The following is a 57,230-nucleotide window of genomic DNA, read 5'->3' on the forward strand; positions in this document are numbered from 1 at the left end:
CAAAAAAGGATGCCAGTGCTTCAAGGCCACCCGGCACACAACCACACACGGTCACAAACACAAACACCATGCACAAAACAAACAAAAGTACATCAACACACTATTGAGTTCTCAAACATCAAGACCAACAAGAACAACCATCCAACAAAACACAGTCGCTCAAGCAGCCCCAGTCACCATACACACCCCAACACCAACACGCAAACCGCGCCAACATCAAGGCATACAAGCAACCAGATAACTTATCGCCACAACACCCAACCAGAAGACCCGGCATCCCTGGCGACCCGACATAGATTACCCACACCCCACCAACAACACAAACACCCAGCTTAAAGCACAAAAAAGGTGCACTAACCATTGGTCAGTGCACCTTGTCTATCGCCTAGTTGTCGTAGCGAACTCCGGCGAAGGTTTTCTTTCCGCGGCGTAGGACTAGCCATTTGCCATGAAGCAGATCCTCCGCAGTGGGCTGCCACTCTTCTGAGGTCACGCGTTCGTTGTTCACGTAGGCGCCACCTTCCTTGATGGCGCGGCGAGCAGCGCCCTTGGACTCGCAGAGCCCAGAGGCTACGAGCAGGTCCACGATAGTGGGCTCCTCCCCTGCTGGGATTTCAGCGATCGTGGTTTCTTGGAGGGCCCCGGCGAGGGTTTGCTCATCCAAGTCCTTGAGTTCGGCTTTACCGAAGAGCGCTTGGGAGGCTAGCTCCACCGCAGTCGTGGCGGCTTCGCCATGCACCAAAGTGGTCAGCTCGCGGGCGAGACGGCGCTGTGCCTCACGGGCCCACGCACGTTCCTCAACTTCGGTTTCCAACTCCGCCAATTCGTCCTTGGTAAGGAAGGTGAACCAGCGCAGGTAGTTGATCACATCCTTATCGGATGCGTTCATGAAGTACTGGTACCAGGAGTAAGGCGAGGTCAGCTCCGGGTCGAGCCACAGTTTTCCGCCACCGGTAGACTTGCCGAATTTATTTCCTTCGGAGTCGGTCACCAAGGGCAGAGTCAGGCCATGAACCTTGGCACCGTTGATGCGGCGGTTGAGGTCCACGCCGGAAACAATATTTCCCCACTGATCAGAGCCACCGATTTGCAGGGTGCAACCGTATTGGCGATTCAGCTCAACATAGTCATTGGCCTGCAACAGCATGTAGGAGAACTCGGTGTAGGAGATACCGTCGGAGGCCAAGCGGCGTTTCACGGTATCGCGATCCAGCATGGTGTTCAGGGAGAAGTTCTTCCCGATATCGCGAAGGAATTGGATCACGTTGAGGTTCGCGGTCCAGTCAGCGTTGTTGACCAACCGGCCCTTGTCGCCATCAATGGTGACAAAGCGTTCAATCTGTTGGCGGATGCTCTGGAGGTTGGCTTCAATATCTTCCTCGGTGAGCATGGAACGCTCCCCCACGTCGCGGGGATCCCCGATCATGCCGGTGGCGCCGCCGGCGACGGCGATGACTTTATGTCCGGCCTCTTGGAAACGCTTGAGGGTGAAAAGTGCCACGAGGTGCCCGGCGTGTAGCGAAGCACCAGTGGGGTCAAAGCCGCAATAGAGGGTGATCGGTCCTTCTTCGCAGGCTTTGTTGAGCTCTTCGAGATCCGTGGATTGGTTGATCTGCCCGCGCCAGGACAGTTCCTCAATAATGTTCATGGTTTCCTTTTGTGCAGACTTATTTGGCGGGGTACTCGATGGCCTCATCGGCCAGCATCACCGGGATGCCATCGTCAATGCGATAGGCAATGTGCAGGCGATCGTTGACCAGCAGCTGTTCCTCTTCCAGATATCGCAGTGGGCCTTTGTCCTGCGGGCAGGCCAAGACATCAAGAAGGGTCGGATCAATGCTCATGTCGGACATTCTAATCTGCGCCTACTTAGCCGCGGACTGCGGTGCCTGCCCAGCTGCGATGCGCCTCATTAGCAGCAGCGACTCGCTCGGCTTGTTCCGCAACCCGAGGGCCAGCGGTGCCGCCACGGGTGGCGCGCGAAGCGACTGCGCCTTCCACGGTGAGGACCTTACGAACCTCCGGGGTCAATCGCGAATCCACGCTGCCGAGTTCCTCATCGCTGAGCTCATCAAGGCCCACGCCACGGGCCTCCGCAATGCGCACGCAGGCACCGGAAGCTTCATGGGCTTCGCGGAAGGGCACGCCCTGGCGGACCATCCATTCCGCGAGGTCCGTGGCCAAGGTGTAGCCAGCCGGGGCAAGCTCAAGGAGGCGATCTTCATGGAAGGTCAAGGTGGTGACCAAACCGGTCATCGCCGGCAGCAGCAAATTGAGCTGTAAGAAGGAGTCCACCAAGGGCTCTTTATCTTCTTGGAGATCGCGGTTATAAGCCAAGGGCATGGCCTTTAAGGTAGCCATCAGGCCAGCCAAGTTACCGATCAGACGACCACTCTTACCGCGGGCAAGCTCCGGAATATCCGGGTTCTTCTTCTGCGGCATGATCGAAGAACCTGTTGACCAAGCATCATCCAAGGTCACATAGTCGAACTCGGGGGTGGACCAAGCAATGATTTCTTCAGCTAGCCGCGACATATCCACCGCGATCTGGGCCAGCACATACGCAGTTTCCGCAGCGAAATCACGGGAGCTAGTGGCATCAATCGAGTTATCGGCTGCCTCATTAAACCCAAGTTCTTCGGCAATGGCCTCTGGATCCAAAGAAAGCGAGGAACCCGCCAACGCCCCGGAACCATAAGGGCTAATAGCTAGGCGTTTATCCAAATCCCGCAGCCGCTCAATATCGCGCAGAAGTGGGTGCGCGTGAGCAAGCAGTTGGTGCGCTAATAACACCGGTTGCGCGGCCTGGAAGTGCGTCTTACCAGGCATGATCGCTTTAGGGTGTGCCTTTGCTTGCCCCAGGAGGGCGTCGATCAGCTCAGTGAGGCTCAACGCAATATCGCGGGCAGCATCGCGCACCCACATGCGGAAGAGAGTCGCAACCTGGTCATTGCGAGAACGTCCGGCGCGCAGGCGGCCACCAACTTCCGGGCCAACGCGTTCGATGAGGCCACGTTCCATGGCGCCGTGCACATCCTCATCGGTGGGGTCTGGGAGGAAGCTGCCATCGGCAACATCTTTACCCAGTTGATCCAGGCCCGCCAACATGGTCTCAAAGTCCTCGTCGCTTAATAGCCCGGCGCGGTGTAGTACGCGGGCGTGCGCTTTGGAGGCCAGCACATCATAGGGCGCCAGCACCCAGTCGAAGTGGGTGGAAACACTGAGGGCGAACATGGCGTCCGAGGGGCCGCCAGCGAATCGTCCGCCCCAGAGGGCGCCTTGATTGGTTCCGTGCTGTTGCATGTTGTCGCGCAGGTCCTTTCTCTACTTTTTGGGTTTAGGCTTCGCGGTCGCGGCGGTTCGCGATCTTGGAAGAAAGCCCATGGAGTTCCACAAAGCCCTTGGCCATGGTCTGGTCGAAGGTATCGCCGGTGTCATAGGTGGCCAGGTTGAAGTCATAGAGCGAGTGGTTGGAGCGGCGCCCATTGACGGTGATATTGCCGGCGTGCAGCACCAGGCGGATATCGCCGGTGACATGCTCTTGGGTGGATTCAATGAAGGCATCCAGGGAGCGCTTAAGCGGTGCGAACCACAGGCCGTCGTATACCTCTTCGGACCAGCGGGCATCAACGAGGCGCTTATAGCGGGCCAGTTCGCGTTCCACGGTCACGTCTTCCAGAGCTTGGTGTGCGGTGATCAGCACCATGGCGCCGGGGGCTTCATAAACTTCGCGGGACTTAATGCCCACCAGGCGGTCTTCCACCATGTCCAGGCGGCCAACGCCTTGGGCGCCACCGCGGCGGTTGAGCTCTTCGATGGCTTCGAGCACGGTGACCTTGCGGCCATCGATGGCTACCGGCTTGCCGGCTTCGAAGCTGATGATCAGTTCATCCGGGGCGTTGCCCAGTGCGGGGTCTTCGGTGTAGGCGTAGAGGTCCTTGGTCGGCGGGTTCCACAGGTCTTCGAGGAATCCGGTTTCCACTGCGCGGCCCCACACGTTTTGGTCAATGGAGAAGGGCGACTTCTTGGACTGCTCGATGGGAAGGTTGATCTCTTCGGCGAAGGCGATGGCCTTATCGCGGGTCCAGGCATAGTCACGAGCCGGTGCGATGACCTTCAGGTCCGGGTGGGTATTAGCGAAGCCTACTTCGAAGCGGACCTGGTCATTGCCCTTACCGGTGCAGCCGTGGGAGACGTGGGTGCCGCCGTGTTCCTTGGCGGCCTTCACCAGGTGCTTGACGATCAGCGGGCGGGAAATCGCGGAGACCAGGGGGTATTGCTTCATGTACATGCCATTGGCCTTGATGGTGGGCAGGCAGTACTCTTCGGCGAATTCGTCCTTGGCATCAACCACGATGGATTCCACAGCGCCGCAATCCAATGCGCGCTGGCGCACGGATTCCATGTCCTCGCCACCTTGACCCAGGTCCAGGGACACGGCGATAACTTCACCGCCGGTCATCTTGGCCAGGTAGGGGATGGCCACGGAGGTATCCAGGCCACCGGAGTATGCGAGTACAACGCGATCGGTCATGAGTGTTCTTCTCCTTGAATTATTAGTTTTAGCGTTATGCGGCTGGATTTACTTTAGCGCGGGTCAGGGTTATTACCAGCAAGTAACTCGCCGAGCTGCTCGCCATCATAGGGTTCGCGAGCAAGCACGAAGATGGTGTCATCCCCGGCGATGCAACCCACCACTTCCGGCATGCCCACTCGGTCGATGAAGCTCGCCAGGTATTGGGCCGCACCGGCTGGGGTACGCAGCACCGTGATATTGCCGGAATAATCCACCGATACCACCAACTCATCGAGCATCCGGCGGAGTTTCTCGCGGGGCCCGCTGGGTTGTTCCCCAATGGGGGCATCCGGGGTACCCACCGCATAGTAGGCGCGCCCACCATCTTCGGGTCGGATTTTGCGGGCCCCGAGTTCATCCAAGTCACGCGATAGCGTGGCTTGGGTGATGTCGATGCCCTCATCAAGCAAGAGTTCCGAAAGCTGCACCTGCGAGGTCACGCGGTGTTTATCCAAGATCGAGAGGATCTTGCCCTGGCGTGCGGTACGCGTCGGTGGTGTTTGCGGGTTACTCATGCGCCAGGTTGGTGGTCGAGCAGCCACACCATCAGGGCTTTTTGGGCATGCAAGCGGTTTTCGGCTTCATCAAAGACCCTAGATTGCGGGCCATCAATGACCTCCGCGGTAACTTCATTTCCGCGATAGGCCGGCAGGCAATGCAAGAAGATCGCATTATCAGCGGCTTTAGCCATTACCTCGGCGCTTACCTGATAAGGCAAGAAGGGGGTGCGGCGATCCTTGCCATCACTTTCCTGCCCCATCGATACCCAGGTGTCCGTGATGATCACCTGTGCGCCTGTAACTTCATCCACATCATCAGTGACGCTCACAGTGGCCCCGGTTTCCGCGCCTCGGGCTCGCGCGCGCTCCACAAATTTTTCTTCCGGCTGGAATTCTTTAGGAGCAATAATGCTGATATCCATCCCTGCGGTGGCGAAGCCCAACATGTAGGAGTTGGCCATATTATTATTGCCATCTCCCAGGTAGCAGGCTTTGAGTCCCTTCAGTCCGCTGGGGCCTTCCTCCGGGCAGAGGTTTTCCACACAGGTCTGCAGGTCCGCCAGGATCTGGCAGGGGTGCGTGTCATCAGATAGCCCATTAACAATCGGAACGGTGGCGGTCTCCGCCATCTCTTCGAGGTTGCTATGGGCGTAGGTGCGCCACACAATCATGGAGACAAAGCGGCTGAGTACTGCGCCGGTGTCTTGGTAGCTTTCGCCCTTACCGGCTTGGGTGCGCCCCATCTCCGCGACGATGGCATTGCCACCTAGCTGGGCGATACCGGCGTCGAAGGAAAAGCGGGTGCGGGTGGAGGTTTTATCAAAAAGCACCGCCACAGATTGCGGGCCTTCGAAGGGGCGCTTCGAATAGGGCTCAGCTTTTAGCTTTGCGGCTAGCTGCAAGACTTCAGCCTGCTCGGCGGGGCTGAGGTCATCATCTGCGAAGAAGTGACGTGGGCTCATGCGGTGGTCCTTTCCAGGGCGGTGCGAATCCGGGCGATTGCCTCGTGGATCTCATCTTCACTAATAATCAGCGGTGGGGTCAGGCGCAGTACATTCGGCGCCGGTGCGTTCAGGATCACACCTTCTTTGAGCCCTTGGGCAACCACCTTGGCGGCAATATTTTCAGCTAGGACCAACCCCAGCATCAGGCCACGGCCGCGAACATCCACTACCCCAGGGATGTTCTTGGCTTCTTCGGCTAGCAGCTCACCTTTGGCGCGCACGCTGTCTTGGAAACCATCGGTGATGACATCAAGCACCGCATTAGCAGCAGCACAGACGACAGGGTTGCCACCAAAGGTGGTGCCATGAGAGCCAGGGCCAAATAGTTGGGCGGCCTTGCCGCGGGCCAGGCAGGCACCAATGGGCATGCCAGCACCTAGGCCTTTGGCCATGGTCACCACATCCGGGAGTACGCCTTCGTGTTGGTGGGCGTAGAACTCTCCAGTACGGGCCACCCCGGTTTGTACCTCATCAACAATCATCAATAGATCGAACTCATCGCAAAGTTCGCGGACCTGCTTCAGGAAGCCTTCCGGTGCCGGCACTACCCCGGTTTCGCCTTGGATGGGTTCTAAGATAATCGCGGCGGTATCCGCGGGGTTCATCTCAATGAGGGTGCGCAGGTAAGCGGCATCGCCGAAGGGATAGAACTCCACCCCGCTAGGTAGTGGTTCAAAGTCCTTGCGTTTGCTGGGTTGCCCGGTTAGCGCCAAGGACCCCATGGTGCGGCCATGGAAGCCATGGTGTGCTGCCAACACGCGTTTCTTTCCAGTAAGCCGCGCTAGTTTAAAGGCGGCTTCATTAGCTTCGGCACCGGAGTTGCAGAAGAAAACACGTACCGTGTCATCACCGGGGGCGAAGCGTTCACCCAGGCGGGTAGCAAGCGTGATCTCCGGTTGGGAGGCGAAGAGATTCGACACATGCCCGAGGCGTTGAGCTTGGGTGCTAATGGCTTCTACTACGGCAGGGTGCGCGTGCCCAAGGGAGTTCACCGCAATGCCGGCGAGCATATCGATGAGTTCTTGGCCATCTTCGGCGGTGACCTTGGCGCCCTTGCCGCTTACCAGGGCAAGCGGTGGGGTGCCGTAGTTATTCATCATCACGCCTGCCCAGGCGTCATGCACGGTGCTCATTAGTGTTCTTCGTCCTTCCGGAATACGGTCCCATCTGGATAATCATCCAAGGAATAATTTTGGGGTAACACCATGGTGCCAATCCCGCCCATGGTCAGTAGTTCTAGCAGCACCGCGTGCGCAATGCGGCCATCAATCACATGCGCGGCAGATACCCCACCTTCCACGGCTTTTAGGCAGGCTTCCATCTTCGGGATCATGCCGGAATCCAGGTTGGGCAATAGCGGGCCCAGTTGGTCGGTGGTGATCTTCGAAAGCAAGGAATCGCGGTTCGGCCAATCGGTGTACAGGCCTTCCACATTGGTAAGCACCAGCAGGCGATCCGCCCCAATAGCGCTAGCCAAGGCGCCGGCGGCGGTATCAGCGTTGACGTTATATACCTGGCCGTCGTTTCCTGGGGCGATGGTGGAGACCACCGGGATGCGACCAGCTTCGATAATGTCCATCACCGCGGTGGGGTTCACATCCACGATGTTGCCCACCAACCCGATATCAGTGAGTTCCCCGTTGACCTCGACATAGCGCTTTTCCGCGGTAAATAGTCCGGCGTCTTCACCAGAGGTTCCCACCGCATAGGGCCCATGGGAGTTAATCAACCCCACCAGTTCGCGGCCCACGCTGCCAAAAAGCACCATGCGCACAACTTCCATAACCTCCGGGGTGGTCACCCGGAAGCCGCCCTTAAATTCGCCATTTAAGCCCAGGCGGTTCAGCATGTCGGTGATTTGCGGGCCACCACCATGCACCACCACGGGTTTAGCACCCACGGTGCGCAGGAACACCATATCCGCGGCAAAGGCAGCTTTAAGTGCATTATCGGTCATGGCGTTGCCGCCATATTTCACCACCACGATCTTGTCGCGGTAGTACTGCAGCCAGGGCAAAGCCTCAGCAAGTACGTGGGCGCGCGCCTCATTGGTTAAAGATTTAATGATCTCGTTCATCATGTCTCTGCTCTTTTAGGTGCTATATGCGGAATTAATTTCCACATAGGCATGCGAAAGGTCGGTGGTACGCACCAGGGCGCGGCCTTCCCCACCCAGGCCCAGGTCCACGCGAACTTCAATATCGGCACCGCTTAAGTCCACCTCGCGGGCATCCGGGGTGCCTTGGGTTTCTTTGCACACCACATGCCCATTGAAGGTGACGGTGATATTGTCTGGGTCCATCTCCGCATCGGCGGTACCAATGGCGGCCAGCACGCGCCCCCAATTCGGGTCGGAGCCGAACATGGCGCATTTAAAAAGATTGTCCCGCCCCAAGGCACGCGCCGCATTCAGTGCTTCGGCGTCACTATTGGCACCTTCCACAATGATGCGGACTCGTTTCGTAACGCCTTCGGCATCTGCTTGGAGTTGGTCGGCAATATCAGCACAGATTTCTAGCACCGCGGCATCTAATTCCGCCTGGCTCGGCTGGATCCCGGAGGCGCCATTGGCAAGCAAGAAGACCGTGTCATTAGTGGAGGTAGAACCATCAATATCGAGGGTATTAAAGGTCTGATCCACCGCCTTTTTTAAAGCTTCCTGCGCGGCTGCGGCACTGATCTTCGCATCGGTGGTTAAACACACCAACATGGTGGCCAGTGCGGGCGCCATCATGCCCACACCCTTCCCCATCCCACCAATGCTCCAACCGTCACGGCGCACCTGCGCGGATTTCGGCACAGTATCGGTGGTCATAATCGCTTCCGCGGCGGCATCGCCTTGGTCGATCCCCAAGGCTGCCGGCAGTGCATCCACACCGGCGCGCATAATATCCATCGGCAGCCGCTCGCCAATAATGCCGGTGGAGCACACGCCCATATCTTCCGGCGCAATATCGAGCGCGGCGGCCATGCGCTCCGCAAGTTCGCTGGCTTCAGCTAACCCGGGTTTCCCATTGCAGGCATTAGCGTTGCCGGAATTAAAAAGCACCGCGCGAATAACACCATTGCTGATGTTTTTGCGCGAAAGTGTCACCGGGGCGGCAACAATGCGGTTGGAGGTAAAAACCGCGGCCGCGGTGTATTCCGGGCCATCATTAACGACTAAGGCCATATCCGGTTTCCCGGAGGCTTTAATTCCGGCGGTGATCCCCGCTGCGCGGAATCCTTGCGGTGTGGTAATGCCACTCATAAGATACTGTCCTTAACTTTATTTAGGGTGCGACGGCCGCAAGCGGAAGACCATCAGTTTCTGGCCAACCGAGCGTAATATTCATGCATTGCACCGCTGCCCCACCGGTTCCCTTGGTGAGATTATCAATCGCCGAGGTCACCAGCAGGCGCCCCGCGCCTTGATCAACTTCTACCTGAATATGGCAGGTATTTGCGCCCACCACATTTTGGGTTTGGGGTTGCTGACCAGCCTCAAGGAGCTGCAAGAAGGGTTCATTTTCGCAGAATTTCTCATAGATTCCGCGTACCTCTTCCTCAGTTATTGCTTTCTCGAGATCGGCGCTGGCGGTGGTCAGGATTCCGCGGGACAGGGGTGCAAGAACTGGGGTGAAACTCACCTTGATGTGTTCTTGCTGAGTGTGCAAGGCTTCAGCCAAGTTCTGCGCAATCTCTGGGGTGTGGCGGTGTTTACCGGCAGTGTTATAGGCCTTCAAAGAACCCATGGTTTCACTACCTAGCATCGGTACAGAGGCTTTCTTACCGGCACCAGAAACACCAGTAATAGAGGTGATCACCACCTCTGGTGCGATAATGCCGGCCGCCATCGCTGGGTAGAGCGCTAAGGTCGCGCCGGTGGGGAAGCATCCCGGTACGGCAACGCGGTTGCTCTTAGCGAGTTCTTCGCGGTGCCCGGGAAGTTCCGGGATGCCATAGGGCCAGTGGCCAGCATGTTCGGAGCCATAGTAGTGCTCCCATGCTGCAGCGCTTTTCAGGCGGTGGTCCGCCGCGCAATCAATCACAATGGCGCTATCGCCTAGTTCGGCGGCGATCTGCGCGGAGTGCCCATGCGGAAGCCCAAGGAAAACCACCTGGTGGCCGGCCAGGTGTTCCATGTCGGTGGGTTCGATAATGCGATCAGCTAATTGCGGTAGGTGCGGCATCAGCTCGGCGACCTTTTGGCCCGCCGAGCTCGCTGCCGTTAATGCCCCGATCTCTAATTCCCCGCTGTGATATTTGGGGTGGTTGAGTAAGAGTCGGAGGATTTCGCCGCCGGCATATCCTGTGGCGCCGGCCACCGCTACCTTAATTGTCATGCCGAAGAGCATAACAAATTATGCAGCCAGATGAAAATTATTCATCCGTGGTGTTTTAGCCGCGCATCTCCGCGCCCACTCGCTTCGCCGCCAACTCAGCAGCAGCCAAACGACCCTGCGAGCACTCCTCTTCAGTTAAGGTGCGGTCCTTAGCGCGGAAGGTTAAGGCGAAGGCCAAAGACTTCTTATCCTTACCCAGCTGCTCTTCGGAGCGGTAGACATCGAAAAGCTGCGCGGATTCCAGCAGCTCACCGGCACCTTCCACAACAATGGCGCGGACTTCTTCAGCCGGAGTTTCCTCACCAACCACCAAAGCAAGATCCTGGTTAACCACCGGGAAGGCGGAGAGCACCGGGGAAGGCAAGACCTCATCGAAGGGCAGGCCATCGAGATTCAACTCCATGGCACAGGTACGCGCCGGCAGTTCCATTGCTTCGAGGATTTCAGGATGCAACTCGCCTGCATAACCTACAACGTGCGGCCCCACCTTAATTTCTGCACAGCGTCCCGGATGCCAGGGCAGTTGAGACGATCTCGAGAAAGCAATCTCGACACCCGCTGCGCGCGCCACGATGCGTGCGGACTCAATGGCATCTGCATAGGTGTAGGCGCGGCCTTCCCCCCAGGGACCTTCAAGTTCCAAGGCACCGGCGGCCACAGTGGCCACATGAAGCGGCTGCTCGGGGAGGGAATTGATGACGCTGGCGATGGTGTCCTCATCCGGGCGTTGGGTAACGCTTGGCATCGGGGAGGTGTCTTCGCGCTTGAAAGCGACCTGCTGGAGGGCGAAAAGAGTGAGGTCGTGGCGGCCGCGGGCAACATTGCGGACAACGGCCTCCAACATGCTGGGCAGCAAGGTGGTGCCCAAAATGCCATGGTCGGATTCCAGCGGGTTTTGGACCTTAACGACATTGCGGCGCGGATCATCCACAGCCAAACCCCAGGTATCGAAAATACCATTCGCGATGAAGGGGGAGGGCAGGATTTCGGCGTAGCCGTTATAGGCCAGGGCGTGGCCCACCGCGCGGCGACGACGCTGACGCGGGGTCAAACCTGTGCCACCGACCGGGGTGGGAAGGATCGAGGGGATCGAGTCCAGGCCCTCGAGGCGAAGCACCTCCTCCACCAGATCCTCCGGCATGCTCAGATCGCCACGCCAGGTAGGTGGGGTGACCTCCAAGGTGTCCTCGCCGCTGACCTGGCAGCCAACCTCCTTGAGGCGATTGATCACGGTGCTAGTGGAATACTCCACCCCAGCAATCCGCGAAGGCATAGAAGCAGCCATGGTGATGGTGGGCAGCTGCGGGATCTCACCGACCAGGGTGCGACCAGGGGCCACTTCCCCACCGGCGATCTCCACCAGCAGGCGGGCAGCCAAATCCAAGGCGGCCTCGCAGAGTGCCGGGTCCACGCCGCGCTCGAAGCGACGCGAAGACTCCGAACTTAATTTGTGGCGACGCGAGGTGCGGGCAACCGTAATGGGATCCCAGCAGGCAGCCTCGAAATACACATCCGTGGTGTCATCGTTGATCTCCGAGGTGCAGCCACCCATCACCCCGGCAAGCGACTGAATGCCCTGATCATCGCAGATCACCACATCTTCTTCCGACAGCTTGCGGGTGACATGGTCCAGGGTTTCTAAAGTCTCGCCCTGCTGTGCCAGACGAACATGCAAGCCCCCCTTGATGAGGTTGGCATCAAAAGCGTGCATGGGTTGACCCAGCGCCATCATCACATAATTGGTGACATCGGTGGCGGCATTAACCGGGCGCTGACCACAAAGCATCAGCTCACGCTGCAGCCAGAAAGGCGATTCCACGGCGGGATCAATGCCGCTGACCTTGCGGATACCAAAACGAATGGCCTTGGTGTCCTCATCGATGGCGACTGGGAGGACCTCGCCATCGGTATGACCCAGCGGCTCGGCATTAATCGGGTCCTGGAACTTGAGGTTGAAGGCGCTGGCAAGTTCGCGGGTTAAACCGCGGGCAGAAAGCGCATAGCCGCGATCCGGGGTGACATTGACATCAAAGACGGTGTCCTGGACACCCACGATCTCGCGGGCATCCTCACCCGGGGTGCCTTTAGAAAGCACAATGATGCCGGAGTTTTGCTTATCGGTAAACCCCAACTCCGAGGCGGAGCAAATCATGCCGGCAGACATGCGGCCATAGGTTTCCCGCGCGGAAATCTCGAAATTACCGGGCAGCACAGTACCGGGAAGGGAGACCACCACCAGGTCACCTTCCTTGAAATTGCGGGCACCGCAGACAATGGATTGCAGCTCGCCGGTGCCATTGGCTTGGCCAACGTTCACGTGGCAGTGGCGGATGGGCTTTTTGAAGCCGGTGAGCTCCTCGATGGACTCCACGCGGCCGACCACCAGCGGGCCAGTGGTTTCGGGGATGGGCTCATAACCTTCGGTTTCGAAGCCAACGCGCACGAAGCCGCTATCGAGTTCCTCCGGGGTGACAGACCAGCCGGGGTTGGACTCGCCAAGGATGCGGGTGACCCAGTTTTGACTAATAAGCATGAATAATTCTCCTGATTAACGTGGGTCGACGAGTTAGGCCTGAATACCGAAGGGCAAGGTGAAGCGCACATCACCTTCGACCATGTCGCGCATATCGGATAGTCCATTGCGGAATTGCAGGGTGCGCTCTAGGCCCATGCCGAAAGCAAAACCGGTGTATTCCTCTGGGTCCACACCCACCGCGCGAAGCACATTGGGGTTGACCATGCCGCAACCACCCCACTCGATCCAGCCGGCACCGCCCTTCTTATTCGGGAACCACACATCCACCTCAGCAGAAGGCTCGGTGAAGGGGAAATAATTAGTGCGCATACGGGTGGTGGTATCCGGGCCGAAAAGCACATGGGCGAGGTGATCCAAGGTGCCCTTAAGATGCGCCATGGTCAGGCCCTTATCCACCGCGAGGCCTTCAATTTGGTGGAAAGCCGGGGTGTGGGTGGCATCAAGCTCATCGGTGCGGAAGACGCGGCCCGGGCAAGCAATATAAAGCGGCACATCGCGCTCCAGCATGGAACGCACCTGCACCGGGGAGGTGTGCGTGCGCAGCACTTGCTTGGAGTTCTCCGCGCCCACGTGGAAGGTGTCCTGGAGGGTGCGCGCTGGGTGGTCGGGCAGGAAGTTAAGGGCATCGAAGTTGAAGTATTCGGCTTCGACCTCGGGGCCATCGGCGATTTCCCAGCCCATGGCGAGGAAGATATCGGCGATCTGTTCGCTCAAGGTGGTGATGGGGTGCAGGGCGCCGGTTTGGCGTCGCGTGGTGGGGACAGTGACATCCACGCGTTCGGCAATGAGGCGCTCGGCATTGCGCTTGGCCTCGAGTTCAGCCTTAACTTCAGCGAAATTCTTTTCTACCTTGCCGCGGGCCATATTGACCAGGCGGCCAGCGTCTTTGCGTTGTTCCTTGGGCAAGCTACCCAGGGCGCGGCGTGCCTGCGGGATATAGGCGGCGTCGCCGAGGTGCTCGCGGCGGGCTTCGTTGAGCTCATCGAGGTTATCGGCGGCAGCAAAAGCATCAAGGGCGCGCTGGGCGGCGGCCTCCAAGCTTTCTTCGCTTAACTCGATCTGGGGTGTTGCCTGCTGTTCACTCACGCGACGCTCCCTAAGGCCTTTCTATTTTTAATGTGTTTTAGCTGTATTGGTTGGTTGCTAGGGGTTTGCTAGCTTGTGGCGCTAGCTTGTGGCGCTAGCTTGTGGCGCTAGCTTGGTGCTGGAAATCAACGGTGTGTCATCTTACCTGCCTGGCTGTGGATCACTGCTACCTGTTGTCCACTTTTATTCAGTTCTTAATATGCGCCGCTATCTGCCGGGGTGCTTTGGGCTTTAGCTGAAGCGTGCAAACAGATAGCTGCAGCGCTGGCAAGGTTCAGGGATTCCGCCCGACCGCGGATGGGAATGCGTACGCGGTGATCGGCTTGGGCCAGGAGTTTAGGGCCAAGACCGTGGGCTTCATTGCCAAATAACCAGGCGGTGGGTTGGGCGAGCAGCTCATCAGCTTCATCCAAGTTAACCTCACCATCGGCGGCAGTGGCCAGGATCTGCAGGCCCTTGGCGCGGATTTGGCCGAGCAGGTCATTGGGGGTGCTTTTATCTTTTGCCACTGGGATGTGGAAGAGCGAACCAGCTGAGGCGCGAGCCGCCTTGGAACTAAGTGGGTCAACAGTATCGCCAGCGAAGATCACAGCATCCGCACCCATCGCATCGCTGATGCGGATGAGAGACCCCGCGTTACCGGGTTCGGCGGTATTTACCGGGATGCTTAAAAGACGTGGGCGGCCAGCCAAAATTTTTCCGGTACCCCAAAGGACCTCTTTATCGCAGAGGGCGAACAGGCCGGTGCTGGTGACAGTGTCAGACAGCGACTTGGCGGCCTTGTCGGTGATGGGGTGAACGTAGACGCCGAGGTTTCCGGCGAGAGTGAGGATCTCATCGAAGCGTTCGGCGGCGGCTTCGGTGAGGAAAAGATCGCGAGCACCGCCGGTGGCGATGGCGGCTTCCACACAATTTTCGCCTTCGACGAGGAAAACCGGGGATTTCTTGCGAGCGGCACTGCGGTGAAGTTTGGCGGCGTTAACGATGCGGGGGGTGCGCTCAGTAAAGGCAGAGCTGAAATCCAGGTTCATGAGTGTTGACCCTAGCAAGTGCGGGACTTAAGCAAAAAGAAAAGCGCCGCAACATTCTGGGATGAATGTTGGGGCGCTATCTAGGTGAAGCTTAAGCAGCCTTCGGAGCGTTGACGTCCTCCGGCAGAGCAGCCTTAGCAGCCTTGCAGATGGCCGAGAAAGCAGCGAAGTCGTTGACGGCGAGTTCGGCGAGGATCTTGCGATCCACCTCGATGCCGGCGAGACGCAGGCCCTGGATCAGGCGGTTGTAGGTGATGTCGTTCATACGCGCAGCAGCGTTGATGCGGGTAATCCACAGCTTGCGGAACTCACTCTTGCGGGCACGGCGGTCCCGGTAGGAGTAAGTCATGGAGTGCAGCCACTGCTCCTTGGCCTTGCGGTAGAGGCGGGAGCGCTGGCCGCGGTAGCCCTTGGCGGACTTCAGAATTGCGCGACGCTTCTTCTTGGCGTTTACTGACCGCTTAACTCGTGCCACGGTAATACTTCCTTAAAACGAATAAAGGCTTCGGGTGTGTTGTAAAGGGTGAGGGACTAGAGCCCTAAAAATATTTTTTAGGCCTTGCCCAGCAGGCGCTTGACACGCTTGGTGTCAGCCTTGGACACATCGACGGTGCCCTTCAGACGGCGAGTGCGGGTGGAGGGCTTGCCCTCGAGCAGGTGGCGACGATTCGCTTGTTCGCGACGCAGCTTCCCGGAGCCGGTGATCTTCACACGCTTGGCGGTACCCTTGTGGGTTTTCTGCTTCATGAGATCTTGTCCTTCAAATCCCTGTAATAAAACTGGCGGTTATTATTTCTTGCCCTTGCGGACTGGTCCTAGCACCATCGTCATATTGCGACCATCCTGCTTCGGCTTGGTTTCCACAACGCCGTATTCGGCGACATCCTGAGCAAGACGATCGAGGAGACGGAATCCAAGTTCCGGACGCGATTGTTCACGGCCGCGGAACATGATGGTCACCTTGACCTTGGAGCCCTTTTCGAGGAAACGAACAACGTTCCCCTTCTTGGTCTCGTAGTCGTGGTCATCGATCTTCGGACGCAGCTTCTGCTCCTTGACCACGGTTTGCTGCTGGTTCTTGCGCGACTCACGAGCCTTTTGGGCCTGTTCATACTTGAACTTGCCATAATCCATGATCTTGCAGACCGGGGGTTTGGCGTTCGGAGCAACCTCGACAAGATCAAGATCGGCGTCATAGGCAAGCTTGCGAGCGTCGTCGGTGCGGACGATGCCCACCTGCTCCCCACCGGGGCCGACTAAGCGGACCTCGGGGACTCGGATGCGCTCATTAATGCGAGCTTCAGCGCTGATGTGGACTCCTAAAATAGCAGGGCAAGAATGTACATACCGAGCCACAATGCGGAGTATCACAATGAAAAATCCCGTGCCCTCTGCTGAGGTACACGGGAGATCACACTACAAAGGTGAGTAGTCAGGGTGGTAACTGTTAAGGCTACCGTGACTACACAATGCAATGACCTGTGTCCAACCGCTATAAGCGGCGGCATGAGGTGGGATGATCTCCTCTTGTGGCCCAAGCTCTCACAAGCTTCGGGCGGTAGTGGGCATAACCCTAGCAGTGATGCATTGCCAGCAGCAAATCATGTTCGCTGGAGGCGCAGCGGTGTGCCTGCTGGGGTTAGCCGGATGGGCTTAGCCTGCGGTGGCGAACAGCCAGAGCGCGATGCCGGCGGCAAGCACCAGGACCGTCACAATGGCGACCACCACTAAAACCATAGAAGAGGTGGTGTCCTTATCGCCGACGAAGTGATCCGCCGGCTCGATTGCGGGTTCGACGGGGTTGGTCGGGGACTTAGCAGGTTGTTCGCTCACTCCCCTACCATCTCAGTTTCTTCGGGTTTGGGCAAGAGGATGACTAGCTAGCAAGACCGTCAAAGATGAAGTGCATCGCCATTTTAGTTTCCCCTTCACAAGTAAATGATGTGCTTATGTCCATTGGCCTACAGGTCAGATCGACGTATTCATTCGAGAATGCGTCGAGGACGCTAATGTCGATTTTCTCGATGTCATGAGTCGGTTCTGAAAGTGGTACATGTTTTTGCAGCTCAGCTCCTACCACCTTCGCGAAACCACAACCACCGAAGTTTGCATGCACATAAAATTCCCAAAGCTCATCATGGCCGCAGCGGTAGTAGTTATTGCCGGTTACGTGCTGGTACTCGCTATCGCCAGCGGTTTGTAGCCAATCCTCGTGGATATTCTGCTGCGGGCTGGCCTCGGCGCTGCTCGGGGGCTGAGACACAGCAAGATTTTCGCTAGGTGTGGAGCGGTCCCAATAAAGCCAGAGGCCGGCCGCAACCACACAGGCCAGTAATAGTGCGACGAGGCTTAGGACGTTGTGGTTTCTTTTCTTCTTTTGAGGTTGCCCGCCCGGAAGTTCGAACGGGTCATAGACGGGCGAGTTCTTCGGAGTAGGCATATTGTTTTCTCCTTAGCTTGATGCAGTGTGTGTTCTCTAGGAAAAATTTTTTGGTTGTCCGGGGCTTAATTCAACGGACACGCCGCATGGGAGCGATGCTCGAATCCCGGGATGAGAGCTCGGGATCGTTTAGTTCTGCTGCACGTGACGGTTGCGTGCTTCTACCCCGCTTTTTATGGCCTGCCGACAGCGCGTGCATAAAAATCCTCTCCGTTGTTTCCCACGCAACGCCATTCGGTTGGACTAATCCGATAGCACTCCAACGCAAGACTGAGACCCCCATCAGTGGAGACATTCACCATCGGGTCTCTGTACAGGTAAGGGAAGATCGTGTGGCTAATTGGGGGAAGGAAGCGATTGATTTCCCTACAGCCCTGGTGTGGTCCTTTAGTGAGGAGAAGGATGACACCATCGGAGGCACATGCTTCTGCGTCTTCGGGTACCGAAGTGCGGGATAAATCGCTTCCAGCGGAAGCTGAAATCGGGGTGATAGTGGTCGTCTCGCTGACAGTCGTGGTTACTTCTGCCGGCGATACCTCAGAACTACGCGGGGTGGATGCATTGGTGCGCGGTTGTTCTGTAAGTGCGGCACCTGTGCGTTGTTCTGTCGAAGTACTGCCTACCTCAGCGGTTGCGTCCGGCGGCACGGAATCCGGCTGATTGCGGAACCACCACAGTGCCGCTGCGGCGCCGAGGACAAGAATCCAAGCGATAATGGCAAGCGCTGGTAACACGCGAGACCGTTTTGGCTGCTGATAAGAATTATCCATGGGAGTTTTCCTGGTGGTGCTGCTGAGGTTCAGTGCCTAGGGCAAGTCAATGATGTGGCTATCTGGTGCTTTTTCGATGAATACGAGAAAGCTCTGGTCCGCCGAAGAGCAGGTAGATCTGCCCCCTGATGATTCTTGGCAGCTCATTGCTATGAGGCCTTGGTCAGCAAGGTCTCCAGGAACAGACAATGAGCCCGCAATTAAACCCTCGCTATTGGACCCAAGGATTCCCTCCCTGAGAGCCTTGGAGAAAAGCATGGCGGTCCGCCGAGCGAAGAAGCAGGAAGTGCTCTGATTGCCGGCGAAAACAGCGTTTGTTTCTCGGATTCCACAACTATGCGCCGCTGGTGGACCACCTGCCAGATGTAGAGGCTCGAACCAAGGTTGTGCGGGATGAACTTTGCCAATAAGTGGTTCACCCGGAGCTGCTTCCGAAAGCAGGCTAGGTATCGCGGTTTCAGTGAACGTAGTGGTTTCCGTAATGGTCTCTGCTGAAGCTTCTGCGGCAGAGGTGTCCGTGACTGTGCTGGGCGAAGGGATGACTGTTTCAGACGCAGTAGTCACCTGTGGCTGGGTACGACTTGTTGTCTCATGAGAAGCCGACCGCTCTGGGATGCTGATCCCTTCGGAGTAAATGAACCAACCTGCAGCACCTAAAAGAAGCAAGCCTAAAAGCACCCCAACAACTACTGGAGCTTCTTTCTTCTTTTTGGGTTGCGGTATATAGAAAGGATCATTCGGCGAATTCGTCACTACTTAAAGATCTCATAACACAGGGTCTTAAACCAGCAGGTAAGCAGCCCGATAATGCCTTTTACATCCGGTGGGGATGTATTTTATTAACTACTTATGCTTATTTGATTGTTATCTCAGCAATATCGCTGGATAGTCTTCAGTTACAAGCGCAAACACCCACCCTAAATAGGGAGGGTGTCCGGGGATACTACGGTCTTTTATTTCCTTTTTGGGGGCGCGCTCTAGGTGGGTCTATAACCACTTGGCATAGAAGTCTTCACCATTGGGCCCAACGCAACGCCAATCACGAGGGTTGAGTCGATAGCATTCCAAGATAAGCGGGCGCCCGTCCACCCCTTTCACGTCCGGAACATTTTCGGTCACGTAGATCTTTGGGTCGCGAGGATGTGCTTGCGCTTCCTCAGAAACTTTCTCAACAAACACATTGATTTCCTGGCAAGGCTGACCGCCCACACTCACCAACATGACCCCATTAGCGGAAGCGCATTCCACGCCATCTTCGGGAATCGTGGTCCTGTGGAGGTCTTCTTCAACCTTCGATGACTCAAGCGGAATCGTCGTCAAAGCCGCTGCACTCTCGCTAGCGTGAGTGCTTGCCTTGGGGGTTGTGCTGGAATTATCCTTTGCCCACCACATGAAGATAGCCGCGCCGAGGACCAACACCACAACGAGGAGTGCAATAATAGGCACGATATTTGCTGAACGGCCGCTACGAGGATTACCCATTCTTGCTCCTAACTTTGGCTAGAACCAGCTGCCGGTGGGTCAATGAGATAAGCGTCGGGCGCTCTTTCAATAACCAGCCTGGTCTGTGCGGATAAACTGCAGTCACGGTGATCCTCGTAATACGAGCAGATGTAGCCGCCGCGTTTCTCACTCCCCGGGGGGTACGGAAAATTGCGGACCGCCGACGTCGACTCCTTGGTGTTATTGTCGAAATCGCCCGCAAGATAGGTCTCTTCTATAGCCACCGCAGCAGCCCTGGCGTAATCACAGGAATAGTGCTCATCACTCAAGAAAATCAGCCAGCCATCTTGGGCACCACAAAAGTTTGCCTCATAATGACTGAAGCTCTCCAGCTTGGGTTGTTGTTCTCCGAACCAGGGCTGATCGGGTTTGACTTTCCCGACTAGCGAACCATCCGGCTGTGCGGCGGCAGCAGAAACAACTTTCTGCGGTTCTTGGCCGATCGACAACCCACCTAGTTTTCCACTCTTTGCAAAGAACCAGAATCCTCCGGCCGCGGCGAGCAGCAGGAGTACCAGCACAACTACGAGAATTGGCGAGACGGATTTCTTCGCAGCGGGCAGGGGCGAACCGTAAGGATCGGAATAGGTGCTCATGTTCTCCCTTTAAAACCCAAGTCCTCGAGTTTTGACATAGAAGTCTTCGCCACGGTCGCCAACGCATCGGAACAGCCGGGGGCTGATTTGATAGCAATCGAGTTGTAGTTCTGCGTCATAACGGCTGGAAACCGGAATAATCGGCTGATTCTCATATTTCGGGAAAACCAGGTCACTCAGGGCGCCCTCTTCATTGAGGAGATACATCGGGGAGGCACAGTCTTTACCGGCAGCAACGAAAATGCTCATCTGGTCACCGTCACCACAGCTAATGGCATCTTCTGGGAGCGTCGTCCTCGTCAGATCCGGGTCATTGGGGTCTGGCTCCGCGGTAACTGTAGTCAGCTCGGTAACAGTGGTCGTTGAGACAGGAGCCGCTGTTTCCTTATCTTGAACAGTTTGACTCATCGACTCGCTAGCACCCGCTGCCTGCGGGTTATCCGCGGTGTCCTTGCTGAACCACCAGTACCCGCCTGCCACCAACGCGAGGACAACGAGCACGCCGACAATAGCTGGAAGAGCACTGGATTTTTTGGGAGCCTGAGGCTCATAGGGATTAGTCATTGGTAAGTCCTCTTGAATCGGAGCTATTAGGGCCTGAGTAGCTCAAAGGGGACTATGCGGTCCCTCGGAGCGACTTCAGTGATCACTAGGTAACCGGAATCGGATTCACAAACGAATCGCTCCCCCAGCGTGCCCGCGCACTCAAACGCCACAGTGGTGTGTGAATCCGGTTCGGGCAAGTACTCGAGGTCACCGTGGTAGCGGCCGAGGGATTCTTCCTGGAAAATACCTCCGCGAAGAGCGGAATCCAACATAAGGTCAATGCGTTCTGCGAGTTGACAATCAGTGTTCTCGTTACCCGCATACCTCGCGGTGGTTTTACGAATACTGCAGAACTTAGATCCCGGGTACTCAGGCAGTGGAGGAAGCGGCTCAAACCACGGCTGCGCTGGGCGGAGTTTACCTTTTAGCGAACCCGTGTACTCCGCTACGACCGTGCTCGTTACTGTCTCTGTTACGATCTCAGGCCCAACAGTCGAGCTTGCGGGCTCAGCAGCTGGGCTTTCGGACTCGGTGCTGGCCACAGGGCTATCCGAGGCTACGTTCGCCGTATTAGTCGCTTCGTCTGAGTCGCGGAGGAAAAATAGCCAATATCCGCCAGCGAGGATCAACACCAAAAGTAGGATGCCCGCAATGATTGCAGGACTTTTAGATGTTTTCGGTGCATTTATCGGAGCACCAAAAGGATCAGATTGAGGAGTAGTCACCTCTAAAGAATCTCATGAAAAAGACCATCGAACCAGTGGTTATAGCCAGAACTGCCGCTTAATTGAAGAAATATAGCAATTCTGCAGAATTTCTAGAGAATCTTTAAGATAGGGTCCGGAGATTTAATAATTTACTGAATTTGCAGGAGCGTCCCCTCCCCCCGCTAAGGGGGATTAACGCATGGCGCGCACGTAGACGGCAGCGTCGTTACCGCCGGTGCACACCCACTTCTGCTTCTCGCCCTTACAACGCATCACGTAGCGCTCACCGGTAACTGGGCTCCGCGCCGGAACAACAACGCCGACTTGGGGAGAGTCCGGGTCGTCTCCCAATTTCGCGACCAAGCCCTTAGTCACCTCGGTGGCGAATTCACAGCTCGTGAATTCGGTGCCGGCCCAATAGGTCACCCCGAGGTGCCGCAGGTTGCCGCAGTTAGTAGCGGAACTAGGGATTTCTGGAACTAGATCACGACCTCCCGACGTGGGCTTAGTACTTTCAGGGGCACTCGACGTACTGCTCTCCTTCGTCGGAGAGGCCGTCGTCGTCAAGGTCACCGTGGTGGGCACATCCTTAAGCGGGGTGTGCGAAGCCTTGGTGGAGGTCACCGTAGTCGGCGCAGCCGTCACTTCGGGTTGATCCGAACCACGGAAGGTGGAATAAAGCCACACGCCTAAAAGCCCGACAAGCACGAGCAGAAGTACCACCACAACAATGAGTGGCCCATTACTCGATCTTTCTTCGGGCACATCAAAGGGATCAACCGCGTTATAGTTCACAACTGTAAGGGTTCCATTGCCTCCACAAACTCGCAAGTCTCCAGACAGTGACCTGCAACTCTTTTAGCTTCCAGGTTTAAAGCGCGATTCCCTACCCTTTAGATTTTTCAGCTTTCTTTGTGGTTGCCTCTTTTCCTTCCAACATCGGCTTGAGGAATTGGCCGGTATAAGAGTCAGCAACCGCAGCGATGTCCTCCGGAGTCCCCTCAGCAACCACCGTGCCACCACCAGAGCCACCCTCTGGGCCCATGTCAATCACCCAGTCCGCGGCCTTAATGACATCCAGGTTGTGCTCAATCACCAATACCGAGTTCCCCTTGTCTACCAGCCCTTGAATAACCAACATGAGCTTCCGGATATCTTCAAAGTGCAGGCCAGTCGTGGGTTCATCCAAAATATAAACGGTCCGGCCATTCGAGCGTTTCTGCAGCTCAGAGGCCAGCTTCACGCGCTGCGCCTCACCACCGGAAAGCGTCGTGGCCGATTGGCCAAGGCGCACATAACCCAAACCAACATCCACCAGGGTGTTGAGGTAACGAGCAATGGAGGTTATCGGGGCGAAGAACTCCGCTGCCTCAGAGATCGGCATATCCAAGACCTCGGCGATGTTCTTGCCCTTATAGCGAACCTCAAGGGTTTCCCGGTTATAGCGTTGGCCATTGCACACTTCGCAGGGCACATAAACATCCGGCAGGAAGTTCATCTCAATCTTGATGGTGCCATCGCCACGGCATGCCTCGCAGCGACCACCTTTCACATTGAAGGAGAAGCGTCCAGCCTTATAGCCCCGAACCTTCGCTTCGGTGGTTTCCGCAAAAAGATTCCGGATCTTATCGAAGACACCGGTGTAGGTAGCCGGATTCGAGCGTGGGGTGCGACCAATCGGAGATTGATCAACCTGCACGAGCTTATCCAAGTGCTCCATACCCTCGACGCGTTGTGCGCGCCCCGGCACCTGGCGTGCGCGGTTGAGGTTATTGGACAGCACCTTCGCCAAGATCTGATTAATCAGCGTGGATTTACCGGAACCAGATACGCCGGTAATGCAGCACAGCACACCCAAGGGGATAGTGACGTCAATATTTTTGAGGTTATTTTCGCGTGCGCCCACTACCTTCAGCATGCGTTCGCGATCAATCTCGCGCCGACGTTCCGGCACACCCAATACCCGGCGCCCAGCCAAATACGCACCGGTTAGGGACTCTTCGCAGGAAGTAATGCCCTTGGGATCACCCATGTACACCACTTCCCCACCGAACTCACCAGCGCGTGGGCCAATATCAATCAGCCAATCCGCTGCCCTAATGGTGTCCTCGTCGTGCTCCACCACAATCAAGGTGTTGCCGATATCGCGGAGACGCTCCAAGGTACCAATGAGCCGCTGGTTATCGCGCTGGTGCAAACCAATCGAGGGTTCGTCCAACACATAAAGCACCCCAGCTAGACCGGAACCAATCTGGGTAGCCAAGCGGATACGCTGAGCTTCCCCACCAGAAAGCGTTCCCGCGCTGCGATCCAAGGTGAGGTAGGTCAAGCCCACATCGATGAGGAAGTGCAGGCGAGCTTGGACTTCCTTGAGCACCGCCCCGGCGATCATTTTCTCGCGGGCACCTAAGATCAGGCCATCAAGAAAACGCGAGGCATCTTCAATAGATAAGGCCGTCAAGCCGGCAATCGATAATTCTTCGAACCCTTCGGCAGCCAGCCGCACCGCCAAGATCTCCGGGCGCAGGCGCGTACCACCACAGGTCGTACAGGGCACTTCCCGGGTATAAGCCAAGAGACGTTCTTTTTGGTGCTCCGAATCCGATTCATCCAGCTTGCGCTTGAGATAAGCATGCACACCTTCAAAAGGCGCCGTCCACTGCCGCATACGGCCATAACGGTTCTTATAGCGAACCGTCACTTCTTCAGAACTGCCACGCAACAAAGCTTTGCGTTGGGCGGCGTTGAGCGAAGAATAAGGTGCCTTCGGATCAAAGTCCATGGCATTGGCCAAAGCGGTGACTAGCTTTTGGAAATACCGGTGGTTCGGGCTGGTAGCCCAAGGTTGAATAGCTTTAATCACCGGGGCATCAGGGTCCGGCACCAAAAGCTCATCATCAACTTCGGTGCGAGTACCCAGGCCATCACATTCCGGGCACGCACCATAGGGAGAGTTGAAGGAAAAAGCGCGCGGCTCTAATTCATCTAGGTCAATATGGTGCCCATTCGGGCAAGAGACTTTTTCCGAGAAACGTCGGGTGCGTTGCGGGTCATCCTCAGCCAGATCCACGAACTCAACCACCACTACCCCATCGGCCAGGCGCAGAGCGGTCTCAATGGAGTCGGTCAGGCGTTGTTTTTGACTGGGCTTGACCTGCAGGCGGTCAACCACCACATCAATATCGTGCTTGACCTGCTTTTCTAGCTTTGGTGGGTCGCTGAGGCGATGGACCTTGCCATCAACGCGCACGCGGGCATAACCCTGGGAGGCAAGATCCTCAAAAAGATCAACAAACTCGCCTTTACGGGTGCGCACCACCGGGGCAAGAACCTGGAACTTTAGCCCCTCTTCCATGCTGAGCACGCGATCCACAATTTGTTGTGGGGTTTGGCGCTCAATGGGGGCATCACATACCGGGCAGTGCGCGGTACCTGCGCGAGAATAGAGCAGGCGCAGGTAGTCATAGATTTCAGTAATCGTGCCGACGGTGGACCGTGGGTTGCGGTTGGTGGATTTCTGGTCGATGGACACTGCCGGGGATAAACCTTCAATGAAGTCCACATCCGGTTTATCCATCTGCCCAAGGAATTGGCGGGCATAGGAGCTTAAGGATTCCACATAGCGGCGTTGACCTTCCGCGAAGATGGTGTCAAAAGCCAAAGAGGATTTACCGGAACCCGAAAGCCCGGTGAAGACAGCCAGCGAGTCCCGCGGGAGCTCAATATTGATGCCTTTGAGGTTATGTTCGCGAGCACCGCGAACGATGAGGCGATCAGCCACAGTGTGAGAATCCTCCTGGATTGAGACAGTGTTCTACAGCCAGTACCAACGCGCGGGGACTACTTTATCTTCCCAAGCGAAGCACTTCGAACATATCAGCGAGCATTCACCCTGACCAATTATTGACCCTTGCGTAAGGTATAAGGCATGACTGAAGAGAACACTCAAGAACCCGCACCTTTGACGCTCTCCGTCATCACGGTCTCGGGAATGGACAATAATTGCTATCTACTCTGCGCCGGAGATCAGGCTCTACTCATTGATGCCGCCGATGATGCTCCCACATTGCTTTCCCAGGCGATGAGTAAAGGGGTGCGCATCACCGATGTGGTCACCACTCACCGACATTGGGATCACGTGAGGGCCTTGGAACAGGTCCTTGATTCCACTGGTGCTACCCACCACGCCTCTTATCTCGATAGCCCTGCCCTGCCGGCACCTGTTGATAATGAGCTCCAAGATGGGGATATTTTGGAATTTGCCGGACATAAGCTTCCGGTTCGGGTGTTACGTGGCCATACCCCCGGCGGGCTCTGCATCGAAGCCACGATTAACCGCGATAAGCACCTCTTTGTAGGTGATAGCCTCTTCCCCGGTGGTTTAGGTAAGACCGAATCCGAGGGTGATTTTATCCGCCTCTATAAAGATGTGACCTCGAAGATCTTTGATTGCTATCCCGATGAAACTATCATTCATCCGGGACATGGTGCGGACACCACTTTGGGGGCAGAAAGGCCACATTTGAAGCAGTGGTGGGACCGCCGCTGGTAGCTCCGCTGCAGCCCCGCGCTGAACTCGCTAGAATTACCTTGCAGAAGAACCCAATGATTCATCACTAAGGCTGAATGGGTACCCCCTGCTAGGGCCTGCGCCCTAGCTTTGGGCAGTCATGCAGTGCTTAAGAGTGCTTTTTAGGAGTGCGATTTTATGATCCGCAAGCTTGCCCGCCCAATGCTCGCCTCCGTCTATATTGCTGACGGTGCCGACACCCTTATGAACGCCCCCGACCATGTCGAAGGCACCGAGACCATCTTGAAGCGTCTGCGAGGCTTCCTGCCCCGTAAGTACGCCCGCAAGATCCCCAAGGATCCCACTGCCGTAACCAAGGCTATCGGCGGCGCGAAGGTGGGCGCAGGCTCCATGCTGGCAATCGGTCGCTTCCCGCGCCTTTCTGCCACCACCCTGGCAGTCGCCACCGTCCCCACCATCCTGGCTCGCCACGCTTTCTGGGAGACCCAGGATGCCAATGAAAAGGCTGCTCGCCGTTCCGGCTTCCTCACCGATATTGCACTGCTCGGTGGCCTAGCCATTACCTCTGTCGATAATGAAGGCCGCCCCGGCCTGAAGTGGCGCGCCAGCCATGCCGCCAGCGTGGCCAATAAGAAGGTGCAGGCAGCCCTGCCGACGCGTTCCGAGACCGAAAAGATCGCTGATAACGCCAAGGGCTGGTTCGAAGAGGCTTCGGACAAGGTCCATGAGTACGCCGATACCGCCCGTGACTTTATTGAAGACAATAAGGACGATTGGATCGACGCCGCCCAAACCGGCGCCGCAGTAGTCAGCTCCAAGGTCTCCGATGCCGTGGACTATGTTGCCGACAATAAGGACGACTGGCTTTCCGCCGCCCAGGATAATGCCGAAGCCGCCAAGAAGTCCGTGGTCAAGGCAGCATCCAAGGCACAGGATCGCGCCGATGAGGCCCTGAAGGATGCTGAGAAGCAGACCGGTCGCCGCGCTAAGAAGGCGAAGAAGAAGGCTGCGAAGCTGCAGAAGACCGCCGATAAGTCCATCGCGAAGGCTCAGAAGAAACTCAGCAAGAAATTCGATTTCTAAAGCCTTAAGCCTTTCTCTCTGAACGCCCCGCTTCTTCCGAAGCGGGGTTTCCGCTTCCTCACGCTAAAATTAATCTTTCGATTTCTAAGGAGCGCGCTTTTCACCATGGACCCACGCATCACCGAAGAACAAAGCTATGTGGATATGCTTTTCGCCCGCCTCGATGATGCCGTGGATAGTGCCAACCAAAGGCTGCGTGAGGTCATGCTCAACCAAGACCCCGCCAACCCGGATGCCGAAGCCCTGGTCCAGCGCGAAACCGAATACCACTCCCTTAATGAAAAACTAGATCGCCTCAACTTGGCGCAATTGGGATTGGTCTTTGGGCGCGTCGATGTGGCGGAAAAACCCGAAAATATCGATAACCCCATCCCCGGCCAACCCGGGATGGATCGCCGCTATATCGGGCGCATGGGGTTGACCGCGCGCGAAGAAAACTACCGCAGCCTGCTGCTGGATTGGCGAGCCCCCATGGCGCGCCCCTTCTACTTGGCCACCACCGCCCGCCCCGAAGGTGTGACGCTTCGCCGACATATCCGCACCAAAGGCCGCGAAGTCGTTGGCGTAGATGATGAGTACTTAAGCCAACTTCCGGATGAGAACATCCCGGATGCCGGTGTCGCCGGGGAATCCGCGCTGCTCAAGGCCCTGGATGCCGCCCGTACTGGGCATATGAGCTCCATTGTGGAAACCATCCAGCGCGAACAAGACGCCGTCATCCGCGATAACACCCGCAGGGTCATGGTCGTCGAAGGCGGCCCGGGCACCGGCAAAACCGCCGTCGCCTTGCACCGCGCCGCATGGCTGCTCTACACCTGGCGAGAACAACTGGCTGCCACCGGTGTGTTGATTATCGGTCCAAATCGAACTTTCTTGGACTATATTTCGCATGTGCTTCCCGAGCTCGGGGAGACAGGTGTGGTCTTAAGTACTATCGGTGAGCTTTACCCTGGGGTATGCCCTACCTTGAAGGAATCCAACCTAGTGCGCGAGATTAAAGGCTCCGCAGAAATGGCAACCATTCTCGCTACTCTCGTTAAGCACCACCAGGCGTTGCCTCAAGCCCCGGTCGAGCTCACCGTGGAAGGAATTAGCCTGACGGTGGACGCCGATCTCGTTAAGCGTGCTCGAACCCGAGCCAGGAGGTCCAGGCGCCCGCACAACCCCGCCCGCCCGCTATTTCGGGAACAATTCTTAGAGCAATTAGCTTTACAAATGGCCGATATTATTGGGGCGGACCCACTTGGCGGCAATCTGCTTTCCCGGGCAGATATTGACCAATTACATGATGACTTAGCTGAAGAAGCTGCGGTCGAGGAATTAGTGGACCGTTTTTGGCCGGAATTGGAGCCACTGGAGGTCCTAGCAGAATTCTTTGCTTCCGAAGATCTGATTAATGAGGTTGCCGGGGATTATGATGAGGAAACTCAATCCTCTTTATATCGTGATGCCGAGGGTTGGGCACCAAGTGATGCTGCATTACTCGATGAACTAGCGACCTTAATTGGCGCTCCGGACCCAGAAGAATTGCGCCGAAAAGAAGAAGAAGCGTGGCGGGCTCAAGTCGAAGAAGCCCAGGATGCTTTGGATATTTTGAGTAGTTCGGCCAGCACCGATTCCGATGATGAGGTTGAGGCGGAAATCCTAGAAGCTTATGACGTGATTGATGCCGAAACCTTGGCGCGCCGCCAGGAAGTTCGGGATCAGCGCAGCACCGCGCAGCGTGCCCGCGAAGACCACACCTGGGCGTATGGGCACATTATCGTTGATGAGGCGCAGGAACTTAGCCCCATGGAGTGGCGCATGGTGATGCGTCGAAGCCCGAATCGGTGGATGACTTTGGTGGGCGATACGGCCCAAACCAGTTCCCCGGCAGGAGTGGATTCATGGTCCGAAACTTTGGAACCTTTTGTGGCTCAACGTTTTAAGCGCCATACTTTGACCGTGAATTATCGTACCCCGGTGGAAATTACCGAGGTTGCGAATTCCTTGGTGAAGCAGATTGATCCGGAGACCATTCCGGCTACCGCAATTCGATCAACCGAGCCCGTGCGTTACCTGCCCTTAGGAACTGATGCAGAGAAGGTAGCTGCAGAATTCGATGATGGCAGGCTAGTCAAGATCATTAATGTGGATAATGTTCTCGATATTAAAGGCCTGGAGTTTGACCATGTGATTGTGGATGATCCACAGGCAATTGTGGAGGCATCCCCGCAGGGATTACAAGATCTCTATGTGGCTATTACCCGCGCCACCAGGACCTTAACGATCATTGGGGAGCTATGAGAACAATTCGACCGTGGTGGGGACTCGGCGCTGCCCTTTTAACGCTGCTGATTATTGGCATTCCCACGGATATTATTCCGAATCCCATGTTCGGCCGCGATGTGCCGGTGCGTCCCTGGGAGCTGCCGGTGCTGCTGGCAACAGCAGTTCTGACCGGAATGTATTTCTCCTTGCATCAGGAAAAAATTGCGCCGGTGATGGGTGGTAGTTCCTTGGCGCTTTTTGCGGTGGCATGCCCGGTGTGCAACAAAGTTGTGCTCTTAGCGTTGGGGAGTTCTGGGGCGCTCGGGATTTGGCAGCCGCTGCAGCCCTACTTGGCTGGGGTGTCTTTGCTGCTCTTGGCGGCTGCGGTGGGGTGGGCGTGGCGAAACCCGTGCACAGAAAAATGCGGCGTACCGGAGCACGCCGCATTGGAGGAATGATTAGTTCACGGTGTGAACGATCATGACGTCGCAGTCGGATTGGCGGGCGACATCGGCCGGCACGGAGCCGAGCAGGCGGCCAGTTAAGGAGTTAATGCCGCGGTTACCGACGACCAGGAGGTCGGCTTTGGTGTCATTAACGATGTCCATCAGAGCAGAGACCGGGGTGCCGGGGCGAATCGCGGTTTCGACCTTAATATCGCCGAATTGGCGGGCGTGATCAGATGCGGCTGCCAGGTTCTTCTGTGCGGTGTCATCGCCAAGGATGGTGACAGAGTCCTGGCGAAGCGTGGTGGAGGCTTCTTCCTTGCTCTCATAATAAGCGCAGCCAATGATGAGCTTGGCATCAAAAGCAGCTGCCATGCGGGCAGCACGCTCAACGGCAAGCATTGAAGACTTTGAGCCGTCGGTTCCGACGACGATCGTGTTGTAGTTGTCGTTCATGAGCACCTTCCACGGTGAGCAAAAGTTGGTTTATCCGCGTCCCAGTGTAACAACGCTTGGGCTTTAGCGAGGGGCATTATCAGTGTGAACGATCATGACGTCCACCGAGGCTTTGCGCAGCACCCCACTGGGGACATTGCCAAAGACCCGACCGCTTAATGAGTGTACGCCCCGATTACCCACCACTAAGAGGTCAGCATTAGTTTCTTGTAGTGCATCCACCAACACCTCAATTGGGCTACCCGATCGGGGGTAAAGCGCAATCTTCTCGTCATCTAAACCCTCATCGATGGCGACCCCGCGGGCCTCATCGAGGTATTCGCGAGCAGTATCCTCACTGACCACCGGGAAGGCCGAATGCTCCGCCTTCGGGGAGCTGAGCACGGAACCAGAGGATTGGAAATAGGCGCAGACGATCCCCAGATCCGCCCCATAGGTGGCGGCGAGTTCAGCAGCTGTGCGCACCGCGGATAGAGAGGACAAGGAACCATCGGTACCTACCACGACCATGGAATATTTGGCCATGAGAGTATTCATCTCTTTTCTACAAGTAGCTTAATGCTGGCACCCGAGTATAAACCGATAATTGCAGGAATAGAAAGAATAGTGACGGTCACAAGAGATTCATAAACTCGTGGTGGCCGTCACTTTATAGGCCAGCTTCTTTCATTCCTCGGAATTCCTTTTTGAGGTCCATAATCTCATCGCGCAGCCGGCCAGCGAGCTCGAACTTCAGCTCCTTCGCGGCTGCCCGCATCTGCTCCGTAAGATCATCAATGAGCTTTTGGACCTGCTCAACGGGCATATCCTTGGTGTCGCCCAAGCCTGCTGCCACGACCTCTTCCCCACCGCGGCCCTCACCATTATTCTCATAAACCTGATCCAGAATATCGGCGATTTTCTTGCGCAAGGGCTGGGGATCCACCCCATGTTCTTTGTTATAGGCAATTTGCTTCGCGCGGCGGCGTTCGGTTTCATCCAAAGCGAATTGCATGGAATCCGTGACTTTATCGGCATACATTATGACTTCGCCAGAAACGTTACGGGCAGCACGACCAATTGTCTGGATTAAGGAACGTTCACTACGCAGGAAGCCTTCCTTATCCGCATCAAGGATCGCCACCAAGGACACCTCCGGCAAATCCAGGCCCTCACGCAGCAGGTTAATGCCCACCAACACATCGAACTCACCAAGGCGGAGCTGACGCAGTAGCTCCACGCGCTGCAGGGTGTCGATATCGGAGTGCAGGTAGCGCACCTTCACGCCATTTTCTAGCAGGTAGTCGGTGAGATCCTCGGCCATCTTCTTGGTCAAGGTGGTGACCAAGACGCGCTCATTCTTCTTCGTGCGTTGGCGAATCTCCTCAATGAGATCATCGATTTGCCCCTTGGTGGGGCGCACATCAATCTTGGGGTCTAATAGCCCAGTGGGGCGAATGACCTGTTCCACGTATTCGCCGCCAGCGGCAGCCATCTCATAGTCCCCGGGGGTGGCGGACATATAGACGGTTTGACCGACGCGGTCTTCGAATTCTTCCCACGTCAGGGGTCGGTTATCCAACGCGGAGGGTAAGCGGAAGCCGAACTCTACGAGGTTGCGCTTTCGCGACATATCGCCTTCGTACATGCCGCCTATCTGTGGGACGGTGACGTGGGATTCGTCAATAATCAGCAGGAAGTCTTCGGGGAAATAGTCAATCAAGGTCGCCGGTGCGGAACCTGCTTCGCGGCCATCAATATGGCGAGAGTAGTTCTCAATCCCGGAGCAGAAGCCGACCTGCTGGATCATCTCCAGGTCATATTCGGTGCGCATCCGAAGGCGCTGGGCTTCCAGGAGTTTCCCGCGGTTTTCTAGGGATGCGAGGCGGTCAGCGAGTTCTTCCTTAATGGCGGCAACCGCTTTTTCCATGCGCTCCGGGCCGGCAACATAGTGCGTTGCGGGGAAGATCCTCAGCTCATCGACCTCGCGGATCACATCGCCGGTCAGTGGGTGAATGTAGTAGAGGGAGTCCACCTCATCGCCGAAGAATTCCACGCGCACCGCAAGTTCCTCATAGGCCGGGATAATGTCCACGGTATCGCCCTTAACGCGGAAAGCGCCGCGGGTAAAAGCCATGTCATTGCGGTCATATTGGATATCCACCAGCAGGCGGAGGAAACGATCGCGCTCCACTTCCTCGCCGACCCGCAACACAACGGAGCGATCCAAATAAGACTGCGGGGTGCCCAGGCCATAGATACAAGACACGGAGCTAACCACCACCACGTCGCGGCGAGAGAGCAACGCTGAGGTGGCGGAGTGCCTCAGGCGCTCCACATCCTCATTAATGGAGGAGTCCTTTTCAATATAAGTATCGGTTTGCGCGATATAGGCTTCGGGTTGGTAATAGTCGTAATAACTAACGAAGTACTCCACCGCGTTATTGGGCAAGAGTTGGCGTAACTCATTAGCGAGCTGCGCGGCCAAGGTTTTATTCGGGGCCATCACCAAGGTGGGGCGCTGTTGCTTCTCAATCAACCACGCCGCGGTGGCGGACTTACCGGTACCAGTGGCACCGAGTAGCACCACATCCCTTTCCCCGCGTGATAAGCGTTCATCCAGCTCCCGGATGGCAGTGGGCTGGTCACCTGCGGGTTCATAATCCGAGATGACTTCGAACTCACCGCTTTTGCGTTCCACTTCGCCCACGGGACGAAACTCGGAGTGAGAAAGGACTGGTTGTTCCGCTGCAAAAGCCATATAGGCCAGCTTAGTTAAGGAGCAGCGCACCTACCACAGCGCTCATCACCATGGTGACCAGGAATACCAATGGGGCGAACCTTAAGGCGAAACGCTTGCCGAAAATCGCGGCATGCAAGGCCATGAGTTTGAGGTCAACCATGGGGCCCACCACCAAGAAAGCCAGCTGAGCACTGGGCGGCACGTGGAAGGAGGCTGCGACGAAAGCATCCGCCTCTGAGCACATGCTCATAACAAAGGCCAGTGCGCCCATGAGGAAGAAGGAGTAGTCCCCTCCTACCCCGGCGAAAAGCTTCACGAAGGCTGCGACTGCGGCACCCCACACCAAAATGCTGGCGGCATCGACAAAGTCGTGGATCACGGTGGCCGAAAAGGAACCGTGGTGGTGCACCTTAGTGGCCGGGATCGGTGGGTGCCATAGCCAAGCAATAATGATGGCGGCTAAAAAGCTGGCGATGAAGCGTGCGGCAACCATGCGGGCATCGAAGGCAACGGCAGTAGCAACCAAAACCACGGGGTTAATGGCAGGGGCGGCGAGCATGAAGGCATAGCCGACCGCCGGTTTCAGGCCACGATTAATGAGTGAGCGGGTCAGCGGTACTGCAGCGCATTCGCAGGTGGGTAGAAAGAAGCCAGCCGCCGCACCCAGTGGCACCCAACGGATTCGGCTCAGGTCCAGCTTGATCTGCGAAACAATGGCCGAAAGCACGGTGCCCAGCAGGAGGAATGGAAGTGCTTGGACCACCAGGGCCATCCAGGTGGTGAAGAATTCCGAGCGCGTATGCAAAGGTGCGCCGAAAAGTCCGAGATTTAAGGTAGCCCCGCCGATGAGAACCAAAGCGATGGCGGGGAGGACGCGAGGGTTCATAGATAGGGTCTTGCTGGCTCCGGGATCTGCTGGTAGCTGTGGATATTGAGGGTGGGTGGATCAGTTTCTTCACCGAGGATGCCGGTGACTTTCACCCAGCCATCAGGTAGTTCAGTGTTCACCCGAATGGAATAGGTCACGGCGTCCGCCGCGCAGCACACAATCTTGAGGCGATGCAGGTAGCCTTCGGAGGACACACCAATCATGGTGACCTCAGCGCCGGCGAATTCTTCGCGGTCACCAAAATAAAAGCGGTTACGGAATTCCTCTACCGTCATCTCTTGGTCAGGGTCAATCGGTGGGAAGCTCAAACGCGCGTGCGTGTGGGGAGCTTCTGCGGGTGCGCTGGGCATGAGCGGGCCAGGGGCAACCAACAACATAATGAGAATCAGCACGAGCAGGCCCCAGCCGCTGCCCTGATGGGCGGGCTCCCGAAGCGCCAGCACACCAAGTACCACCAGCACTACCCCGCTTAGGGCAATCGGCCAGCCGAGCGCAACCCAACGAGAGTACACCCCGGTGATCCAAATGCCCAGGAAGCTTAGTCCTAGGCAGATCGCTAGGAAAGGATCACGGTAGCTCATTGATTTTGGCGACGGCTGCTTCTACTTGGGGGATGAGATCCTCGGGGGCACCATTGTTATCGATAATGATGTCCGCAGCTGCGCGGCGTACCTCATCAGGGATTTGGGCAGCGATGCGGCGGCGAGCATCTTCTTCCCCGATGCCGCGGCCGGCTAACCTTTTCACCCTGGTTTCTGGGTCCACATCCACCACAATGACTAAGTCCATGTCGTGGTGGAGGTCATTATCTACAAGTAGCGGCATATCGTAGACAACATCGCCTGGTGCTGCTGCGATGCGTTTTTGGGTTTCCTCGTGGATACGCGGATGCGTGATGGAGTTTAAGAGCTCAGTATGTTCTTTGTCGATAAACGCGCGGGCGGCGAGTTCACCGCGGTTGAGCGAACCGTCAGGCAGCAGGATACCGCTCCCGAAGATCTCGGAAAGCTCCTGCAAAGCAGGCGAACCTGGGGCGACAATATCGCGGGCAATAGCGTCGGCATCAATAACGTGAAAACCACGGTCACCCAACATGCGGGCAACCGTGGTCTTACCGGATCCAATTCCACCAGTCAGACCAATTAAGCGCATGGTCTTGACTGTAGTGCGGGATTAGTCCTGTGCGCTAACAGTGATGATATCGCCTTGCTCGGCGACAGTGCCGCCAGTGGTAGCGACAACATCAGCGAACTTCGCGGTATTGGTGACCACCACGGGGGTGATCGGGTTATAGCCGCGCTCGCGGATCAGGTCAGTGTTGAAGCTGATCAGCTTGTCACCCTTGGCAACATGCTGGCGGCGTTCAACGTGAACCTCGAAGCCTTCGGCGTTCATCTGGACGGTGTCCAGGCCAACGTGCACCAGCAGCTCCACACCATTGTCCAAGCGCAGGCCAACAGCGTGGCCGGACTTCTGTACGGTGAGAACAGTGGCATCAGCCGGGGCATAAACGGTGTCGCCGGTGGGTTCGATGGCCACACCCTTGCCGAGCTTAGCGCCAGCGAAGATGGGGTCCGGAACCTCAGAAAGCGGAACCACACGGCCGGCGAGCGGAGCGCCGATGGTGGTCACAGCACCCGAAACCAGGGCCGGCTTCGGGGCGGGAGCAGCTTCTTCGACGACAGGTGCTTCAGCAGCACCGTTCTCAGCGGCGAGGCTGGCCAGAACTTCAGCCTTCTCTTCCTTCGAGCGGTAGTCGAAGAAGAGCACCAGCAGCATGGAGGTCAGGAAGGCAGCGCCAATGGAGATGGCGTAGCCCGGAATCGGGTCCATGGCGGGGATGGTCAGCAGGGAGGTGAAGACGAAGGCATAGGCCTTGATCTTGAACATGCCGGCGAGGATGCCGCCGACCAAGCAGCCCGGGATCAGGCGGAAGTAGGTCTTCTTGAAGCGGAGCAGAACGCCGTAGAGGGAGGGCTCGGAAATACCGCCCAGCAGGCCGGCGAGCATACCGCCCAGGGAGACCTGGCGCATGGCCTTGTTCTTTTCCTTGATGGAAAGGATCATGACGCCGGTGACCAGACCGAAGCAGGCGAAGTTCCAGGTACCCATGGGGCCCTGAATGAAGTCGTAGCCGAGGGTGGAGATGTTCTGGATCATGATGGCGTTCAAGGGCCAGTGCAGACCCAGCGGCACCAAGAAGGGGTACAGCAGCGGAACCAGGATGGAGAGGATGAAGGGCGAGAAGTTATTCACCGTATCCAGCAGGGTGGAGATACCATTGCCCACGCCGATACCGAAGGGACCGAGCAAGAAGGCGGTAGCCGGGATCATCACTAAGAGGGAGATGAAGGGTACGAACACCATCTGGACGGATTCGGGGATGATCTTCTTCAGGCCCTTTTCGACCCAGAAGAGACCAACAGCGGCGATCAGCGGCGGGAAGACCTGGCCGGCATAGCCGTTGATGATCATCGGCAGACCGAAGACCATCACCTTGTCGCCTTGTTCACCCAAAGCCAAGAACTCTGGGGTCAGCAGGGCTGCCGGGATAGCGGCGCCCACCCATTCATTCGCGCCGAGCTTACGGGCAGCGGTTGCACCCACCATGATCGGCAGGAAGTAGAACACACTGCGCCACATGGCGTGCATGAATTGGAAGGTGGGGGGTTGTTCTTCCGCTCGGAAGTCCTGGATGCCGAAGGTATCGAAGAGCACCAACAGGGTGATGATCAGCGATGCGCCCAGCAGGGCCCAAAGAATGGGGCGGAAGGTGTCGGACAGCACCTCGAAGCAATAGTCCACCGCGGAGTACTTGCCGCGGACACCGCCGTAGTCCTTGCCACCGGATTTCTTCTCGGCATCGCCGAAGCCGGCCATTTCCGGAAGGTTGAGGATGTCCTGGTAATAGTTCGCGACCGAACCACCCATAACAACCTGCATGCCGGTGCTGCCCTGAGGGACGACACCGAGCACCTTGGGGTCAGCATCCAGGGCTGCTTGATCAACCTTGGATTGGTCCACCAGCTGGAAGCGGAGGCGGGTGGCACAGTGAGTCATCTGATCGATGTTCTCACGGCCACCGAGACAGTCCACAATGTGCTGTGCGGTCGTCTTGGTTATAGACGCCATAGAGGGAAACCTTTCTGCAACGACTCCGAAGAGTCCTCGTATTGTGCGAACGCGCACGTTGTCCCCAATACTAGGCCTAAACCCACACTTTCACAGCCCCAAACAGACATGTTTAGTGTTACATTTCCCTAAGGTGGCCTTACAATAACACAGATTCGGACATCCGAAACCAAAAAATGCTCCCCGAAGGGAGCATTTTAAAGGTGGCTTTTAGTTGCCAGCGAGCTTCTCGCGCAGAGCAGCGAGCTGCTCATCGGAAGCCAGGGAACCCGACACGGATTCTTCGGTGGACACCGGAGCTGCGTCCTCTTCAGAATCGGAGGTGTAGTTGGCGGGTTCTTCGGCGGCCTCGGCAGCGGCGGCACGGTGACGCTCGATCTGAGCGGTGTGGAGCTGGAAGCGACGCTCGGATTCGGCGTAGCGAGCCTCCCAGCTCTGACGCTGCTCCTCGTAGCCTTCGAGCCATTCGTTGGTCTCGGGGTCGAAGCCTTCGGGGAAGATGTAGTTGCCCTGCTCGTCGTAGGAGTCGGCCATGCCGTACTTCGAGGGGTCGAACTCCTCGGTGTAGTCCTCGTCAGCCTGCTTCAGAGACAGGGAGATACGACGACGCTCGAGGTCGATGTCGATGACCTTGACCATAACTTCGTCGCCAGCGACAACGACCTGGTCCGGGACATCCACGTGGCGCTGAGCCAGCTCGGAGATGTGCACCAGGCCTTCGATGCCCTCTTCGACACGCACGAAGGCGCCGAAGGGAACGAGCTTGGTGACCTTGCCGGGCACAATCTGGCCAACAGCGTGGGTGCGGGCAAAGACGCGCCACGGATCTTCCTGGGTGGCCTTCAGGGAGAGGGACACGCGCTCGCGGTCGAGATCGACGTCGAGAACCTCGACGGTGACCTCATCGCCCACGGTGACAACCTCAGAGGGGTGATCGATGTGCTTCCAGGACAGCTCGGAAACGTGCACCAGGCCGTCAACACCGCCGAGATCAACGAAGGCGCCGAAGTTAACGATAGAGGACACAACGCCCTTGCGGACCTGGCCCTTCTGCAGCTGGTGCAGGAAGTCGGAGCGGACCTCAGACTGGGTCTGCTCAAGCCATGCTCGGCGGGAGAGCACAACATTGTTGCGGTGCTTGTCCAGCTCGATGATCTTGGCTTCAAGTTCCTGGCCGATGTACGGCTCCAGGTCGCGGACGCGACGCATCTCCACCAGGGAGGCGGGGAGGAAGCCACGCAGGCCGATGTCCAGGATCAGGCCGCCCTTGACGACCTCGATGACGGTACCGGTAACCGGCTCGTCCTTCTCCTGCAGTTCCTCGATAGCACCCCAGGCACGCTCGTACTGGGCACGCTTCTTGGACAGCAGCAGACGACCTTCTTTATCCTCCTTGGTGAGGACCAGTGCGTCGATCTGATCGCCGACCTTGACGACTTCGTCAGGGTCAACGTCGTGCTTGATGGACAGTTCGCGCGAGGGGATAACGCCCTCGGTCTTATATCCAATGTCGAGCAAAACTTCGTCGTGATCGACTTTCACGACGGTGCCTTCGACGATGTCACCATCGTTGAAATACTTGATGGTGGCGTCGACGGCTGCGAGGAAATCCTCAGCGGAGCCGATATCGTTGACGGCTACCTGAGGGGTATTGTTGGTGGGCATATATTCTGGTGCTCCGAAGCAGGAGATGTGGAAGGTTGTTGTGCGTGTCATTCTCGGGTAATCCCGTCTCTTCCGGGCCGATCCCGCTGGTAGCTTAACTGTTGGCCCTCCTGCATTGACCATCAGAGCCCACCAGCACAGATACGCTTTGCTCACGCTACCACCCCCCTTATTCCCAGGCAAGCTCCTTCGGAAAGGTTTTCACTTGAACCCACACTCCGCCGCTAACCAATACTGGTGGGATATCGATGCCGAACGCTATCACCGTGAACATGCCCGCTATTTAGAGGGCTTTCATTGGTCCCCAGAAATGCTCACTGAACAGGAACTTCAACTACTTGGGGAGATCAATGGGCGCTACCTAGAACTCGGCTGCGGTTCAGCTCCCTGCGGGGGTTGGGTGCGCAATCAAGGTGGAGAAGTCATCGGTATCGATATTTCGATGGAAATGCTCCGCCGCGCCGACATCCCGCGGGTCCACGGTGATGCCTTATCACTCCCCTTCCGGGATCAAGCTTTTGACACCACCTTCTCGGTTTTCGGGGCGATCCCCTTCGTCGAAGATCTCCCGAGCCTCTTCGCTGAGGTTCGTCGCGTGACCCGCGGGAAATTCATTTACTCCGTCACCCACCCCATGCGGTGGATCTTCCCGGATGATCCAGAATGCCTGGAAGCCTGCATCCCTTATTTTGAGCATGCCTATATAGAAGGCACTACTTATGCTGAGTTTCAGCACACCATCGGAGACCACGTGCGTGGTTTAGTCTCCGCGGGTTTCCGTCTCGAGGATGTTATCGAGCCGGAGTGGCCGGAGGATCTGCACGACACTTGGGGACAGTGGTCCCCCAAGCGCGGCAAAATTTTCCCGGGCACGGCGATTTTCGTGGCCTCCTAGTGCGCGGCCTCGTCCCAGTTCTTGCCAACCCCAGCAGAAACCTCCAGCGGCACTGAAAGCTCAATGGCGGCATCCATCTCGCGTTCAATCAAGGCCTTCACTTCGTCGAGCTCACCCGGGGCCACTTCCACCACTAATTCATCGTGGACTTGGAGGAGCACGCGAGACTTCTTCCCCTTCAAGCAGCGATCCACCCGGATCATGGCCACCTTAATAATGTCTGCAGCAGTACCTTGGATCGGCGCATTCAAGGCTGCACGCTCAGCATTTTCACGGGCCACACGGTTGGTGGAGTTCAGCTCCGGCAGATAACGCCGACGCCCAAAGAGCGTTTCGGTATACCCCAGTTTGCGGGCCTGCTCCACTACCTCCGCGAGATAACGCTGTACTCCACCGAAGCGCTCGAAATAGGACTCCATAATCTTCTTCGCTTCGGCTGGTGCGATGGAGAGCTGTTGCGCCAGACCATAAGCAGAAAGGCCATACACCAGGCCATAGGACATGGCCTTTACGCGACGCCGCAGCTCTGGGGTCACGCCATCGATCGGCACATCGAAGACCTTCGAACCCACATAGTTGTGGAGGTCCTCGCCAGCGATATAGGCCTCAATCAACCCGGGGTCCTGGGAAAGGTGCGCCATCACACGCATTTCAATCTGCGAGTAGTCCGCCGTCAATAGGCATTCATAGCCTTCGGAGACAATAAAGGCGGAGCGAATATCACGGCCGGTCACAGTACGCACCGGAATATTCTGCATATTCGGTTCCGTGGAGCTGAGACGGCCAGTGGACGCCACCGTTTGATTGAAGGTGGTGTGGATCCGCCCGGACTCCCCTGCCTTCACCAAACCATCAAGGGTGGTCTTCATCTTTTGGTATTCCCGATAAGCCAACAGGTGGTCAAGGAAGGGATGTGGATTATTCACCGCCAGCTGCTCAATTTCCTTCGCAGCCGTGGAATACCCCGTCTTCGTCTTCTTCGTCTTCGGCAATCCCAAGGTCTCAAAGAGGACCACCTGCAATTGCTTCGGGCTCGCCAGGTTCAGCTTCGGATCACCGGCTTGTTCGCGTGCCGCACTCACCTCCGCCTCAGATTTTTCAGCAAAGGAATCCCGCAAGGTGGTGAGCTTCTCCAAATCCACCGCAATACCGGCGGCCTCCATCCGCGCAAGAATAAAGGCCAGCGGCAACTCTAGGTCAGAGTAAAGCTCGTAGGCTTCAATATCTTGAAGCTGCGTCACCAGCTCCGGGACTAGTTCGGCAATCGCTGCGGCTTCCTCCACCAAGTTCTCCGCCAGCTGGCGTTGCATATGGCGTTGGAATACATCAGCCAAACCATAGGCACGTTGCCCTGGGCGCAGTAGATATGCGGCCAACTCGGTGTCATGCACCACCCCACCGAGTTCATAACCTAACTCCCGGAACTCATGCCATAGAGCCTTCGCGCCATGCACATACTTAGGTGCCTTTGCCAACCAAGCAGAAAAGGCCTTATCTTCTTCTGGCTCCAGCTCATCAAGCTTGAAGGTGGTGGCCACCTGCCCCGCTACCAGCGCCACTTCCTGCTCTTTAAGGGCCAGTGCCGTACCTTCTTGGCCGTATTTCTCCAACCAATCGATACCAATATTCTTCACCGCCACATCCACTGCTGGTTTGGGCTCTACTTTCACCCCGAAGCTCGCCAGCACTCGCTGCCGAAGGGTATCGCCGAATTGCAGCTGATCGAATTTCGCGGAAACCTCATCAACATCCGGTTCCTCGCGGTGAACATCCTCCAGCCCAAACTGCAGGTCCGTCACCATGGCCGTCAGGTCACGGTTCATCAACACCTGGTCAATGCGCTCCCGCAGATTCTCTCCAGCTTGGCCGGTGATCTCATCGGCATGCTCAATCAAGCCCTCTAGCGAACCGTATTTCACGATCCACTTTTCGGCGGTTTTTTGACCCACCCGCGGAATGGAAGGCAAGTTATCCGAAGGGTCACCGCGTAATGCGGCATAGTCCGGGTACTGCGCCGGAGTTAGCCCATACTTTTCCTTCACCGCTTCTGGCGTGAAGTGCTCAAGCTTCGACACGCCCTGCTTCGGGAAGAGCACCGTGGTGTCCTTATCCACTAATTGGAAATAATCGCGGTCACCGGTAACCACCTTGATGTCATAGGTGCCCCGTGCCTTGGTCACCAAGGTCGCAATAATGTCATCGGCTTCATAATCCTCCTTCTCCAAGGTTTGAATGCCGAGTGCTTGAAGCATCTCCTTAATTAAGGGCACCTGTCCCTTGAATTCCTCCGGGGTCGCATCGCGTTGCGCCTTGTATTCGGGGAACATATCGGTGCGGAAGGTCTTGCGCCCCACATCGAAAGCTACCGCCATATGCGTCGGCTCGATTTCCTTCACGATATTCGAGAGCATCGATAAGAAGCCGTACACCGCGTTGGTGTGCTGACCTCCCGTGGTCGAAAAATTCTCTTTTGGCAGAGCGTAGAAAGCTCGGAAAGCCATCGAGTGTCCATCAATGAGCAGCAGCGTTTCAGATTTCTTCACGCCCTTGAGCATAGCGAGTGGTGATTTTTGAAGTAAGTGCGCTACACTCCTTTCTCGGTAAGCCCCAGTAGCCCAATTGGCAGAGGCAACGGATTCAAAACCCGTCCAGTGTGAGTTCGAGTCTCACCTGGGGCACCAAGACCCCCAAAGGAAACGATGAGAGTCGCAGATATTGCCCGCGGCGCTGCTATCGGCGCAGCTGAGCTGGTGCCCGGAGTATCCGGGGGCACCATTGCCTTAATCCTCGGCATTTATGAAAAAGCCCTCGCTCAAGGCGATCTCCTCCTCCGCTCCCCCAAAAAAGTTGATTGGCGCTTCCTCCTAAGCGTCGCCATCGGCATGCTGGGAGCGGTCTTCTTACTCTCCAAGCCACTGCACTTCTTCGTGGTGGAGTACCCACAGCTCGCCAATGCCCTCTTCTTCGGCATGGTCGCCGCATCCCTTCGCGTCCCCATCACCATGGCGGAGCGCCCGCATATTATCCCGGGGTTAATCGCCGCGGCCCTCACCTTCTTCTCGGTCGGTGCTTCAGCTCAACTCACCCCTTCGCATCTCACCATCTTCTTCGCAGCCATGGTCGCCATCTGCGCATTGGTTTTACCCGGGGTGTCCGGCAGTTTCATCCTCTTAGCCCTTGGTCTGTACGAGCCAGTGATCGGCGCGGTAGCGAATCACAACTTCACCACCCTCGGTGTTTTCGCCGCTGGTGCACTCTTAGGCATTGTCTTCTTCGTCCGCGGTTTGAACTGGGCCTTAGAGCATCATCGCGACCTCACCTTGTGGATCATGGCCGGCCTCATGCTGGGTTCGCTGCGCGTTCTCTGGCCAGAGTTCAGCGTCGCTAGTGTCGCCATGCTCCTTTTAGGCGTGGTCGTGGTCAGTGCGCTTACCCGCACACGTTAAAATGCCCGTTTATGTCATTCATACGCGCTGCTAGTGCGTTGCTCCTCCTTGGGCTCTGTAGCGCCTGCGTCACCAATGAAGAGCAAGGCACCCCAGAAGGCTGGTCGCAGATCACCCCGGACGTAGTTCCGGAGATCGCCGCCATGGTGCCCGCGGATATCGCAGCTCGCGGCACTCTCACAGTCGGCACCAACCCACCCTTTGCCCCCTTCGAATTCAAGAATTCTGCCGGCAATATCATCGGCCTGGAACTCGACCTCATCCACGCGGCTGCCGCCGTCATGGGCCTGGAATCCCAACCCGTCCAACAGGATTTCTCCATGATCCTCCCGGCCGTCACCTCCGGGTCCCTCGACGCCGGTGCTTCGGGTTTCACTGACACCGATGAGCGTCGCAAGAACTACGACTTCGTCGATTTCCTCTACGCCGGTGTCCAATGGGCCCAACAACCCGGTTCCAATGTAGACCCCGATAATGCCTGCGGCCTCACCGTCGCAGTCCAACGCACCACCGTTTCCGACACCGAAGATGTGCGCCCGAAGTCGGAAGAGTGCGAAGCCCAAGGTAAAGCCCCCATCAAGGTGCTCGCCTATGACACCTCCGATACCGCCGCCACTGCCCTCGTGCTTGGCCGCGCCGATGCGTTCTCCGCGGACTCCCCGATTACCGCCTGGGCGGTGGAACGATCCGGCGGCAAGATGGAGCTCACCGGCGAAATGTTCCAAGCAGCCCCCTATGGCTGGCCGGTCCCCAAAGATTCTGAGCTCGGCCCCGCGCTGGCCGCTGCTCTCCAACACCTGATTGACACCGGGGATTATGCACGCATCCTCGGCCAATGGAATATCCATGAGGGCTACCTTGAGCACGCCCTGATCAACGAAGAGGCCATCAAATGACCCAACCTGCCCCCATCCAAGCCAAACCCCTCCGCCACCCCGGGCGCTGGGTCGCGGCCGCCATTATTCTCGCCCTCGCTGTCTTATTCGTCATTGACGCCCTCGGCCGCGATTATGGCTGGGCCACTTACCGGGCCTATCTCTTCGACACCCGCATCGCCATGGCCGCGGTCCACACCATCGCCATCACGGTGCTCGCCATGATTATCGGTGTCGTCCTCGGTTGCGTCCTTGCGATCATGCGGATGTCCCCCAACCCCATCTTGCGCGGTGTTTCCTGGGTGTTCCTCTGGATTTTCCGTGGCACTCCGGTCTATGTGCAGCTCGTTTTCTGGGGCCTGGTCGGCTGGATCTATAAGAGCATCAACCTTGGTTTCACTGAAGTTTCCCTCGAGGGCGTGCTCTCCAATACCTTCTTCCTCGCGGTCCTGGGCCTAGGTCTTAATGAAGGCGCCTACATGGCCGAAATCGTGCGCTCCGGCATCCAGGCCGTCCCCGAGGGCCAGATGGAAGCCTCCAAGGCCTTGGGCATGAATTGGTGGCTGACCATGCGCCGCACTATCCTCCCCCAAGCCATGCGCATCATCATCCCACCCACCGGCAATGAGTTCATCTCGCTGCTCAAAACCACCTCGCTGGTCGTGGCCGTCCCTTATTCCATGGAGCTTTATGGCCGCTCCATCGATATCGCCAACGCGCTTTTCGAACCCGTCCCCCTTCTCTTGGTCGCCGCCACCTGGTATCTCGCCATCACCTCCATCTTGATGGTCGGCCAGCACTACCTCGAAAAGTTCTATGAGAAGGGCGCCACCAAGAACCTCACCGCCCGCCAACTCGCCGCCCTGGCGGATGCCGAAGGATCCCTCCCCGGCAACGTCGCTATTGTTCCGGAAGGTAAATAATGACTCTCATGATTGACGCCCGCCAGGTGTGCAAAAACTTCGGGCAACTCCAGGTCCTCAAAGGCATCGACATGGAGGTCCCCGCCGGCACCGTCACCTGCCTCATCGGGCCCTCCGGCTCCGGCAAATCCACCTTCCTCCGCTGCGTCAACCACCTGGAAAAGGTCAACGCCGGCCGCCTCTACGTCGATGGCGAACTCATCGGCTACCGCGAACGCGACGGTGTCCTCTACGAAATCTCCGCCAAGGATGCCGCCCGCCAACGCGCCGACATCGGCATGGTTTTCCAACAATTCAATCTTTTCCCGCACCGCACCGTGCTGGAAAACATCATTGAAGCCCCCGTCCACGTCAAAGGCATCTCCCTCGAGGAAGCCAAATCCACCGCCATGGAGCTCCTCGAGCAGGTCGGCCTCGCCCACAAAGCCGACGCCTACCCCATGCAACTATCCGGTGGCCAGCAACAACGCGTCGCCATCGCCCGCGCCGTTGCCATGAAACCCAAGCTCATGCTCTTCGACGAGCCCACCTCCGCCCTCGATCCCGAGCTCGTCGGCGAAGTCCTCCGCGTCATGCGCAATCTCGCCGAGCAGGGTATGACCATGCTCGTCGTCACCCACGAAATCGGTTTCGCCCGCGAAGTCGCAGATCAAGTCATCTTTATGGACGGTGGAGTGGTTGTGGAAAAAGGAACCCCCGAAATTCTCGATAACCCCTCCCACCAGCGCACTAAGGATTTCCTCTCCAGCCTCCTCTAAAAGTTATCCACAGGCCCCCGCCACCGCCCTAGCGCCCCACGAACCCCACCCCTAGGGTTCGCGGCATGAGCAATTATTTCACCGTCTCCACAGACTCTCCTAGAGCACGCGCTTTCCGAGATCTGGTGCGAGCCACGCTAGGTTTCTGGCGGGGGCTGCAGCTTAGGGAAGAGCAAGACCGCGACCTGGAAATCCGGAGTTTGAGTTCCGATACCGGACTCTCCCGCGGCGTTATCGTCTCCAACCTCAACGCAGTCGCACGCCTAAACAGCCTCCCCACCCTCGACGCGCACAATAACGAGCACAATCTCCTGGACCTCCCCCGCCTGATCGCCATCGATCTAGCGCTGGTGGGCACCGACGAGAAACTCATCCCCGAGGTCGATCAACGCCTCACCGAGTTCCTCACCCCCACCCGCCCCAACCAGGTCCTTCCTTCCGCGGAAAGAATCAAGCGGCACATCCACAACATCATCGCTATGCTTGATCCGGAGATCAGCCCAACCCCACCTCCCGAACTCAGCGATTCCGTCACTGTGCGCAACCACCCCGATGGTTCCGCCAACTTCAGTCTCAATATGAACGGCGAGCAAGCCCACGAAATTCAATCCGTGGTCGCCAAGCACGCCGAAAAGACCGGTACCACCCACGCCGAAGCCCTCCTCGGCCTCGTGCACGGCGACACTCCTCCGACCGTGGTCCTCAACCTCTACCGCGCCAAGGACGTTGATAACGCCCCCGTCTTCTGCCACCCCGTCGGCTGGCTCGACGACGACACCGCCGAAAAGCTCCTCAAGCGCGTCACCAAGGTTCGCGACCTCGACGAAGTCAAACAGGAAAATAACCCGGCCTACTCAGCGTCCGAATCCCAACGCGTCTACCTCAATGGCCGCGATGGCACCTGCCGTTGGCCGGGCTGCACCATCAACGCCCTCCACACCCAAAAGGACCACCGCATCAACCACGCCGATGGCGGGCCCACGCATGTCGATAACCTCGCATGCCTCTGCACCCACCACCACAACATCAAGACCGACACCCGCGCCTTCTATGTGCTCGACCCCCATAGCGGAGAAGCAGCTTTCCTCTTCTCCGATGGCACCTGGGCATGGTCTTCCGCCGAAGGCCCCCTCGGTCACGGCGCGAAACGGTGGGTTCAAACCTTCGCCCAGCATCGCACCACCCGAGAAAAGCGGGCCCGCGATGCCAAGCGAGATAAAAGTACCCCGAACTTCTAGTGGTGGTACTTAGTCTCTACCGCTTTTGCCACCGGCGCCGGCAATAACCCCGACACATCGCCACCGTACTTGACAACCTCTTTCACCAAGGTGGAGGAGACATAGCCAAATTGCGGATCGGTGAAAAGGAAGAAGGTATCCACGCCACTTAGCCGACGATTCATCTGGGCCATGGGCAACTCATACTCATAGTCCAGGGAGCTTCGCAGCCCTTTCACCAAAGCGGTGATGCCATGCTTCGTCGTGTAATCCACCAGCAAACCCGACCACCAATCCACGGTGATGTGCGGGTGATCAGCCGTGCACTCACGAATAAGGTCCATGCGCTCTTCCAAGCTAAACAACCCAGACTGCTTATTCGGGTTGCCGGTCACCAACACCACCACTTCCCCGAACTGGTCTGCAGCACGACGGAAGATATCAAGGTGCCCCATAGTCACCGGGTCAAAGGATCCTGGGCAAACGACTTTCATGAGTTCTCCTGGTGATAAACGGCCATGTCCATTCGGGCGATGCCGTAAGTACGTTTCTTCAGCTTCTGGGTAGTCGGCTCATATCCTTCTGGCCACGCAGTTTCTGATGAAGACACATGCCTTTCCACCACCACTGCAGCACCATCAAGCAAGGCCGGCTTCAACGCTTCCAGCATCTCCACCACCGCTTCATCAGCCAACTCGTAGGGGGGATCCGCAAGTACCATGCCAAAGTGATTTCTTGGTGCACCCGCTAAATATGTCGAGGCTTTAGCTTCCACCACGCTGACATGTGGGTGCCCCACCACCTCAGCGTTCTTACGCATGATCTCGCAGGCCTTTCGGTGATCATCCACCAACACCACCGAGGAAGCCCCCCTCGAGGCGGCCTCGAGGCCCAAGGCTCCGGAGCCTGCAAAGAGATCCAATACATTGCGTCCCTCAAACCCGAAGCGCACCTGAAGTGAAGAAAAAAGCCCTTCCCTAGCGCGATCCGAGGTCGGCCTCGTGCCGCCCGGCGGGACGCTGATCTTTCTCCCCCGGGCCAGTCCGCTAATAATTCGTGTCTTTCCCACTAGCTTTCCTCCAGCACGATCAAGACGTCGCCACCAGCAACATCCGCATAGTTTTCACAGAGCAATTCCTTGACCACACCAGGACCAGGAGAGGGGATCGGGGCTTCGAGTTTCACCGCTTCGACGCTTGCCAACACCATCCCGGTGTCGACCTTATCGCCGGGTTTGACGCGGTAGTGGATGATGCCCGCGAAGGGAGCACAGATTCTCATGAGTGCCAAGGGTATCGCACAGCTAGGACTTTTCGAGGTAGGTGGTGCGTTCCTCGTAGTCGCGCACCGTCGCAGCTGCCCATCCCCGATCAGTTTTCACCAACAGCTCAGCATCGCGATTCGCCTGCATAATCAGGTTGTAGTCCTCCAGCAGGTTCAGGGTTTTGAGCTTGCCATCTGTCCCCGACTGACTGGTGCCCAGCACATCCCCTTCCCTGCGCATCGCTAAGTCAACCTCAGCCAGCTTGAAACCATTGTCATGCTCAGCGACCTGCTGCAAGCGCATCAGCGCTGGGGAACCAGGCTCTGCCTTGGTGTGCAGTAGACACAGCGACTTGTGTGTTCCTCGGCCAACCCGTCCACGCAGTTGGTGTAGCTGCGATACTCCGAAGCTCTCTGCTTCCCGAATCACGATCATGCTGGCATTCGCCACATCGACCCCCACCTCAATCACCGTGGTCGACACGAGAAGATTAATATCTCCTGCCACGAACTTGCCCATGATTTCATCTTTTTCCTCGCCAGTCATCTGGCCGTGCAGGATGCCCACGTTGAACTCTTTGAAGTACTCCTTCATGTACTCCCCTACCTCCAGCACCCCACCCGCATTGTGGATGCGTGGGCACACCAGATACACCTGACGCCCGTCCCGCATTTCCTCATACATCCGCTGCCGTGCTCGCGCTTTCCAGGCAGGTTTATTGTCAGGAACCAACGCTGTTTGAATCGTCTGGCGTCCCTTGGGCAATCCTCGCATCGTCGAGACAGCCAAGTCACCGAACACCGTGATCGCCACGGTGCGCGGGATCGGAGTAGCCGTCATGACCAAAAGGTGCGGGGTCATCCCATCGCGGCCCTTGGCACGCAGGCGATCACGTTGTTCCACGCCGAATCGGTGCTGCTCATCCACGATCACCAATCCCAGGTCATAGAACTCCACATTCTTTTGGATCAGGGCGTGCGTACCGATAACGATATGGGATTCCCCGGTGACGATATCCAATAAAGATTGCTTCTTCTTGGCGGTTTGCATTGAGCCAGTCAGTAGGGTCACCTTCACATTGGAGTTCTCCCTGGCCAACATCATTTTTATAGACGAAGCATGCTGGGCCGCCAGCACTTCGGTGGGTGCTAGCAACACGCATTGCTTGCCATCATCAACACACCGCAGCATCGCCATCAGCGCTACCACGGTTTTGCCAGAACCAACCTCACCTTGGAGCAGCCGGCTCATCGGCCGATTCCGCGCCAGATCCGACTCAATCTCGCGGAGGCATCTTTGCTGCTCATTGGTGAATTCGAAGGGCAATGACTCCATTTGGCGGTCATATGCTCCCCCGGCGACCCGCGGAATTGGTGGAGCCTTGCGAGTTTCAGTGTCGGCTCTGCGTAGCGCCATCACCAAACCCAGGGTCAATGCCTCGTTGTATTTCATGCGGCGCGCAGCTGGTTCCGAGCCTTCCGGGCCTGGGATATGCATGCCTCGAATTGCACGATCCATGCTCAGCATCCCCCGAGGGACCCGACGCAGGGGTTCAGGAATAGGCGGCACCTTTTCCAGCACCGTCAACACCGCCATCATGATCCGCCAGGAGTTCAGCCCCTTCTTGGCCGGGTAGATCGGCAGCACCGGATATTTCTCGACAATCTCCGGCAGCTTCTTGGCATAAGCATTAGTCCCCGCGAGTTGCCCGCCCCCAATAGCAGAGTTATGGGGCCCCGGCATTACCAAGAAGTCTGGGTGCAGCAGCCGCACCCCATGCAGCCCATGTTCTGCTTTTCCGGAGAGCAAAGCCACGCGATCTTTTACTAAAACTTGTGAGGGTAATTGTGCGCGGAAGAATACTGCGCGGATAACCCCCTGTGGGCATTGCACTGCAATTTCGTGCACTTTGCCGCCACGGTGCCCATAACGCGTATGGGAGTGCAGAATCCTGCCCATGCAGGTGAGATGCTCGCTATCCGGACTTTGGGAACTATCGGTCCACCCTCGCGGAAAATACAGAAGCAGGTCCTCAACTGTTTTGAGTTCGAGTTTCCTGTCCAGGAGTTTCGCTTCCTTTGCGGGAAGCAAATCACTCAGTGGCCGTTGGTCGCGCCAGCCTAGGAACATGTCTTATTCCACCCCGATTTCTACTTGGTGCCCCATTCCCTGTGCAGGATAGCTGATCACCTCAACTCCGAGGTTTTCGCTGAGGGTCTCTTCATCCAAGGGCGAGGCCGAGAGGAGGGTGACTTGTTCGCCTCCTTGGGCAAGCAAAGATCGGCATGCTGCCTCCACAGCAGTCGGGATGTCATCACTGGTGCCAATGATGGCGGTACGCATCGCCAGTGCTGCTTCGGTCATCGCATAAGCCGCTACGCCTAAGGGTTGACGGGGGTCATGAACCGCCAACGCTGCGATCCCATCGACGAGGCGGCTCGTAGGAATGGGCGTGAGGTGTTGCTCAAATGCCTGGGAGGAGCGCTCGACGGACACTAGCTCTCGGCGATTGAGCAGTCCATTGGGCAGCAGAATGACTTCTTCTGCGGAGCTGTCATGCACTGCGGCAACAATATCGGAGACCGTATCTTCGCTGGGGGCAACGGTGATCGCTCCGGCAGACTCATAGAGTTCCGCAATATCCCCACCGGGGGTGACCGCCAAAACAATGCGCCGTGGGCTGGTAACCACCGGTCGTTCCGGTAGTACTTCCAGGCGTAGCTGGGAGACCTGCCCCAAGCTATAGAGGTGTTCGATCACCGCACCAGCTTCACGGGAGTGAATATGGACAGTTGCCGTTTCTTCATCTATCGGAGCGATGATCAGGCTATCGCCCATCTGCGGTAGCGTACGGCGCGCTTCGTCCACCCCGCCTTGAAGATGACACATCACTTCAAGCGCAGGTTGGACAGCTTCAACCATCAACGGGATGCTGCTCTCAGGCTCACCATCAAGCTCAGCGAGCAGGGCTTCTAAGAGGATGAGGAATCCGGTTCCACCGGCATCCACCACCCCGGCTTCGCGGAGCGCGTCTAGCTGCGATGGGGTATTCGCCAGCGCCGTGCGCGCCGCTGCAGTGGCTTCAGCCAGTACGTCCCGCAAGCTGCCTTCTTTGCGGCAGGCTATTGCCGCTGCCCGCAGCACCGTAATCACGGTGCCTTCAACGGGTTCGCTAATCGCCTGGTGCACCAGCTTCAGAGCACTATTCAGCGCCGTGGTGATCGACTGCGCCCCAATAGGACCATCGGTGGCGGTTTGCGCCAACGCCCGCAACACTTGGCTGAGAATAATGCCTGAGTTCCCGCGCGCTCCGGCTACAGACCCAGCAGCCAATGCCGCAGCAACCGTCGCAGTATCCGCGTCCTCAGGCAGCTCCTCAACCGCCTGCAGGGCTTTTTCCATGGTGTGCGCCATATTGGAGCCAGTGTCGGCATCCGGCACCGGGAAAACGTTGAGTTGGTTGATTTCCTCACGTTTGGCGGCGAGCTCGGCGACGGCTCGTCGCGCCCACGCGCGTAGGGCTGGTCCGTTGAGCTCAGTCATGATCTGAAGATCCTACAGTCGCCAATCAACGGGGGTGGAACCCATGTCCCTTAAGAGTTGGTTGCTCCGCGAAAAAGGCTTGGACCCGAAGAACCCACGGTGCGCGCTCAGCGGCGAGGGGTGCGCGGAACAAATACACGGTGTATCCCCCAATTCCCGCTGTGCACTTTGAGCATCCTTGCCCCACAAAATCGCGACCAACGGTTGCTCACGGGCAGCCAAGGACCGCAGCGCATGAGCTGTGATTTTCTCCCAGCCCTTCCCACGGTGCGAGGCTGCTTTACCTGGCTGCACCGTCAGCACTCGGTTCAATAACGCAATCCCCTGCCGACTCCACGCACTTAAATCCCCATCACTGCGCCCGGGGATGCCCAGGTCGTCTTCTAACTCGCGATAGATATTCACCAGACTCCGGGGTGGCGCGACCCCCGGCTGGGTGGAGAAACTTAAGCCCATGGGGTGTCCGGGGGTGGGATAAGGATCCTGTCCCACAATCACCACTTTCACCTCGTCGAAGGGGTAGCTAAATGCCCGCAGCACATCACTACCCGCAGGCAGGTACCCTCGCCCGGCGGCGTTTTCGGCTCTTAAGAATTCACCCATCGCATGGATGTCTTCTTCTACCTCCGCCAGTACTGGCTTCCAGGTTTCATGTACCGGTAGCACTTAAAAGCTCACCCACCCTGCTTCATGTCGCGGCGGCAACCCATCAACGGTCACCAGCCCAGTGTTTTTATTGACCCTCCCAATATCGCGAAACCCGGTTGGGGTTTCCTTGCTGGTAGTGGCTAAAAACGTGTGGTCTTCTCCCCCACTAAGCACAAACTCCCAAGGGTCAATCCCAGTGAGTTTCCCGGCGCGGCACAGCAGCTCATCGGGGAAGATGGCGTGGCTCTTCAAATCAATCCCTACCCCGGAACGCTCCGCGATCAAGCGCAGGTCCTGGATCAACCCATCGGAGTTATCGGTCATCGCGGTAGCCCCGGTGGCACGTGCGATTACTCCTCGGTTGGTTTCAATCCGCGGCGCACAATGATGCTCCACTAAGGGCCGCAAGTCCTCAGGGATCTCCTCGAACTTCCGCAGCAAGGCTAACCCTGCCGCGGACCACCCAATCCGCCCATTGGCCACGACTTTTTGCCCAGGCCTCGCCGCATCTAAGCGCAGCTCTTTACGATTCCCACCGAGTTGCCCCAGCGCGGTGACCGCCAGCACCATCTTCTCGCCCCCGGTGATATCTCCACCGATAAGTTGCGCACTAAAGGGCTCCAACGCCTGCTGAATTCCGCGAGCGATCCCGCGTAGCACCTCCACGTCGGTATCTTTGGGCGCGGAAAGCGCCAGTAGCGCCGCAGTGGGCCTCGCCCCCATCGCCTCAATATCTGCGAAGTTCTGGCTGATCGCTTTGATCCCCACCTGTTCCGGGGTGGACCAGTCGAAGCGAAAGTGCCTGTCTTCGACCAGCATGTCGGTGGCCACAACGGGGCGGGTATTGGGCGCGGGTTGGTTAAGTACCGCCGCGTCGTCGCCGTTGTTGCGGCTGGGGCATTCTTCGCGGATCACGCGGATTGCGGCGTGCTCCCCGATCTCGCCCAGGGTTGTGCGCTTAGACTGGTGTGCCATGAAGTCCCAATTTAATCGTGTTCCGGTGTATATCGCCTTAGGCTTGTCACTTCTTTTGGTGGTGGGGGCCCTCGTGGGGGCAAAGCTGGTTTTCCAGAATGCTCGTCAACCGGTCAATGTGGTGGCGATCCCCGCCCCGGACGCGGAGTCCTCGCAGTGCGCTGAGCTGCTCCAACGCCTCCCGGCGAAGGTGTTGGGCGTCAAACGTGCGGAGATGGCTTCGGAGGTTGCCGGGACCGCGGTGTGGGCGAAGGGTTCGGAGGCTGATGTCACCCTCCGTTGTGGGGTGGATGTGCCTTTCCAATACACGGAGCTCTCCGAACCGGAGACGATCGATGGGACTGATTGGTTTGAGATCCAGGACCCCATGTCCCCGGCGCGTTCCTGGTATGCGGTGAATCGGTTCCCGGTGGTTGCGGTCACCACCGAGGGTGACCCCCGCGAGGATCTCGCCCACGCGCTCACACAGTTGGAGCACAAGGATGCTCCCCAGAACCCCGCGCCTTTAAGTGAGCTTGCTGCTGGCCCGGATCGTTTCTGCGATCGCCTGGATCTGCCGGAGCAGCTCGGTGATCTCCAGCTCAAGGGTTCCGCGTGGGTGGCGCGCGGCAAGGAGCCGATCGTGTTGCGCTGTGGGGTGGAGCTGCCGGAGGCTTATCAGCCGGGCGTGCAGCTCACCCAGATCAATGACGTCCCGTGGTTCGAGGACGCCGGCATTTGGTACGCGTTGCGGGAGAATATCGTGGCGGTGTATTTGCCGGAAGATAGCTCAAATCTGGTGCCGCTTAGCGATGCGATCCGTCGCGCAGTGCCTGCTGAATCATAGCGTCCAATAGGCTCGGATAGTCGATTCCACTGTGCTCGAAGACCTGCGGATACATTGAAATCGGCGTGAATCCGGGCATGGTGTTGATCTCATTGAAGGTGGGGCCTTCTTCAGTGAGGAAGAAGTCCACTCGAGCAAGCCCTTTGCACTCGAGAGCGTGAAAACAGGCGCGCGCATATTTTTTGAGGTTTGCTGTGTCCTCCGGAGACAACGGCGCCGGGATCTGCGCGCGAACAGTGTTCTCTAAATATTTTGTTTTAAAGCCGTAGAAACCTTCTTCGGTCTCATCAATCCCCAAAAGCAACGCCGGTTCAGAGACGATGACTTCCCCGTCTTTTTCCAGCACCCCAAGCTCAACCTCTTGGCCAACAACCTCGGCTTCAATAATGATCTTGGTGTCATAGCGAAAAGCGAGTTCCGCTGCTTCCGCATAGTCTTCCCACCTGGTGACACGCGTAATCCCGATGGAGGATCCACCGCGCACGGGCTTGACGAATACCGGCAACCCCAGGGTTTCTTTTTCGGCTTCGCTAAGCTCACGATTCTCGTAGAGCGTGATGGTGCGCTGGTCAACGGGAACCCCGGCGCGGGCGACGACTTCCCGGCTAAAGGCTTTGTCCATGCCCATGGCGGATGCGAGGACTCCGGATCCGACGTAGGGGATGCTGGAGAGTTCGAAGAGCCCTTGGATGGTGCCGTCTTCGCCATAGGGGCCGTGGAGGACGGGGAAGATGACATCGACGGTGGCGTATTCGCGGCCGTCGAGGTAGCTGATCCGACCGCGGGTGGCGGGGTTAAGCGATAAGGTGACTTCTTCCCCACCGGTGACTTTGGGTAGTTCCCCTTCTGGTGGGGTGGCTACTACCCAGGCGCCTTCTTCGGTGATGCCGACGGGAACGACACGGTAGTTTCCGAGGTGTTCCATGATGGCTTTGGCGGTGATGCAGGAAATGCTGTGTTCGGAGCTGCGGCCGCCAAAAATGAGGGCGACGGTGCGGGGTTCAGTCATGCGCGAAAGCTTACTCTGCCTTACGGGAGCGCCCCATTAGTGCCGTCACCATGTCGGCAACATTAAGGCCTTCGTGACATACCGAGTACACGGCGTGGGTGATGGGCATTTCAACACCGGCTTCTTGGGCCAGCAGATACACGGATTTGGAGGAGATCACACCTTCGGCGACCTGGCCGTGGGTAGCTTTGGTTGCTTCCTCGATGGTGCCGCCTTCGCCGAGGCGATAACCAAATGTGCGGTTACGGGAAAGAGGTGAGGAACAGGTGGCTACCAAATCTCCGAGTCCGGCGAGCCCAGCGAAAGTTCTTTGATCCGCACCGAGAGCCAACCCCAGCCGCGTGATCTCGGCAAGGCCCCGGGTAATAAGTGTTGCTTTGGTATTTTCTCCGAGTCCACGCCCGGTGGCAACGCCGCAGGCTAAGGCGATGACATTTTTGCAGGCGCCGCCGATTTCGCAGCCGATGACGTCGGTGTTGGTGTAGGGGCGTAGGTAGCTGGTGGCGACGGCGGCTTGGACGAGTTTGGCACGGTTTTCATCCACGCAGGCAATCACGGTGGCGGCGGGTTGTTCGGCGGCGATTTCTTTGGCGAGGTTGGGGCCAGAAAGCACGGCGATGCGGTCTTGGGGCACCTCGCAGACATCGCGAATGACCTCTGACATGCGCAGCAGGGTGCCTTTTTCCACACCTTTGGAGATGCTGACCAAGGTGGCGTCGGGGAGCAGCGGTTTCCAGGCGGCGAGGTTATCGCGCATGGTTTGGCTGGGGACGGCGAAGACCACAATGTCGGCGTCGGCCAGGGCGAGGACGGCGTCGGTGGTAGTTTCGAGTTCGGGGAGGTGAACGCCGGGGAGGTAGTCCGGGTTTTGGTGGGTGGTGGCGATGGCGTGGCGGAGTTCCTCGCGGCGGGCCCAGAGGCGGACGGTGTTTCCGGCGTCGGCAAAAACCTTGGCCAGAGTGGTTCCCCAGGAACCGGCTCCCATTACTGCGACGTTGACCATAGCGCTCAGCTTAGCGCGTGCGAGAATGGTGGAGGAGGAAGGATGTTTTATGGCTTCAGAAACTGACAAAGACGACAATGGTTTGCTCGCGATGCGGGGGCGTTCCCAATGTGTTCCGGCGGATCCCGCTGCCGAGCACTCCCCCGCCACCTTGGCTGCGGGTGCGGTGTTGTGGCGGGATAAGAAGATCGCGTTGATTCACCGTCCGCATTATGACGACTGGTCCTTGCCGAAGGGGAAGGTGGATCCCGGTGAGTCTTTAGCAGTTACTGCGCGCCGCGAAATCCTGGAGGAAACCGGGTTGGAGGTGCGCTTAGGTTCGCTGCTGGGGAAGGTGACCTATCCAGTGCGTTCGCGCACCAAGGTGGTTTATTATTGGAACGCTGAGGTGCTCGGCGGGGAATTTAAGAAGAACTCTGAGGTTGATGAGTTGCGGTGGGTCACTGTGGAAGAGGCCCGCGAATTGCTAAGCTATAAGTTGGATCGCAAGGTGCTTGATAAGGCAGCGAAGCGGCAGCCGACTACCACCCGGATTATTTATGTGCGGCATGCGCGTGCCCATGATCGTCGCAATTGGGCGGGCGATGATAATAAGCGCCCGCTGGACCGAAAGGGGCGGCGTCAGGCCGAGGCCTTGGCGCAGATGATCGCTGGTTTTTATCCCACCAAGGTGTATTCGGCGAAACCGGATCGTTGTGTGGCTACTGCCGAACCTATCGCGCGGGAGCTGGGGGTGAAGGTGAAGGTTGATCGCGAGTTTGGGGATGCAGCAGAAAATCCCCGGGCGCGGTTTGATGAATTGCTGACCCCGGGGGTGAAGGTGGTGGTATCTCAGGGCGATACCATGCCGAAGATTATTGCCCAGCTGGCCGCCGAATCCGGGTTGGATGTCGGCGAACCTAAGGTGAAGAAAGCTGGGGTGTGGGTCTTGAGCTTTAATAAGAACAAGCTCAAGAGCGCCGATTATCTGGTTAGTCCGCTGCCGCTGAAGTAGCTTCGAAGGGAATCGAGGGCTTAAAGGCTGGGCGTTCGGCTTCGAAGGCGGAAATATTTT

At 57.5% G+C, this 57,230-nt stretch carries 55 protein-coding genes and 1 tRNA gene (1 of these 56 running past the window's edge); 14 read left to right on the forward strand and 42 right to left on the reverse strand.

The window, feature by feature from the left end; translation table 11 throughout:
• Window positions 1-385: 385 nt before the first annotated feature.
• The 18 genes from tyrS to BMZ01_RS05050 form a co-directional block, all read right to left on the reverse strand.
• Complete coding sequence (gene tyrS, locus BMZ01_RS04965) at window positions 386-1,648, reverse strand: tyrosine--tRNA ligase (protein ID WP_092285084.1); 1,263 nt, start codon at window positions 1,646-1,648, stop codon at window positions 386-388.
• Window positions 1,649-1,667: 19 nt separating this feature from the next.
• Entirely contained in the window at window positions 1,668-1,844 is a 177-nt protein-coding gene (locus tag BMZ01_RS04970) for a Trm112 family protein (RefSeq protein ID WP_092285377.1), read from the reverse strand.
• Window positions 1,845-1,869: 25 nt separating this feature from the next.
• Window positions 1,870-3,303: an argininosuccinate lyase gene (gene argH, locus BMZ01_RS04975; protein ID WP_092285086.1), complete on the reverse strand. Its 1,434-nt coding sequence runs from the start codon at window positions 3,301-3,303 to the stop codon at window positions 1,870-1,872.
• Window positions 3,304-3,337: 34 nt separating this feature from the next.
• A complete protein-coding gene (locus BMZ01_RS04980; RefSeq protein ID WP_092285088.1) occupies window positions 3,338-4,534 on the reverse strand; it encodes an argininosuccinate synthase in 1,197 nt (398 codons plus the stop codon).
• A 53-nt stretch (window positions 4,535-4,587) separates the two neighbouring features.
• Complete coding sequence (locus tag BMZ01_RS04985) at window positions 4,588-5,091, reverse strand: arginine repressor (RefSeq protein WP_092285090.1); 504 nt, start codon at window positions 5,089-5,091, stop codon at window positions 4,588-4,590.
• Complete coding sequence (gene argF, locus BMZ01_RS04990) at window positions 5,088-6,038, reverse strand: ornithine carbamoyltransferase (protein WP_092285092.1); 951 nt, start codon at window positions 6,036-6,038, stop codon at window positions 5,088-5,090. The genes BMZ01_RS04985 and argF overlap by 4 nt, the downstream gene beginning before the upstream one ends.
• On the reverse strand, window positions 6,035-7,213 hold the full coding sequence (locus BMZ01_RS04995) for an acetylornithine transaminase (RefSeq protein WP_092285094.1): 1,179 nt from the start codon (window positions 7,211-7,213) through the stop codon (window positions 6,035-6,037). The genes argF and BMZ01_RS04995 overlap by 4 nt, the downstream gene beginning before the upstream one ends.
• Window positions 7,213-8,157: an acetylglutamate kinase gene (argB, locus tag BMZ01_RS05000; protein ID WP_092285379.1), complete on the reverse strand. Its 945-nt coding sequence runs from the start codon at window positions 8,155-8,157 to the stop codon at window positions 7,213-7,215. The genes BMZ01_RS04995 and argB overlap by 1 nt, the downstream gene beginning before the upstream one ends.
• 15 nt (window positions 8,158-8,172) lie before the next feature.
• On the reverse strand, window positions 8,173-9,330 hold the full coding sequence (gene argJ / locus BMZ01_RS05005) for a bifunctional glutamate N-acetyltransferase/amino-acid acetyltransferase ArgJ (protein WP_092285096.1): 1,158 nt from the start codon (window positions 9,328-9,330) through the stop codon (window positions 8,173-8,175).
• Window positions 9,331-9,352: 22 nt separating this feature from the next.
• Window positions 9,353-10,405, reverse strand: coding sequence for an N-acetyl-gamma-glutamyl-phosphate reductase (gene argC / locus BMZ01_RS05010; RefSeq protein WP_092285381.1), 1,053 nt, complete (start codon window positions 10,403-10,405; stop codon window positions 9,353-9,355).
• A 55-nt stretch (window positions 10,406-10,460) separates the two neighbouring features.
• Window positions 10,461-12,938 carry a phenylalanine--tRNA ligase subunit beta gene (pheT, locus tag BMZ01_RS05015; RefSeq protein ID WP_092285098.1) on the reverse strand — a complete coding sequence of 826 codons (2,478 nt, stop codon included), beginning with the start codon at window positions 12,936-12,938 and terminating at the stop codon, window positions 10,461-10,463.
• 33 nt (window positions 12,939-12,971) lie between these two features.
• Window positions 12,972-14,027 carry a phenylalanine--tRNA ligase subunit alpha gene (gene pheS, locus BMZ01_RS05020; RefSeq protein WP_092285100.1) on the reverse strand — a complete coding sequence of 352 codons (1,056 nt, stop codon included), beginning with the start codon at window positions 14,025-14,027 and terminating at the stop codon, window positions 12,972-12,974.
• 194 nt (window positions 14,028-14,221) lie between these two features.
• Entirely contained in the window at window positions 14,222-15,058 is an 837-nt protein-coding gene (locus BMZ01_RS05025) for a TrmH family RNA methyltransferase (RefSeq protein ID WP_092285102.1), read from the reverse strand.
• Between the two features lie 91 nt (window positions 15,059-15,149).
• Complete coding sequence (rplT, locus tag BMZ01_RS05030) at window positions 15,150-15,533, reverse strand: 50S ribosomal protein L20 (RefSeq protein ID WP_092285104.1); 384 nt, start codon at window positions 15,531-15,533, stop codon at window positions 15,150-15,152.
• Window positions 15,534-15,610: 77 nt separating this feature from the next.
• Window positions 15,611-15,805 carry a 50S ribosomal protein L35 gene (gene rpmI / locus BMZ01_RS05035; RefSeq protein ID WP_092285106.1) on the reverse strand — a complete coding sequence of 65 codons (195 nt, stop codon included), beginning with the start codon at window positions 15,803-15,805 and terminating at the stop codon, window positions 15,611-15,613.
• Between the two features lie 42 nt (window positions 15,806-15,847).
• Window positions 15,848-16,414: a translation initiation factor IF-3 gene (gene infC, locus BMZ01_RS05040; protein WP_223845813.1), complete on the reverse strand. Its 567-nt coding sequence runs from the start codon at window positions 16,412-16,414 to the stop codon at window positions 15,848-15,850.
• 297 nt (window positions 16,415-16,711) lie between these two features.
• On the reverse strand, window positions 16,712-16,891 hold the full coding sequence (locus BMZ01_RS05045) for a hypothetical protein (protein ID WP_092285108.1): 180 nt from the start codon (window positions 16,889-16,891) through the stop codon (window positions 16,712-16,714).
• 43 nt (window positions 16,892-16,934) lie between these two features.
• The gene (locus BMZ01_RS05050; RefSeq protein ID WP_092285110.1) at window positions 16,935-17,498 is read right to left on the reverse strand and encodes a hypothetical protein; all 564 of its coding nucleotides are present in this window, start codon (window positions 17,496-17,498) and stop codon (window positions 16,935-16,937) included.
• 402 nt (window positions 17,499-17,900) lie between these two features.
• Between BMZ01_RS05050 and BMZ01_RS11015 the strand changes: the two genes are divergently transcribed.
• Complete coding sequence (locus tag BMZ01_RS11015) at window positions 17,901-18,158, forward strand: hypothetical protein (RefSeq protein ID WP_143067452.1); 258 nt, start codon at window positions 17,901-17,903, stop codon at window positions 18,156-18,158.
• 1,097 nt (window positions 18,159-19,255) lie between these two features.
• Here BMZ01_RS11015 and BMZ01_RS05065 read toward each other — a convergent pair.
• From BMZ01_RS05065 to uvrA, 5 genes are all read right to left on the reverse strand, one after another.
• On the reverse strand, window positions 19,256-19,750 hold the full coding sequence (locus BMZ01_RS05065) for a hypothetical protein (RefSeq protein WP_092285116.1): 495 nt from the start codon (window positions 19,748-19,750) through the stop codon (window positions 19,256-19,258).
• 8 nt (window positions 19,751-19,758) lie between these two features.
• Window positions 19,759-20,367, reverse strand: a complete 609-nt coding sequence (locus BMZ01_RS05070) for a hypothetical protein (RefSeq protein ID WP_092285118.1) — start codon at window positions 20,365-20,367, stop codon at window positions 19,759-19,761.
• A gap of 9 nt (window positions 20,368-20,376) precedes the next feature.
• On the reverse strand, window positions 20,377-20,931 hold the full coding sequence (locus tag BMZ01_RS05075; RefSeq protein WP_092285120.1) for a hypothetical protein: 555 nt from the start codon (window positions 20,929-20,931) through the stop codon (window positions 20,377-20,379).
• Between the two features lie 881 nt (window positions 20,932-21,812).
• Window positions 21,813-22,415 carry a hypothetical protein gene (locus BMZ01_RS05085; protein ID WP_092285124.1) on the reverse strand — a complete coding sequence of 201 codons (603 nt, stop codon included), beginning with the start codon at window positions 22,413-22,415 and terminating at the stop codon, window positions 21,813-21,815.
• A 91-nt stretch (window positions 22,416-22,506) separates the two neighbouring features.
• The gene (gene uvrA, locus BMZ01_RS05090) at window positions 22,507-25,401 is read right to left on the reverse strand and encodes an excinuclease ABC subunit UvrA (protein ID WP_092285126.1); all 2,895 of its coding nucleotides are present in this window, start codon (window positions 25,399-25,401) and stop codon (window positions 22,507-22,509) included.
• 147 nt (window positions 25,402-25,548) lie between these two features.
• Between uvrA and BMZ01_RS05095 the strand changes: the two genes are divergently transcribed.
• The 4 genes from BMZ01_RS05095 to BMZ01_RS05110 all read left to right on the forward strand — a co-directional run bounded on the left by BMZ01_RS05095 (window position 25,549) and on the right by BMZ01_RS05110 (window position 29,942).
• Complete coding sequence (locus BMZ01_RS05095) at window positions 25,549-26,172, forward strand: MBL fold metallo-hydrolase (protein WP_223845814.1); 624 nt, start codon at window positions 25,549-25,551, stop codon at window positions 26,170-26,172.
• Between the two features lie 156 nt (window positions 26,173-26,328).
• Complete coding sequence (locus BMZ01_RS05100; protein WP_092285128.1) at window positions 26,329-27,234, forward strand: DoxX family protein; 906 nt, start codon at window positions 26,329-26,331, stop codon at window positions 27,232-27,234.
• 105 nt (window positions 27,235-27,339) lie between these two features.
• Window positions 27,340-29,520, forward strand: coding sequence for a HelD family protein (locus BMZ01_RS05105; RefSeq protein ID WP_092285130.1), 2,181 nt, complete (start codon window positions 27,340-27,342; stop codon window positions 29,518-29,520).
• The gene (locus tag BMZ01_RS05110; protein ID WP_092285132.1) at window positions 29,517-29,942 is read left to right on the forward strand and encodes a hypothetical protein; all 426 of its coding nucleotides are present in this window, start codon (window positions 29,517-29,519) and stop codon (window positions 29,940-29,942) included. Before BMZ01_RS05105 ends, BMZ01_RS05110 begins: the two co-directional genes overlap by 4 nt.
• Here the strand turns inward: BMZ01_RS05110 and BMZ01_RS05115 are convergent, their stop codons facing one another.
• From BMZ01_RS05115 to rpsA, 8 genes are all read right to left on the reverse strand, one after another.
• Window positions 29,943-30,386, reverse strand: coding sequence for a universal stress protein (locus BMZ01_RS05115; RefSeq protein ID WP_092285134.1), 444 nt, complete (start codon window positions 30,384-30,386; stop codon window positions 29,943-29,945).
• Window positions 30,387-30,449: 63 nt separating this feature from the next.
• Window positions 30,450-30,923 carry a universal stress protein gene (locus BMZ01_RS05120; RefSeq protein WP_223845815.1) on the reverse strand — a complete coding sequence of 158 codons (474 nt, stop codon included), beginning with the start codon at window positions 30,921-30,923 and terminating at the stop codon, window positions 30,450-30,452.
• Between the two features lie 112 nt (window positions 30,924-31,035).
• Window positions 31,036-33,126, reverse strand: a complete 2,091-nt coding sequence (gene uvrB, locus BMZ01_RS05125) for an excinuclease ABC subunit UvrB (protein WP_092285387.1) — start codon at window positions 33,124-33,126, stop codon at window positions 31,036-31,038.
• 10 nt (window positions 33,127-33,136) lie between these two features.
• A complete protein-coding gene (locus BMZ01_RS05130; protein ID WP_092285138.1) occupies window positions 33,137-33,994 on the reverse strand; it encodes a permease in 858 nt (285 codons plus the stop codon).
• Window positions 33,991-34,578, reverse strand: a complete 588-nt coding sequence (locus BMZ01_RS05135) for a TIGR03943 family putative permease subunit (RefSeq protein WP_092285140.1) — start codon at window positions 34,576-34,578, stop codon at window positions 33,991-33,993. The genes BMZ01_RS05130 and BMZ01_RS05135 overlap by 4 nt, the downstream gene beginning before the upstream one ends.
• Window positions 34,565-35,149 carry a dephospho-CoA kinase gene (coaE, locus tag BMZ01_RS05140; protein ID WP_092285142.1) on the reverse strand — a complete coding sequence of 195 codons (585 nt, stop codon included), beginning with the start codon at window positions 35,147-35,149 and terminating at the stop codon, window positions 34,565-34,567. The genes BMZ01_RS05135 and coaE overlap by 14 nt, the downstream gene beginning before the upstream one ends.
• Window positions 35,150-35,170: 21 nt before the next feature.
• Window positions 35,171-37,129: a glucose PTS transporter subunit IIA gene (locus tag BMZ01_RS05145; protein ID WP_092285144.1), complete on the reverse strand. Its 1,959-nt coding sequence runs from the start codon at window positions 37,127-37,129 to the stop codon at window positions 35,171-35,173.
• A 210-nt stretch (window positions 37,130-37,339) separates the two neighbouring features.
• Window positions 37,340-38,794 carry a 30S ribosomal protein S1 gene (gene rpsA / locus BMZ01_RS05150; RefSeq protein ID WP_092285146.1) on the reverse strand — a complete coding sequence of 485 codons (1,455 nt, stop codon included), beginning with the start codon at window positions 38,792-38,794 and terminating at the stop codon, window positions 37,340-37,342.
• 205 nt (window positions 38,795-38,999) lie between these two features.
• Between rpsA and BMZ01_RS05155 the strand changes: the two genes are divergently transcribed.
• Window positions 39,000-39,689 carry a class I SAM-dependent methyltransferase gene (locus BMZ01_RS05155; RefSeq protein ID WP_223845816.1) on the forward strand — a complete coding sequence of 230 codons (690 nt, stop codon included), beginning with the start codon at window positions 39,000-39,002 and terminating at the stop codon, window positions 39,687-39,689.
• Here the strand turns inward: BMZ01_RS05155 and polA are convergent.
• Window positions 39,686-42,211: a DNA polymerase I gene (gene polA, locus BMZ01_RS05160; protein ID WP_092285389.1), complete on the reverse strand. Its 2,526-nt coding sequence runs from the start codon at window positions 42,209-42,211 to the stop codon at window positions 39,686-39,688. The genes BMZ01_RS05155 and polA overlap by 4 nt on opposite strands.
• 82 nt (window positions 42,212-42,293) lie before the next feature.
• Between polA and BMZ01_RS05165 the strand changes: the two genes are divergently transcribed.
• The 6 genes from BMZ01_RS05165 (at window position 42,294) to BMZ01_RS05190 (ending at window position 46,929) form a co-directional block, all read left to right on the forward strand.
• Window positions 42,294-42,370: transfer RNA gene (locus BMZ01_RS05165), tRNA-Leu, on the forward strand.
• An 18-nt stretch (window positions 42,371-42,388) separates the two neighbouring features.
• Window positions 42,389-43,135 (forward strand): DUF368 domain-containing protein, encoded by a 747-nt coding sequence (locus BMZ01_RS05170; protein ID WP_092285148.1) that lies wholly within the window; start codon window positions 42,389-42,391, stop codon window positions 43,133-43,135.
• 11 nt (window positions 43,136-43,146) lie between these two features.
• Window positions 43,147-44,031 (forward strand): ABC transporter substrate-binding protein, encoded by an 885-nt coding sequence (locus BMZ01_RS05175; RefSeq protein WP_092285150.1) that lies wholly within the window; start codon window positions 43,147-43,149, stop codon window positions 44,029-44,031.
• Entirely contained in the window at window positions 44,028-44,933 is a 906-nt protein-coding gene (locus BMZ01_RS05180; protein ID WP_092285152.1) for an amino acid ABC transporter permease, read from the forward strand. The genes BMZ01_RS05175 and BMZ01_RS05180 overlap by 4 nt, the downstream gene beginning before the upstream one ends.
• A gap of 8 nt (window positions 44,934-44,941) precedes the next feature.
• Window positions 44,942-45,691, forward strand: a complete 750-nt coding sequence (locus BMZ01_RS05185; RefSeq protein WP_177180082.1) for an amino acid ABC transporter ATP-binding protein — start codon at window positions 44,942-44,944, stop codon at window positions 45,689-45,691.
• A 65-nt stretch (window positions 45,692-45,756) separates the two neighbouring features.
• On the forward strand, window positions 45,757-46,929 hold the full coding sequence (locus BMZ01_RS05190; protein WP_092285156.1) for an HNH endonuclease signature motif containing protein: 1,173 nt from the start codon (window positions 45,757-45,759) through the stop codon (window positions 46,927-46,929).
• On the opposite strand, the gene coaD is transcribed toward BMZ01_RS05190, so the two are convergent.
• The 7 genes from coaD to BMZ01_RS05225 form a co-directional block, all read right to left on the reverse strand.
• On the reverse strand, window positions 46,926-47,402 hold the full coding sequence (gene coaD, locus BMZ01_RS05195) for a pantetheine-phosphate adenylyltransferase (RefSeq protein ID WP_092285158.1): 477 nt from the start codon (window positions 47,400-47,402) through the stop codon (window positions 46,926-46,928). The two genes, BMZ01_RS05190 and coaD, sit on opposite strands and share 4 nt — an antisense overlap.
• Window positions 47,399-47,977 (reverse strand): 16S rRNA (guanine(966)-N(2))-methyltransferase RsmD, encoded by a 579-nt coding sequence (gene rsmD, locus BMZ01_RS05200; protein WP_092285160.1) that lies wholly within the window; start codon window positions 47,975-47,977, stop codon window positions 47,399-47,401. The genes coaD and rsmD overlap by 4 nt, the downstream gene beginning before the upstream one ends.
• The gene (locus BMZ01_RS05205; RefSeq protein WP_092285162.1) at window positions 47,977-48,189 is read right to left on the reverse strand and encodes an acyl-CoA carboxylase biotin carboxyl carrier protein subunit; all 213 of its coding nucleotides are present in this window, start codon (window positions 48,187-48,189) and stop codon (window positions 47,977-47,979) included. The genes rsmD and BMZ01_RS05205 overlap by 1 nt, the downstream gene beginning before the upstream one ends.
• A gap of 22 nt (window positions 48,190-48,211) precedes the next feature.
• Window positions 48,212-50,131: an ATP-dependent DNA helicase RecG gene (locus tag BMZ01_RS05210; RefSeq protein WP_223845817.1), complete on the reverse strand. Its 1,920-nt coding sequence runs from the start codon at window positions 50,129-50,131 to the stop codon at window positions 48,212-48,214.
• Between the two features lie 174 nt (window positions 50,132-50,305).
• Window positions 50,306-51,715 (reverse strand): DAK2 domain-containing protein, encoded by a 1,410-nt coding sequence (locus BMZ01_RS05215; protein ID WP_092285166.1) that lies wholly within the window; start codon window positions 51,713-51,715, stop codon window positions 50,306-50,308.
• A 12-nt stretch (window positions 51,716-51,727) separates the two neighbouring features.
• On the reverse strand, window positions 51,728-52,381 hold the full coding sequence (locus tag BMZ01_RS05220; protein WP_092285168.1) for a uracil-DNA glycosylase: 654 nt from the start codon (window positions 52,379-52,381) through the stop codon (window positions 51,728-51,730).
• The gene (locus BMZ01_RS05225; RefSeq protein WP_092285170.1) at window positions 52,382-53,338 is read right to left on the reverse strand and encodes a thiamine-phosphate kinase; all 957 of its coding nucleotides are present in this window, start codon (window positions 53,336-53,338) and stop codon (window positions 52,382-52,384) included. It lies immediately after the preceding gene.
• Here BMZ01_RS05225 and BMZ01_RS05230 point away from each other — a divergent pair.
• Complete coding sequence (locus tag BMZ01_RS05230) at window positions 53,337-54,164, forward strand: DUF3515 family protein (protein ID WP_092285172.1); 828 nt, start codon at window positions 53,337-53,339, stop codon at window positions 54,162-54,164. The two genes, BMZ01_RS05225 and BMZ01_RS05230, sit on opposite strands and share 2 nt — an antisense overlap.
• Here BMZ01_RS05230 and BMZ01_RS05235 read toward each other — a convergent pair.
• Both BMZ01_RS05235 and BMZ01_RS05240 read right to left on the reverse strand, forming a co-directional pair.
• Window positions 54,124-55,173 carry a D-alanine--D-alanine ligase family protein gene (locus tag BMZ01_RS05235; protein ID WP_092285174.1) on the reverse strand — a complete coding sequence of 350 codons (1,050 nt, stop codon included), beginning with the start codon at window positions 55,171-55,173 and terminating at the stop codon, window positions 54,124-54,126. The genes BMZ01_RS05230 and BMZ01_RS05235 overlap by 41 nt on opposite strands.
• 10 nt (window positions 55,174-55,183) lie before the next feature.
• The gene (locus BMZ01_RS05240) at window positions 55,184-56,176 is read right to left on the reverse strand and encodes an NAD(P)H-dependent glycerol-3-phosphate dehydrogenase (protein ID WP_092285176.1); all 993 of its coding nucleotides are present in this window, start codon (window positions 56,174-56,176) and stop codon (window positions 55,184-55,186) included.
• Window positions 56,177-56,225: 49 nt separating this feature from the next.
• Here BMZ01_RS05240 and BMZ01_RS05245 point away from each other — a divergent pair, with 49 nt between their 5' ends.
• A complete protein-coding gene (locus BMZ01_RS05245) occupies window positions 56,226-57,170 on the forward strand; it encodes an NUDIX hydrolase (RefSeq protein ID WP_223845818.1) in 945 nt (314 codons plus the stop codon).
• Here the strand turns inward: BMZ01_RS05245 and leuD are convergent.
• Window positions 57,148-57,230, reverse strand: partial view of a 3-isopropylmalate dehydratase small subunit gene (gene leuD / locus BMZ01_RS05250; protein WP_092285180.1) — the 3' end only. Its footprint extends 535 nt past the window's final position; only the last 83 of its 618 coding nucleotides appear in the window; its start codon lies off the right edge, out of view; it ends in the stop codon at window positions 57,148-57,150. The two genes, BMZ01_RS05245 and leuD, sit on opposite strands and share 23 nt — an antisense overlap.

It is taken from the genome of Corynebacterium spheniscorum (assembly GCF_900113445.1).
GTDB classification, from domain to species: Bacteria; Actinomycetota; Actinomycetes; order Mycobacteriales; family Mycobacteriaceae; genus Corynebacterium; species Corynebacterium spheniscorum.

Bases quoted from the DNA above. Each gene is read 5' to 3' on its own strand.
- BMZ01_RS05175 (WP_092285150.1), top strand. From the start codon at position 43,147: ATGTCATTCATACGCGCTGCTAGTGCGTTGCTCCTCCTTGGGCTCTGT.
- BMZ01_RS04995 (WP_092285094.1), bottom strand. From the start codon at position 7,213: ATGAGCACCGTGCATGACGCCTGGGCAGGCGTGATGATGAATAACTAC.
- coaD (WP_092285158.1), bottom strand. From the start codon at position 47,402: ATGAAAGTCGTTTGCCCAGGATCCTTTGACCCGGTGACTATGGGGCAC.
- BMZ01_RS05075 (WP_092285120.1), bottom strand. From the start codon at position 20,931: ATGACTAATCCCTATGAGCCTCAGGCTCCCAAAAAATCCAGTGCTCTT.
- BMZ01_RS05070 (WP_092285118.1), bottom strand. From the start codon at position 20,367: ATGAGCACCTATTCCGATCCTTACGGTTCGCCCCTGCCCGCTGCGAAG.
- argC (WP_092285381.1), bottom strand. From the start codon at position 10,405: ATGACAATTAAGGTAGCGGTGGCCGGCGCCACAGGATATGCCGGCGGC.
- tyrS (WP_092285084.1), bottom strand. From the start codon at position 1,648: ATGAACATTATTGAGGAACTGTCCTGGCGCGGGCAGATCAACCAATCC.
- BMZ01_RS05180 (WP_092285152.1), top strand. From the start codon at position 44,028: ATGACCCAACCTGCCCCCATCCAAGCCAAACCCCTCCGCCACCCCGGG.
- BMZ01_RS05230 (WP_092285172.1), top strand. From the start codon at position 53,337: ATGAAGTCCCAATTTAATCGTGTTCCGGTGTATATCGCCTTAGGCTTG.
- BMZ01_RS05145 (WP_092285144.1), bottom strand. From the start codon at position 37,129: ATGGCGTCTATAACCAAGACGACCGCACAGCACATTGTGGACTGTCTC.
- argB (WP_092285379.1), bottom strand. From the start codon at position 8,157: ATGAACGAGATCATTAAATCTTTAACCAATGAGGCGCGCGCCCACGTA.
- coaE (WP_092285142.1), bottom strand. From the start codon at position 35,149: ATGCGCTTAATTGGTCTGACTGGTGGAATTGGATCCGGTAAGACCACG.
- BMZ01_RS04985 (WP_092285090.1), bottom strand. From the start codon at position 5,091: ATGAGTAACCCGCAAACACCACCGACGCGTACCGCACGCCAGGGCAAG.
- BMZ01_RS05095 (WP_223845814.1), top strand. From the start codon at position 25,549: ATGACTGAAGAGAACACTCAAGAACCCGCACCTTTGACGCTCTCCGTC.
- BMZ01_RS04970 (WP_092285377.1), bottom strand. From the start codon at position 1,844: ATGAGCATTGATCCGACCCTTCTTGATGTCTTGGCCTGCCCGCAGGAC.
- argF (WP_092285092.1), bottom strand. From the start codon at position 6,038: ATGAGCCCACGTCACTTCTTCGCAGATGATGACCTCAGCCCCGCCGAG.
- argJ (WP_092285096.1), bottom strand. From the start codon at position 9,330: ATGAGTGGCATTACCACACCGCAAGGATTCCGCGCAGCGGGGATCACC.
- BMZ01_RS05105 (WP_092285130.1), top strand. From the start codon at position 27,340: ATGGACCCACGCATCACCGAAGAACAAAGCTATGTGGATATGCTTTTC.
- BMZ01_RS05235 (WP_092285174.1), bottom strand. From the start codon at position 55,173: ATGACTGAACCCCGCACCGTCGCCCTCATTTTTGGCGGCCGCAGCTCC.
- BMZ01_RS04980 (WP_092285088.1), bottom strand. From the start codon at position 4,534: ATGACCGATCGCGTTGTACTCGCATACTCCGGTGGCCTGGATACCTCC.
- BMZ01_RS05065 (WP_092285116.1), bottom strand. From the start codon at position 19,750: ATGGGTAATCCTCGTAGCGGCCGTTCAGCAAATATCGTGCCTATTATT.
- BMZ01_RS05240 (WP_092285176.1), bottom strand. From the start codon at position 56,176: ATGGTCAACGTCGCAGTAATGGGAGCCGGTTCCTGGGGAACCACTCTG.
- BMZ01_RS05170 (WP_092285148.1), top strand. From the start codon at position 42,389: ATGAGAGTCGCAGATATTGCCCGCGGCGCTGCTATCGGCGCAGCTGAG.
- pheT (WP_092285098.1), bottom strand. From the start codon at position 12,938: ATGCTTATTAGTCAAAACTGGGTCACCCGCATCCTTGGCGAGTCCAAC.
- BMZ01_RS05130 (WP_092285138.1), bottom strand. From the start codon at position 33,994: ATGAACCCTCGCGTCCTCCCCGCCATCGCTTTGGTTCTCATCGGCGGG.
- BMZ01_RS05245 (WP_223845818.1), top strand. From the start codon at position 56,226: ATGGCTTCAGAAACTGACAAAGACGACAATGGTTTGCTCGCGATGCGG.
- BMZ01_RS05050 (WP_092285110.1), bottom strand. From the start codon at position 17,498: ATGCCTACTCCGAAGAACTCGCCCGTCTATGACCCGTTCGAACTTCCG.
- rpsA (WP_092285146.1), bottom strand. From the start codon at position 38,794: ATGCCCACCAACAATACCCCTCAGGTAGCCGTCAACGATATCGGCTCC.
- BMZ01_RS05025 (WP_092285102.1), bottom strand. From the start codon at position 15,058: ATGAACCTGGATTTCAGCTCTGCCTTTACTGAGCGCACCCCCCGCATC.
- BMZ01_RS05110 (WP_092285132.1), top strand. From the start codon at position 29,517: ATGAGAACAATTCGACCGTGGTGGGGACTCGGCGCTGCCCTTTTAACG.
- BMZ01_RS05120 (WP_223845815.1), bottom strand. From the start codon at position 30,923: ATGAATACTCTCATGGCCAAATATTCCATGGTCGTGGTAGGTACCGAT.
- BMZ01_RS05210 (WP_223845817.1), bottom strand. From the start codon at position 50,131: ATGGGCAGGATTCTGCACTCCCATACGCGTTATGGGCACCGTGGCGGC.
- rpmI (WP_092285106.1), bottom strand. From the start codon at position 15,805: ATGAAGCAGAAAACCCACAAGGGTACCGCCAAGCGTGTGAAGATCACC.
- BMZ01_RS05225 (WP_092285170.1), bottom strand. From the start codon at position 53,338: ATGGCACACCAGTCTAAGCGCACAACCCTGGGCGAGATCGGGGAGCAC.
- BMZ01_RS05215 (WP_092285166.1), bottom strand. From the start codon at position 51,715: ATGACTGAGCTCAACGGACCAGCCCTACGCGCGTGGGCGCGACGAGCC.
- BMZ01_RS05135 (WP_092285140.1), bottom strand. From the start codon at position 34,578: ATGAGCTACCGTGATCCTTTCCTAGCGATCTGCCTAGGACTAAGCTTC.
- BMZ01_RS05190 (WP_092285156.1), top strand. From the start codon at position 45,757: ATGAGCAATTATTTCACCGTCTCCACAGACTCTCCTAGAGCACGCGCT.
- argH (WP_092285086.1), bottom strand. From the start codon at position 3,303: ATGCAACAGCACGGAACCAATCAAGGCGCCCTCTGGGGCGGACGATTC.
- BMZ01_RS05115 (WP_092285134.1), bottom strand. From the start codon at position 30,386: ATGAACGACAACTACAACACGATCGTCGTCGGAACCGACGGCTCAAAG.
- BMZ01_RS05185 (WP_177180082.1), top strand. From the start codon at position 44,942: ATGATTGACGCCCGCCAGGTGTGCAAAAACTTCGGGCAACTCCAGGTC.
- BMZ01_RS05205 (WP_092285162.1), bottom strand. From the start codon at position 48,189: ATGAGAATCTGTGCTCCCTTCGCGGGCATCATCCACTACCGCGTCAAA.
- BMZ01_RS11015 (WP_143067452.1), top strand. From the start codon at position 17,901: ATGACACCATCGGAGGCACATGCTTCTGCGTCTTCGGGTACCGAAGTG.
- uvrB (WP_092285387.1), bottom strand. From the start codon at position 33,126: ATGGCTTTTGCAGCGGAACAACCAGTCCTTTCTCACTCCGAGTTTCGT.
- BMZ01_RS05100 (WP_092285128.1), top strand. From the start codon at position 26,329: ATGATCCGCAAGCTTGCCCGCCCAATGCTCGCCTCCGTCTATATTGCT.